Raw genomic sequence first — 57,671 nt, forward strand, 5'->3', positions numbered from 1 at the left:
GATCGCACTGGTCAGGTCGCTCAGCGACTCGCGGCAACGAACGCGACGGCCGCCATGGCTGAGGGTGAACAGCCCGGCGTCGGCGTCATCCACTTGCACGTCGATGCCGCGTCGATGCGCTTCTTCGACGATGATCCGTGCGTATGGATTGAAATTCGCCTCAGGCCCCGGCCCAAGAAACAGCGGCTGGTTGATGCCGTTCTTGCGCTTGATGGCAAAGGTCGGCAGGTTGCGGAAACCCAGTTTGGCGTAAAGGTTTTTCGCCTGACGGTTGTCGTGCAGCACCGACAGATCCAGATAAGCCAGGCCGCGACTCATGAAGTGCTCGACCAGATGTCGCACCAGCACTTCGCCGACGCCGGGGCGCGAGCAATGCGGGTCGACCGCCAGGCACCAGAGGCTGCTGCCGTGTTCCGGATCGTTGAAGGCTTTTTGATGATTGAGGCCCATGACACTGCCGATCACCGCGCCGCTGTCTTCGTCTTCCGCCAGCCAGTACACCGGGCCGCCCTGATGATGGGGGGTGAGCAGCTCCGGGTCGATCGGCAACATGCCGCGCGCCTGATACAAACGGTTGATGCCCTGCCAGTCGGTTTCGCTCTGCGCGCGACGAATGCGGAAGCCGCGAAACACCCGCGTGGCCTGCCGGTAATCGCTGAACCACAAACGCAGGGTGTCGGATGGATCGAGAAACAGCTGCGTCGGCTCGAGGCCGAGAATCTGCTGCGGTGCGGCAACATACAGGGCGATATCGCGTTCGCCGGGCTGCTCGTTGAGCAGCTCCTGCGCCAGCGACGCCGGGTCGGGAAAGGTATGACCGATCAGCAGCCGGCCCCAACCGCAATGCACGGCAATCGGGGCGCTGGCAGGCTCGCTGCCGTCTTCGGCCAGGCGCGCCTGCAAACGTTCATACGAGGGGGCCTGACCACGCAGCAGGCGCTGGTTGATGGACGTGGCATGGGGTTTCATCAATCAGATTCCTTGTTCACTGAGCCACAGGTTCAGGGCTGCCAATTGCCACAGTTTCGAGCCGCGCAACGGGGTCAGCTGGCCTTGCGGATCAGTCAAAAGCTTGTCGAGCATGCTCGGGTTGAACAGGCCGCGATCCTGGCTCGGATCCAGCAGCAGCTCGCGCACCCAATTGAGTGTGTCGCCCTGCAAGTGCTTGAGACCCGGCACCGGGAAATAGCCTTTCTTGCGGTCGATCACTTCGCTTGGAATGACCCGGCGCGCAGCTTCTTTCAGCACTTGCTTGCCGCCATCGGGCAGCTTGAATTTGCCCGGCACACGGGCCGACAGCTCGACCAGTCGATAGTCGAGAAACGGCGTACGCGCTTCCAGGCCCCAGGCCATGGTCATGTTGTCCACGCGTTTGACCGGGTCATCGACCAGCATCACCGTGCTGTCCAGGCGCAGCGCCTTGTCCACGGCAGCATCGGCGCCAGGCTGGGCAAAGTGCTGTTTGACGAAATCGCCCGCCGCATCGTGGTCGACCAGCCATTTCGGCTGAACCGTCGCCGCGTAGTCGTCGTAGCTGCGATCGAAGAACGCATCGCGGTAGGCCGCGTATGGATCTGCCGCGCCGTCGACTTGCGGATACCAGTGGTAACCGGCAAACAGTTCGTCTGCGCCTTGGCCGCTCTGCACCACTTTGCAGTGCTTGGCCACTTCACGGGACAACAGATAGAAAGCGATGCAGTCGTGGCTGACCATCGGCTCGCTCATCGCCCGGAACGCGGCGGGCAGTTGCTCGATGATTTCTTTCTCGTCGATGCGCAACTGATGGTGGCGGGTGCCGTAGTGCTTGGCGATCAGGTCGGAATACTGGAATTCGTCGCCGCGCTCGCCGCCGGCATCCTGGAAACCGATGGAGAAGGTCGACAGATTCTCTACACCGACTTCGCGCAACAGGCCGACGAGCATGCTCGAATCGACACCGCCGGACAGCAACACACCGACGTCCACTGCCGCACGCTGACGAATCGCCACCGCTTCGCGGGTGCCGTCGAGGACGCGATCGACCCAGTCTTCCAGATTGAGGTTTTTCTCGTCTTCATTCGGGCCGTAGGGCAGAGTCCACCAGGTTTTCTGCTCGGTGCGGCCATCGGCTTCAACGCGCATCCAGGTGGCCGGCGGCAGTTTTTCGATACCGGCCAGCAACGTGCGCGGCGCAGGTACGACCGCGTGGAAATTCAGATAGTGATTGAGCGCAACCGGATCGAGGATCGGGTTGATATCGCCGCCCTTGAGCAGCGCCGGCAGTGCCGAGGCGAAGCGCAGGCGTTGGCCAGTGCGCGACAGGTACAACGGCTTTACGCCGAGACGGTCACGGGCGATGAACAGGCGCTGGGCATCACGCTCCCAAATGGCGAAGGCGAACATGCCGTTGAGTTTTGGCAGCAGTGCCTCGCCCCAGGCGTGATAACCCTTGAGCAGCACTTCGGTGTCGCCACCCGAATAGAAGGCATAACCCAGTGCTTCAAGCTCTGCGCGCAATTCCGGGAAGTTGTAGATCGCACCGTTGAACGCCAGGGACAGGCCCAGTTGACTGTCGATCATCGGCTGCGCCGAGCCGTCCGACAGGTCCATGATCTTCAGGCGTCGATGGCCCAGGGCAATCGGCCCCTGGGCATGGAAGCCCCACGCGTCAGGGCCGCGAGGGGCCAGGTGATGGGTGATTCTCTCGATCGCTGCAAGGTCTGCAGGTTGTTGATCAAAACGTAACTCGCCAGCTAATCCGCACATAAAGTCCTTACCGGTTTTTCCGTTGGGGAAGGTCAAGCCGTACCACGCGAAAAGTGCGGGTACTCAGAAACTGACCTGTCTCGGTAGGTGGAGTTTTAGATCGATAAGTTATAAGCCAACTTGGCTGCCTCCTGCCGCAACGCTATCAGCGCGGATCGAGGGTCGAGACTTGCCTACTTACCGTTACGCTTTTTTTGCATAAGCGTACAAGCGCGTGGACGTTCCGTGCGGGGTGGTGCAGGGCTATTTTTTCCATGCAAAAAAGCGTTTGGTCTACCTCGGTTTTGCGCAGAAATTTGAACTGTTATTGGCTGCCCGGCAGGGCTAGGGTCGAGTGTTCGAACCGCAATAAAGGACTATTGCCATGCTTAACCAAGACAAGACAAATCCACAGATTCAGGCCTCGGTCCTGAGCACCTTATACGCTGCGACCGGTGACCTCGATACCGCTGAAAGCCTGGAAAAAAGCCTCCCGGCGCATCTGCTCACGGCTTCTGCGACCACGCTGAACAAGCTGGACGAAATCAATCGTGAACTGCACACCCTGCAAGTCAAAGTCGACAAGGATCTGACTTGGCTCAAACCCTTGCACAGCTTCTGCATCAGCGAACTCAACGCGGCGCTGAACGAGAAATGGCCAGCGGTCTATGACGTGAGCGAGGATCTGCTCAGCCTGCCCGGCGTCGATTGTGGCTGCGATGTGAAGGCGACGGAGCAGGCCGATATCGGCTTGGTCAAACACGCGACGCAAAGCCTGTTGCAGGCAGCCATGCAGAACTTCAGCGCAGACGAGGAGCAGGCCGACGGGTTCCCTGCCGGCAGTCTGGTGCGCATCAAAAGTGTGCCCGCTGGCGTGGAAGACCTGACGCCGGCAGCGTTCGCAGCGTTGTGCCGCAAGCTGGATCTGGGCAAGAAATACCAGGAGCATCTGCAGCAAGTGTTCGGTCTGCGTGAAGACTGCGGCAAAGTCGTGGCGATCAGTGCCATGACCCGCGATATCGCCGCATTGAAGCAATCGCTGCTGGAGCTGGACGCTCATCTTGCAGAGCTCAAGGGCGATATCACCGCAGCAGGTTTGCGCATGCTGCAGGATCTGATGCTGGCCGGAGGCGTGGCATCGGCGCAACACCTGCGCTACGGCAAAGACCCGATGATCATGCAGGGCATCAGAATCCTCGACAGCTGCGTTTGGGGCGTCGTGGTATTTTCCAAACGCTCCGTGGAACAACACCCTGAGGACGGATGCATGGTGTATATGCCCGGCGAGCCCGAGCGCGCCGTGTATGAGTACCCGAGTTTCAATGCGTTCAAGCGCTACCTCGCGCAACAACTCACGAGCACGGAATATCAGGGGTATTTCGCCGGCAGCCTGGATGAAGATGACAAGGCGGACTTCTTCAAGGCGTTGGCTGAGAAACCCGATCTGGGCGTCGTCGAACAATGGCCGATCAATGTGCCGCTTTTTGATTTCATGGTGCAAAGCCATGTCGGCAAGTTGCAGATCGACGCGCGCAAACTGGCGGTGCCAACCGCTGATATCGATGAAGAGATCCGACAGAAACGCCTGTTGGATTTCGTTCAGCGCGGGGTGACCGTGGCGTCGGTGGCGGGGCTGTTCGTGCCGGTCCTGGGGCAATTGATGATGGGCGTCGCGGTCGGGCAATTGCTCGGTGAAGTGTATGACGGCGTCGAGGACTGGCGTCGCGGTGATCATCAGGAAGCGCTGTCACATCTGCTCAGTGTGGTAGAGAACATCGCATTGATGGGCGTTTTTGCCGGCGGTCAGAAGGCGCTCGGAACACTCGGCAAAAAACTGCTGCGCGCGCATCCGGAGTTCTTCGCGCAGTTCACCGCGATTCTCGGTCGGGCCGCCAAACCACGCCTGTGGAAATCCGATTTGAGCCCGTACGAGCATGCTTTGCCGGCCGGATTCACCATCGGTGCCGGTTCAAAGGAGTTCTACCAGATCGGCAACAAGACCATCGGCCGCCTCGAGCATCGCCTGTTGGCTGGCAACTTTGATATCGACACTCAGCACTGGCGCCTGGAACACCCCGTACGCGCACAAGCCTATGCTCCGGAACTGATCCGCCACGTCGAGGGCGGCTGGCGGTTCCCCGCTGAACAGCCCGAAGAATGGGGCAGCAGCGCCTACACGCTCAAGCGCATCGATCCGCAGTTGAGCGAATTTGCCGACAGCGATCTGGACATCCTTCGCCGGCTGAGCAACACCTCGCAGCAGACCTTGCTGGAAACCTTCAACGACAATCTGAGCCTGCCGGTACGCCTGCGCGATACCGTCGAGCGCGTGCGCATCGAGCGCCGGTTGCGTGAGTTGACCACGGAACTGGAAAACGGCGAGATCCACTCCGAGCAACCTCTTGAAGAACAGATGCATGCCTTGACGCAACTGCCGGGCTGGCCGACTGACCGATACCTTGAGGTCATCGGTCATGAGGGAGACGTCGAAACCACTTACCCAGCAAACACCACGCTCGACGATACCCTGGGAGTGCCGGTCACCCAAGGCCAGTTGGCACTCGGGCGCTTGCTGCAAACCGTCATCGATGGCCTCTACGAGCATGAAGTCGAGGCCTTGCTCGGCGGCAAAGTCGCGAAAAGCACGCAAGCCCCTGGGCTGGCAAGAAAACTGGGTGCTGCGCTCAAATCCGATTACCGCGCGGCGTTCGAGCGGATGTACAAGCGCTATGACCACAGTGACGCGCAGGATCTGGGCAAATTACGCCAGGTCTTCGCCGACATTTCGGCGCGCCATGGTCAAAGGCTGATCGACCGCGCTTCGACTGTCGAGCGCCTGCACTTGCGCTCGACCGGGAGCGCGCCCTTGCGGCTGGGACAGCGGGCTCGGGCCGGTATTGCCGAGGTGCGGCTTGACCGGGCGCTGAGCGGGTTGCACTGGTCGTGGCTGGCCAATGCCGACACCGACAGCCTGGCCCTGAAATTACTGCCGCGCCTGAGCGGCTGGAACACGCAGCTGCGTCTGCAAATGCGCGACAAGGCCTTGACCGGACCGATGCTCGAAGACATCGGCGATGCGTCGGCGACTTCGGAAAATACCGGTTATCTGGTGAAAACCACGCAGGGCTATGAGGCGTTTGGCGGCGACAAAAAATCCTTGGGCAAGGTGGCATCCGGCCCCGACGCTTTGTACACGGCCATCCTCAAGGCATTGCCGCCACGTCAGCGGGCAGCACTCGGGTTTGCCGATACCGGACAGGTCAGTACGCAACAGTTACGCAAAAAGCTGCTCAACGTTGCCCTCGACGAACGCGAGGTCACTGCGCGGGCATTGCGCGGCGGCATTACGGAATCACTTCCCGTCGAGCCGGCCTGTGTGCAAGGCGATCAGGTCCCCGCGCCAGCTCATTCACGCACACTGCTGCGCAAAGCGCGCAGGCTTTATCCGCGTCTGAGCGAGCCGCAGCTCAATCAATTGCTCAACGAACTGGGTGATGATCCGTTGAGCCGTGCGACCCGGATCAAAGCCCTGCGTCAGGATCTGCAAACCCTGCGTGACGCGCTGTTTGTCTGGAGCGAAGATGGTGCCGCGCTGCGAGCCATGGGGGGCGATCTGGCTGAAGCGCGGCACAGTCGGAAAATGGCCGCCGAGCTGATCGAAGAAGCGTTTCGACGCTTTCATTGGGCCACCAACGAAGAGGGAAAGAATCTCTGTACCCTCGACCTTGACGGCATGCGCATCGGTAAGGTGCCGACGTTACCGTCGTCGGTGAGCTTCGACCATGTCGAGCAATTGTCGATGCGGAACATGGCGCTGGGTGATGATGTTGCGTACTTCCTCAAGACCTTCAAACAGCTCGATTCGCTGGAACTGGGCAGCAACGCGATCACCCGGCTGCCTGAAATGTTGTCGCACATGCCGCGTCTGCAACGGCTGAGCCTGGCAAACAATCAGCTCAAGCTCACCGAGCAGACCCTGGCGAAGCTGAACAGGTTGAGCACTCTGCGCTACCTGAATCTGGACAAGAATCCGTTGGGCGCCACCCCGGATTTCAGCCGAATGTCGCAACTGCGTCGCTTGTCGCTGAACGATACCGGCATCACCGAACTGCCAGGAGGCCTTGATCATTCTGCGCACATTGAACTGATGGATCTGAGCGCCAACAAAATCACAGAACTGCCTGAGTGGTTGTTCGAGAAATCACGCCGTTTCACCGGCGCACTCAAGTTGGGACTCAATCCCTTTTCCGAAACGACCAAAACGCATCTGGAGAATTATCGCGATAATTTCGGCATCGGTATGGACTATGTCGCCGATGACATCGCACGGATGAACGAGCAAACGGCGCGCTCGCTCTGGTTGACCAAGGTCAGTGGCGAAGAGTGGGCAGAGCAGTCGCGCATCTGGGCGGCATTGCGTAGCGATCAGACGGCCGATGGCTTGTTCACTTTGCTGGCGCAACTGGGCGATACGGCGGACGGCAAACTGGGCAGCGCTGACATGCAGCGACGTGTCTGGGCGGTACTGAAGGCGGCGGAAGCTGACGAGCCGCTGGGTCGTCAACTGCTCGACATCGCGGCCGATCCGCTTCACTGCACCGATAACGCGGCGCTGGTTTTCAGTCGCCTTGAAGTCGCAGTGGAAGTCGAGCGGGTGAGCCGCGCCGCAAGCGGCCGAAGGGTTACTGCCAAGGCGCTGTTGGAACTGGGCCGCAGCCTGTTCCGGCTGGACAAGCTGGAAGACATCGCCCGGGAGCATTCGCTCCGGGTGCCAAAGGTCGATGCGCTGGAAATGAACCTGGCTTACCGCATCGGCCTCACCGATGCGCTGGGGCTGCGCGGTCAACCGAAAGATATGCTGTTCAGTGCCCAGAGTGGCGTGACGGCCGCGGATCTTGAGGTGGCAAAAAATCGCGTCATGAGCGCCGAACTTTCCCCGCAATGGCTGGAATACATGCAGGGGCGCACGTTCTGGCGTGACTATCTGCGACGCACATTTGTCCGCAAGTTTGCGCTGATCGATGACCTGTACGACCCACAGATGAGCGCACTGTTCGACAAGAAGGACACGCTGCCCTCTGGCGATTATTTGAGTCAGAACCAGGCACTCAAGCTGGAAAAGGACCAGGCTGAAGACGTGCTGTTCAAGAGCCTGACGGAAGACGCGATACGGCTGATGGATCTGGGCATTTGTGCAATGCCCGATACGTGAAATTCACTTGCCGCGAATCAACTGCCGTAAGGCGAAACGATTGGGGTGGCAGGCTTCGGCCACGCTGCGCGGCAATGGCAGCGGCTCGTTGTCCAGCCATGCGGCAAGCAGTTCGCCGGACAGCGGCGCGGTGATCAGCCCGCGAGAACCATGGCCGCTGTTGACGTACAGGCCATCGAGCCACGGGCAGGGGATGTCCGGGACTTGCCGGGCGTCCTTGCTCAACGCCGCGTAAGTCTGGACAAAGGCTGCGCGGTCGGCGAGCGGGCCAACAATCGGCAGGTAATCGGGGCTGGTGCAGCGGAAAGCTGCCCGGCCCTCAAGGTTCTCAAGCGGCTGCTCGCTGATGTTCAGGCGGGTCAGCAGGTCGCTGGATATTTCTTCGAGCATCGCCAGATTGCCTTGGTGCTCGGCAGTCGTGGGCGTCAGATCGTCGCTGTTGAAGTCGAAACTCGCGCCCAGGGTGTGCTCGCCCAGACGCGCCGGGGCGACATAGCCTTCGGCGCACACCACGGTGGCCAGCGCATGACTTTCTGCGGTTTCAGGCAGACGCGTGATCTGCCCGCGAATGCGCTTGAGCGGCAATTCGGCACTCTGGGCAAAACGTTTGATTTCGGCAGCTCCGGCCAGGATCACCACTGGCGCACTGGCGAGCAGACGCTCGCCGTCGAACGCTTGCCACTGGTCAGGGACTTTGCGCAGTTCCAAAGCTTCGTGATGGCTGAGCAATTCAATGTTGGCGTGCATCGCCTGGGCCTGACACAGCGCTGGCGGATGCACCCAGCCGCCTTCGGGGTAAAACAAGCCGCCGTGGGCCACGCCGACACCGGCGCGAGCCTGCGCTTGCGGCTGTTCCAGCCACTGCAAGAGATCTTCAGGAAACGCCGCCGCCAGTTGCCCGTGGCGCTCGGCTTCCTTGGCATTGAACGCCAATTGCAGCACGCCGCAGTCATCCCAGTCGCTGCCGCGTTGCAGGCTTTCCAGCAGGCGCCGGGTGTAGCCGAAGCCGCTGACGATCAACTGCGACAACGCCGTGCCATGGGCGGACAACTTGAGATAGAGCACGCCTTGCGGGTTGCCGGACGCTTCCTGCGCCACCGCCGCGTGACGCTCGAGCAGACTCACCTGCCAGCCGCGCGCCGCCAGACTCGACGCCGTCGCGCAGCCAGCCAGACCGGCGCCGATCACCAGCGCCCGGCGCTCACCGCGCAACGGAGCAGGGCGGGCGAACCAGGGTTTAACCGGCATTGGCGCCGTCACCTCGGCGGGCCAGCCGAGAAATTCGCCACGCAGGATTTCCCACTTGTGGCCAATGCCCGGCGTGCGCTTCATCTTGAACCCGGCAGCGTTGAGCAGACGCCTTACCCAACCGGTGCTGGTGAAGGTGCTGATAGTCGAGCCCGGCGCAGCCAGGCGCGCCAGTTCGACGAACAGCTCCGCCGTCCACATGTCCGGGTTTTTCGCCGGAGCGAAACCGTCGAGAAACCATGCGTCGATCTGTGCATCGAGTTGCGGCAGTTGCTCCAGCGCATCGCCGATCAGCAAGGTCAGCGTCACGCGGCCGTTGGCCAGAGTGATGCGCTGAAAGCCTTGATGAATCGCCACGTAATGCCTCAGCAACTGATCCGCCAACGGCTTGAGTTCCGGCCACAGTGCCAAGGCCCGACGCAGATCCGCAGGCGCCAGCGGGTACTTCTCGACGCTGACAAAATGCAAACGCGCGCCGGCAACAGCGTGCTGTTCGAACAGCTGCCAGGCGCAGAGAAAATTCAGCCCGGTGCCGAAGCCGGTTTCGCCAATGACCAGCCGACCATTCGCCGGCAGCGCAGCAAAGCGCTCGGCCAGACGGTTCTGCTCAAGAAACACGTAACGGGTTTCCTCCAGCCCCGACTGGTCGGAAAAATACACGTCATCGAACACCCGCGAACGTGGGCGTCCCTGGTCGTCCCAGTCGAGTTGGGCGTGGGGCATTTCGGCTTTCATGGCAGGCTCGGCAAACACAAGGCGGCCATTCTAGCCGATCGCGCCGGTACTGCCTGATCCAGCACAGGACTCGCGATGAAAAGAACCCTGTGGCGAGGGGATTTATCCCCGCTGGACTGCGCAGCAGTCCCAAAACCATCCACCCCGTTTTCCCGATCCAAACCGCACTTCCCGGATCTGCGACTACTGCACAGCCAGTCAACGATAAATCCCCTCACACAAAGTTCTCATCCCGTCCTGAGTTCATGGGAATTTTCTGCCCTGCGCCCGTGCCCAATCCGCTAGTCTTGCTGAACCCTGGAAGGAGCCGTCCCATGTTTGAATCCGCTGAAATCGGTCACGCCATCGACAAAGACACTTACGAGGCGGCCGTCCCTGCGCTGCGTGAAGCCTTGCTGGAAGCGCAGTTCGAGTTGCAGCAGCAGAAGCGCTTTCCGGTGATCATCCTGATCAACGGCATTGAAGGGGCGGGCAAGGGCGAGACGGTCAAGCTGCTCAACGAGTGGATGGACCCGCGCCTGATCGAAGTGCGCACCTTCGACCAGCAAACCGATGAAGAACTGGCGCGGCCACCGGCGTGGCGCTACTGGCGCATGCTGCCGGCCAAGGGGCGGATGGGCGTGTTCTTCGGCAACTGGTACAGCCAGATGCTCCAGGGGCGGGTGCATGGGTTGTTCAAGGATCCGCGTCTGGACCAGGCCATCGCCGGCGCCGAGCGTCTGGAAAAAATGCTCTGCGATGAAGGCGCGCTGATCTTCAAGTTCTGGTTTCACCTGTCCAAGAAGCAAATGAAAGCGCGGCTCAAATCGCTGGCCGACGACCCGTTGCACAGTTGGCGCATCAGTCCGCTGGACTGGCAGCAATCACAGACTTACGACAAATTCGTCAAATATGGCGAGCGGGTGTTGCGCCGCACCAGCCGTGATTACGCACCGTGGCATGTCATCGAAGGCGTCGATGCCAATTACCGCAGCCTGGCTGTGGGCAAGATTCTCCTCGAAGGCCTGCAAAGTGCGCTCAAGCGTGCCGACGTCAATCCCCACGAAGTCAGTGCCGCGCCGCTGGGCACGCCGGTCGATCAGTTGAACCTGCTCGACAGCCTCGATCTGACCCAGCGTCTGGACAAGAAAGACTATGAAGAACAACTGATCACCGAACAGGCGCGTCTGTCCGGGCTGATGCGCGACAAACGCATGCGCCGCCATGCGCTGGTCGCGGTGTTCGAGGGTAACGACGCGGCGGGCAAGGGCGGGGCGATTCGCCGCGTAGCAGCCGCGCTCGATCCGCGTCAGTACAGCATCGTGCCGATCGCCGCGCCGACCGAAGAAGAGCGCGCGCAACCCTACCTGTGGCGGTTCTGGCGACACCTTCCGGCGCGGGGCAAATTCACCGTGTTCGACCGCTCCTGGTATGGGCGGGTCCTGGTCGAGCGGATCGAAGGCTTCTGCACCTCGGCCGACTGGCTGCGCGCCTACGGCGAAATCAACGACTTCGAAGAGCAACTGGCCGACGCCGGAGTCATCGTGGTCAAGTTCTGGCTGGCTATCGACAAGGACACGCAGATGGAGCGCTTTCAGGAGCGCGAAGAAATTTCCTTCAAGCGCTTCAAGATTACCGAGGACGACTGGCGCAACCGGGAAAAGTGGGACGACTATCGCCGGGCGGTCGGCGACATGGTCGATCGCACCAGCACCGAGATCGCGCCGTGGACGCTGGTCGAGGCCAATGACAAACGCTGGGCACGGGTGAAAGTGTTGCGCACCATCAACCGCGCGCTGGAAGACGCGTTCGAGAAATCCGACAAGAAGGCCAAAAAGCACAAGGATTGAAGCGATGGCCGCGCATACGCCGGATGAATGATCCTCGCGGTCGGCAAGAAGGTGGACTTATGCTCAGGTCCACTCTCAACCGACAACAACAATGAGGTATGCCATGCGTGAAGTGGTGATCGTCGACAGCGTGCGGACCGGCCTGGCCAAATCCTTTCGCGGCAAGTTCAACCAGACCCGCCCCGATGACATGGCGGCCCACTGCGTCAATGCGCTGCTGACCCGCAACGATATCGACCCGGCCAGCGTCGAGGACTGCATCGTCGGCGCCGGCTCCAACGAGGGCGCGCAGGGCTACAACATCGGCCGCAACGTCGCGGTGCTTTCGCGCCTGGGCACCGGCACCGCCGGCATGACCCTCAACCGTTTCTGTTCCTCGGGCTTGCAGGCGATTGCGATTGCCGCCAACCAGATCGCCTCCGGTTGCAGCGACATCATCGTTGCCGGCGGCGTCGAGTCGATCAGCCTGACCCTGAAAAGCGTCAACACCGATCACCTGATCAACCCGCTGCTCAAGCAACAGACTCCCGGCATCTACTACACCATGGGCCAGACCGCCGAAGTGGTGGCACGACGTTACGGCGTCAGCCGCGAAGCGCAGGATCGCTATGCGCTGCAAAGCCAGATCCGCACGGCCCAGGCCCAGGCTGCGGGTTTGTTCGATGATGAAATCGTGCCGATGGCGGTGAAATACCGGGTCGAGGATAAGAACAGCGGCGAAGTGCAGATTGTCGACGGCGTCGTCGAGCGCGACGACTGCAACCGCCCGGACACCACGTACGAAAGCCTTGCCGGTTTGAAAACGGTGTTCGCCGACGACGGTTCGGTGACGGCGGGCAATTCCTCGCAGCTGTCCGACGGTGCCTCGATGACACTGGTGATGAGCCTGGATAAAGCGCTGGAGTTGGGGCTCAAGCCGAAAGCGTTATTCCGTGGCTTCACCGTCGCCGGCTGCGAGCCGGACGAAATGGGCATCGGCCCGGTGTTCTCGGTGCCGAAACTGCTCAAGGCCAAGGGCCTGCAAGTGGCGGATATCGATCTGTGGGAATTGAACGAGGCGTTCGCTTCGCAGTGTCTCTACAGCCGCGACCGGCTGGAGATCGACAACGACAAGTACAACGTCAATGGCGGCTCGATTTCCATCGGCCACCCGTTCGGCATGACCGGCTCGCGTCAGGTCGGGCATTTGATCCGGGAATTGCAGCGGCGCAATCTGCGCTACGGCATCGTCACCATGTGCGTGGGTGGCGGGATGGGGGCGAGCGGGTTGTTTGAGGCGGTGCGCTAAAGGATTGGTTGCCTGTTCAGGCCCCTTCGCGAGCAGGCTCGCTCCCACAGGTGACGGTATTCCCCTGTGGGAGCGAGCCTGCTCGCGAAGGCAGCGCCGCGGTTCAGCGGCTGGAACCCTGCCGCTGCATTCGCGCAATATATGCCTGAATCTCCCGCTCGATCACCTGACTGTCATACGGCCCTTCGAGGGTATTTTCCCGGGTGCTGAAATACAGCTCGCCATTGACCCGACACACGCGGTCGCTGCGAAAACGGGTGGCGGGGGCGCTGTCCTCGGCGCGCATGGCGTACATGTCGGTCTCCCTGATCAATGCGTTGAAAAGTCTGCAATCAGCTTATGCCTGAAGCACTTGGCGCGCCTGCCCGGCCGATCAACGGCGGCGCGCCGGTTTACTGCTGCGACCTGCACAGTTTCATTCGCGGCCTGGCGGTAACTGTCCCTGTGTTGTACGCAGCCGGACGCCTAGAATGAGTGCTCTTGTCAGCAGGCTTTTGGGGTTCGCATGCACATTTCATCGGGGCGCTGGGTGTACGGACTGTTCCTGGCGCTGCTGACCGCGTTTCTGTGGGGCATCCTGCCGATCAAGCTCAAACAGGTATTGCAGGTGATGGACCCGGTCACGGTGACCTGGTTTCGCCTGATGGTGTCCGGTGGCTGCCTGTTCATCTATCTGGCGTCGGTCAAGCGCCTGCCAAGTCGCAAGGTGCTCGGGCCGAAGGGTGGCTGGCTGGTGCTGATGGCGGTGCTGGGGCTGGTCGGCAATTACGTGTTGTATCTGATGGGCCTCAACCTGCTCAGCCCCGGCACCGCGCAATTGGTGGTGCAAATGGGGCCGATCATGCTGCTGATCGCCAGTCTGTTCGTGTTCAAGGAGCGCTTCAGCATTGGCCAGGGCATCGGCTTGCTGGTGTTGCTGATCGGCTTCGGCCTGTTCTTCAATCAGCGCCTGGCGGAGCTGCTGACCTCGCTGTCCGACTACACCGCCGGCGTGCTGCTGGTGCTGCTGGCGTCGACGGTCTGGACCTTCTATGCGCTGGGCCAGAAGCAATTGCTGACGGTGTGGAATTCGTTGCAGGTGATGATGGTGATCTATCTGTTCTGCGGGCTATTGCTGACGCCGTGGGTGCATCCGCTTGAAGCGCTGAATCTGAGCCCGTTGCAGGGCTGGCTGCTGTTGGCGTGCTGCATGAACACCTTGATCGCCTACGGCGCATTCGCCGAAGCACTGGCGCATTGGGAAGCATCGCGGGTCAGCGCAACATTGGCAATCACGCCGCTGGTGACGTTTGTGGCGGTGGCGGTTGCGGCGCGGATCTGGCCGGAGTACGTGCATGCCGAGCAGATCAATGCGCTGGGCTATGGCGGGGCGGTGCTGGTGGTGCTGGGTTCGGCGCTGGTGGCGTTGGGGCCATCGTTGATTGCAGGGTTGAAGGCGCGTCGGATGAAGATGGCAGCCAGTTGAACCGCGCCGGCCGCATTCGCGAGCAAGCTCGCTCCCACATTTTTGCGCATTCCCAGCATGAGAATGCAGTCCACTGTGGGAGCGAGCTTGCTCGCGAAGGCTGACTTCCAGGCGCTGAAGATTTCAGCCCTTGGCCCCAGCCTCGATCATGTTCTCCGGGCGCACCCAGGCATCGAACTCTTCATCAGTCAGATAACCCAGCTGCAACGCCGCCTCGCGCAAAGTCAGCCCTTCGCTGTAAGCCTTCTTCGCGATCTCCGCCGACTTGTCATAACCGATGTGCGGGTTCAGCGCGGTCACCAGCATAAGCCCACGTTCCAGATGCTTGGCCATGACCTCGGCATCCGGTTCGAGCCCGGCGATGCAGTGCTGCTGGAAGTTGCTGCAGCCGTCTCCCAGCAAACGGATCGATTGCAGCAGGTTGTGGATGATCACCGGTTTGAACACGTTCAACTGCAAGTGCCCCTGACTGGCGGCAAAACCGATCGCCACATCGTTGCCGAGCACCTGGCATGCGAGCATCGACAGCGCTTCGCACTGGGTCGGGTTGACCTTGCCGGGCATGATCGAACTGCCCGGTTCGTTGGCGGGCAGCTTCACTTCAGCGAAACCTGCGCGAGGACCTGAGCCCAGCAGGCGCAGGTCGTTGGCGATCTTCATCAGCGCCACGGCGAGGGTTTTCAGCGCGCCGGACAGGGTCACCAGCGGCTCATGGCCGGCCAGTGCAGCGAACTTGTTCGGTGCGGTGACGAACGGTAAACCGGACAATGCTGCGAGTTCAGCGGCAATCGCCTCACCGAAGCCGTGCGGTGAATTCAAACCGGTACCAACGGCGGTGCCGCCCTGAGCCAGTTCGCAAACCGCCGGCAGCGCGGCACGAATCGCGCGCTCGGCGTAATCCAGTTGCGCGATGAAGCCGGACAATTCCTGACCGAAGGTGATCGGCGTCGCGTCCATCATGTGCGTGCGCCCGGTCTTCACCAGTTTCATGTGCCGCGCCGCCAGCTCAGCGAGGCCGCCGGACAGCTCGGCAATCGCCGGCAGCAGTTGTTCCTGCACCGCTTTGGCGGTGGCGATACTCATGGCGGTAGGGAAGCAGTCGTTGGAACTTTGCGAGCGGTTGACGTGATCGTTCGGGTGCACCGGCGACTTGCCGCCGCGCGGGTTGCCGGCCAGTTCGTTGGCGCGACCGGCGATCACTTCGTTGACGTTCATGTTGCTCTGGGTGCCGCTGCCGGTCTGCCAGACCACCAGCGGGAACTGCTCGTCATGCTCGCCGGCGAGCACTTCATCGGCGGCCTGTTCGATCAGGCGGGCGATGTCGGCGGGCAGGTCGCCGTTGCGGTCGTTGACCCGTGCGGCGGCTTTCTTGATCAGCGCCAGGGCGTGCAGCACCGGTAGCGGCATGCGTTCCTGACCAATGGCGAAGTTGATCAGCGAGCGTTGCGTCTGAGCACCCCAGTAAGCGTCGTCCGGGACCTCGATCTGGCCCAGGCTGTCGGTTTCGATACGGCTCATCGTGCACACTCCTGTTGGTCTGTTGGCGCAATTTAGGCCGGCATCGGCCCGGGTGGTTCCATCGGCTCGATTGTTGACCGCAAAACCCCGCCAATCAAGCGCGGCAAGGGCCGGGGGTTGAGCCACAGCGATTGTTAGGCGCAGAATGGTCGCCCTTGGGGTTCGACCTCGCTTTGCTTAAAGGAAACTCGATGACTCGTCTTCGCGCCATCTGTACCGCGGTTGCACTGGTTTGCGCCAGCGGCCAGGTGCTTGCCGATACCGCCAGCCACAACGCCAGTGCCGAAGCTTTCCTGACGCTGGCTCACGCTGACAAGCTGGGTACCCCGGTGTACATGCAAGTGCAGCAAATGTTCGCCCAGCGCTTTGAACAGACCAAAGCGCCTGAGTCGAAGAAAGCCGTGCTCGAAACCTATCAGGCCAAGGCCAACGCTGCGCTGGACCAGGCCATTGGCTGGAACAAGCTCAAGCCCGACATGGTCAAGCTCTACACCAGCAACTTCAGCGAATCCGAGCTCAAGGATCTGGTTGCCTTCTACCAGTCGCCACTGGGCAAAAAGGTCTTGGAAAAAATGCCGCAGCTGACCCAGCAGTCGGCGCAGATGACCCAGGGCAAACTGGAAAGCGCGGTGCCTGTGGTCAACAAGCTGCTCGACGACATGACCAAAGAGCTGACCCCGGCCGCGGCGCCAGCCAAGAAGAAGTAAGCGGAGTTCGTGATGACCATGCAACAACGCATCGAATCGACGCTGGCCCTGTTACAGCCTGAGCACCTGCAAGTGCTGGACGAAAGCCACATGCACAGTCGCGGGTCTCAGACCCACTACAAGGCGGTGGTGGTCAGCGCGCAGTTCGAAGGCCTGAACCGGGTCAAGCGCCACCAGAAAGTCTACGGCACGCTCGGCGAGCTGATGGGCGAGTTCCATGCGTTGGCGCTGCACACCTACACCCCGCAGGAATGGGCAGAGATCGACGGCGCCCCGGCGTCGCCGACCTGTGCAGGAGGGGATCAGCGGTAAACTTCAAGCGGCAAGCTGCAAGTTAAAGGCGGATGAGTTTTGGCTTGCCGCTTTAAGCTTGGAGCTTGTAGCTGCTTTTTTGCTAAAATCCCGACGCGCCGCTTAGCCGGCGCGTTTTTTTTTGAATCCGGTTCACCCTTTGCGAGGGTAGCCACCTGGAGAAATACCCATGACACAACCGATTGTCGTGGCGGCACTGTACAAGTTCGTCACCCTCGAAGATTACGTTGACCTGCGCGAGCCACTGCTGCAAGCGATGGTCGACAACGGCATCAAAGGCACTCTGCTGATCGCCGAAGAAGGCATCAACGGCACGGTTTCCGGCAGCCGCGAAGGCATCGACGGCCTGCTCGCCTGGCTCAAGAACGATCCGCGCATGGTCGACATCGACCACAAGGAATCGTACTGCGACGAACAGCCGTTCTATCGCACCAAGGTCAAGCTGAAGAAAGAGATCGTCACCCTCGGCGTCGAAGGCGTTGACCCGAACAAGAAGGTCGGCACCTACGTCGAACCGCAGGACTGGAACGCGCTGATCAGCGACCCGGAAGTGCTGCTGATCGACACGCGCAACGATTACGAAGTGTCGATCGGCACCTTCGAAGGCGCCATCGATCCGAAAACCACCAGTTTTCGCGAGTTTCCCGACTACATCAAAGAACACTTCGACCCGGCCGTGCACAAGAAGGTCGCGATGTTCTGCACCGGCGGCATTCGCTGCGAGAAAGCCTCGAGCTACATGCTCGGCGAAGGTTTCGAAGAGGTTTACCACCTCAAGGGCGGCATCCTGAAGTACCTCGAAGAGGTGCCGCAGGAAGAAACCAAGTGGCGCGGCGACTGCTTCGTCTTCGACAACCGCGTCACCGTGCGTCACGACCTGACGGAAGGCGACTACGATCAATGTCATGCCTGCCGCACGCCGGTCAGCGTTGAAGATCGCGCCTCCGAGCACTACGTCGCCGGCATCAGTTGCCCGCACTGCTGGGACAAGCTCAGCGAGAAAACCCGGCGCAGCGCCATCGATCGGCAAAAGCAGATCGAACTGGCCAAGGCGCGCAACCAGCCGCACCCGATCGGCTACAACTATAAGCAAGCATCCACCGAGGCTTAACCATGTCTGCGCGCCTGCTCTACGTGATGGATCCGATGTGTTCATGGTGCTGGGGTTTTGCTCCGGTGGCCAAGGCACTGGTCGAGCAAGCGCAGGCAGCCGGGGTCGAGCTGCATCTGGTGGTGGGCGGCTTGCGCACCGGCAGCGGTTCGGCGCTGGAGCCGACCACGCGACGCTATATTCTCGAGCACTGGCAAGCGGTCACCCAGGCCACCGGCCAGCCGTTCAAGTTCGATGGCGCGCTACCCGACGGTTTTGTCTACGACACCGAGCCTGCCTGTCGCGCCATTGTCACCGCGCGCAGTCTGGCGCCGGATTGCGCGTGGACACTGGTCGGGCTGATCCAGCAGGCGTTTTACGTCGAAGGGCGCGATGTCACCCAGGCCAGCGTGCTGGTCGAACTGGCGGAGCAGGCCGGCGTGCCGCGTATTGAATTCGCGGCGTTGTTCGATCATGCCGATCAGCACAAGGCGACCCAGGCCGATTTCACCTGGGTCCAGGATCTGGGCATCGCCGGTTTTCCGACCCTGCTGGCCGAGCGCAACGGGCAACTGGCGCTGCTGACCAACGGCTATCAACCGCTCAGCGAGCTGTCGCCGTTGCTCGGCCGCTGGCTGGAGCGCGCGGCCTGTGTCTGACCGCGCCGATGACACGCCAGCCGTAGAGCGTGTCGACCGGCTGAGCTGGGCTGAAGTCCGGCGTCTGGCACTGCATCACAAGAAATCCCTGTGGATCGCCAACGGCGTGGCCGTGCTGGCGACGCTGTGCAGCGTGCCGATCCCGTTGCTGCTGCCGTTGCTGGTCGACGAAGTGCTGCTCGGCCACGGCGATGCCGCACTGAAAGTCATGAACCATTTTCTGCCGAGCATGTGGCAGCAGGCGGCGGGTTATATCGGCCTGATGCTGGTGGTGACCCTGACTTTGCGTTGCAGCGCCCTGTGTTTTGGCGTGTTGCAGTCGCGGCTGTTCGCGCGCCTGGCCAAGGACATCGTCTACCGCATTCGCGTGCGCCTGATCGAGCGGCTCAAGCGCATTTCCCTCGGCGAATACGAAAGCCTCGGCAGCGGCACGGTGACCACGCACCTGGTCACCGATCTGGATACCCTCGACAAATTCGTCGGCGAAACCCTCAGCCGCTTCCTCGTCGCGATGCTGACCCTGGTCGGCACCGCCAGCATCCTCATGTGGATGCACTGGAAGCTGGCGCTGCTGATTCTGCTGTTCAACCCGTTGGTGATCTATGCCACGGTGCAGCTCGGCAAACGCGTCAAACACCTGAAAAAACTCGAGAACGACAGCACCTCGCGCTTCACCCAGGCACTGAGCGAAACCCTCGATGCGATTCAGGAAGTGCGCGCCGGCAACCGCCAGGGCTATTTCCTCGGGCGCCTCGGTTTGCGCGCGCAGGAGGTGCGCAACTACGCAGTCAACTCGCAGTGGAAAACCGACGCCTCGAACCGCGCCAGTGGTTTGCTGTTCCAGTTCGGCATCGACATCTTCCGCGCAGCGGCGATGCTCACCGTGCTGTTTTCCGACCTGTCGATCGGGCAGATGCTCGCGGTGTTCAGTTACCTGTGGTTCATGATCGGCCCGGTCGAACAGCTGCTCAATCTGCAATACGCCTATTACGCGGCGGGCGGTGCGCTGACGCGGATCAATGAATTGCTGGCGCGCGCCGACGAGCCGCAGTATCCCGGCGGCGTCGATCCGTTCAAGGGACGCGACACCGTCGGCATCGAGGTGCAAGGCCTGAGCTTCGGTTACGGCGACGAGTTGGTGCTGGATCAGATGAACCTGTCGATCCTGCCCGGCGAAAAAGTCGCGATCGTCGGCGCCAGCGGCGGCGGCAAAAGTACCTTGGTGCAGTTGCTGCTGGGCCTGTACACGCCAGCGGCCGGGACCATCCGCTTTGGCGGGTCGACCCAGCAGGAGATCGGTCTGGAGACGGTGCGCGAGAACGTCGCGGTGGTGCTGCAGCATCCGGCGCTGTTCAACGACAGCGTGCGCGCCAACCTGACCATGGGCCGCATGCGCAGCGACGAAGCCTGCTGGCAGGCGCTGGAAATTGCGCAGATGGCCGCGACCATCCGTGCGCTGCCCGCTGGCCTCGACAGCATCGTTGGTCGCTCCGGCGTGCGTTTGTCCGGCGGTCAGCGCCAGCGTCTGGCGATTGCGCGGATGATTCTCGCCGAGCCGAAAGTGGTGATTCTCGACGAGGCCACTTCGGCCCTCGATGCCGCCACCGAGTACAACCTGCACCAGGCGATGGCGAAATTTCTCCATGGCCGCACCACGCTGATCATTGCCCATCGCCTGTCGGCGGTGAAACAGGCGGACCGCGTGCTGGTATTCGACGGCGGGCAGATCGCCGAGGACGGCGACCATCGCCAACTGATCGCCGACGGCGGTCTGTACGCCAAGCTCTACGGCAACTTGCAACAGCACTGATCGAAACCCTCGCCGACCTGTCAGAGGTTCTGCGCGCGGTGTAACGCCGCGCCTTGCCTTGAACGAGAACCCCACCTAGTCTCGTCATAGCGAATTCGCCCGGAAGGCGAGCGGGCAGTGCTCATGCAAGGAATCTCATGAAGCAAAAGCAGACTCTGGGAACACCACGGTTGTTGGGTATCGTCTGGCCCTTTATTGCTGTCGTGGTGTTCCAGGCATTACTGGGGGGCGTGAGCCTTTACGTGCTTTCGGCCGTGCGTGGCTACGTCGCTGGCGAAAGCCTGTGGTCCAAGGGTCAGAAAGACGCCATCTATTACCTCAACCTCTACGCCGACAGCCGTGACGAGGCGATCTATCGCAAATACCTGACGGCGATCGCCGTGCCCCAGGGCGGGCACCAATTGCGTCTGGCGCTGGATCGTCAGCCGCCGGATCTGCAAGCGGCGCGCGAAGGCATTCTTAAGGGCGGTAATCATCCAGACGATGTCTCCAGCGTCATCTGGCTGTACCTCAATTTCCGCCACTACAGTTATCTGGAAACCGCGATCGATCGCTGGACGATTGGCGATGCCTATCTCGACCGACTGCACGAAGTCGCGCAGGAGATGCACCAAGGCATTGCGCAGAACCAGGCCAGTCCCGGCGATGTGCAGCGCTGGAAGTTACAGATCTTTGCCATCAACGATGCAGTCACCCCAGCGGCCAGGGCTTTCAGCGATGCCTTGGGCGAAGGCTCGCGGGTGATCATGCGCCTGCTGCTGTTCACCAACCTGGCCACCGCGCTGGGTCTGATCGCGCTGGCGCTGTGGCGCACGCACAAACTGCTCAAGCAGCGCCATGAGTTTGCCCAGGCGCTGCAACTGGAAAAGGATCGCGCGCATATCACTCTGCAGTCGATTGGTGATGGCGTGATCACCACCGACGTCAACGGCGCGATCGATTACATGAACCCGGCCGCCGAGGCCATGACGCACTGGAAGGCCGAGCAGGCGGCAGGGCTGCCGTTGTCGGCGCTGTTCAACCTGCTTGACGATAACGCCCAGACCGAAGGGCTGACGTTGATCGAGCACATTCTCAGCGGCCAGCTCAGCGGCGGTAGCGAACATTCCAAGCTGATCCAGCGTCTGGACGGCAGCACCCTGTCGGTGACCCTGGTCGGCGCGCCGATCCGTAATGCCGGGAATGTCAGCGGCACGGTGCTGGTGCTGCACGACATGACTCAGGAGCGGCAATACATCGCCAATCTGTCCTGGCAAGCGACCCACGATGCCCTGACCGGGCTGGCCAACCGCCGCGAATTCGAATATCGCCTCGAACAGGCCTTGCACAAACTGACGCGCCAGCCCGGCCGGCACGCACTGATGTTCCTCGATCTCGACCAGTTCAAACTGGTCAACGACACCTGCGGTCACGCGGCGGGCGATGAGTTGCTGCGGCACATCTGCACGCTGCTGCAATCAGACTTGCGCGAGGGCGATACCCTGGCGCGACTGGGCGGCGACGAATTCGGGATTTTGCTCGAGAACTGCCCGCCGGACATCGCCGAGAAGATTGCCGAAAGCCTGCGCCAGACCGTGCAGAACCTGCATTTTGTCTGGAAGGGGCGGCCGTTCCTGACCACCGTCAGTATCGGCCTGGTGCATATCGCGCAGAATCCCACCAGCCTTGAGGCCTCGTTGCGTGCAGCGGACATGGCTTGCTACATGGCCAAGGAAAAGGGCCGCAACCGCGTGCAGGTCTACCATGCCGATGATTCCGAACTGTCCATGCGCTTCGGTGAAATGGCCTGGGTGCAGCGCCTGCACATGGCGCTGGAAGAAAACCGCTTCTGCCTTTACGCCCAACAGATCGCGCCGCTCAAGCCGCAACCCGGCCAGGCCGGGCACATCGAAATCCTCCTGCGTTTGCATGATGAATCCGGACGGATGATTTTGCCTGACAGCTTTATTCCGGCAGCGGAGCGTTATGGTTTGATGACCCAGTTAGATCGCTGGGTAGTTGAAAATGTTTTCAAGGTTATTGCCCAGTGTATAGAACAGGAACATGAACTTCCTTTGGCAATGTGTGCGATTAATCTGTCAGGCATTACTATAGGAGATGACGCGTTTTTGCACTTCCTGCGGGAACAGTTTGTTAACTACGCTATACCGCCTGAAATGATTTGTTTTGAAATTACTGAAACCAGTGCAATCGCTAATCTTGGCAGTGCATTTCGTTTTATCAATGAACTCAAAGGCTTAGGCTGTCACTTTTCTCTGGATGACTTTTGTGCCGGAATGTCTTCATTCGCTTACTTGAAACATTTGCCTGTAGACTTCCTGAAGATCGACGGGAGTTTCGTTAAGGATATGCTGGACGACCCGATTAATCGGGCAATGGTCGAAGTGATCAATCACATCGGCCATGTTATGGGTAAGCAGACAATTGCCGAGTTTGTTGAAACTAACCAGATCGAACAGGCATTGCTTGAAATAGGTGTGGATTACGCTCAGGGGTATGTCATCGAGCGTCCGCAGTTGTTTACCTGTGACAGTTTGCAAAGTCGCCCTGCCAGACCGCAGCCGTTGTTGTTCAAAGCGCCTGGCACGTTCCGTTGAAGTCTCTCGCCGATCCTTGCCATCACAACTCAAAAGGAGCCGAACAGTGATCGACACATTCAACCGAACCGGACCCCTCATGGAAGCTGCAAGTTATCCTGCCTGGGCGCAACAGCTCATCAAGGATTGCAGCGAGAGCAAGCGCCGGGTTGTCGAACATGAACTTTATCAGCGCATGCGCGACAACAGACTCAGCGCGAAAACCATGCGCCAGTACCTCATCGGCGGCTGGCCGGTGGTCGAGCAGTTTGCCTTGTACATGGCGCAGAACCTGACCAAGACCCGCTTCGCCCGCCATCCCGGCGAAGACATGGCGCGGCGCTGGCTGATGCGCAACATCCGCGTCGAACTCAACCATGCCGACTACTGGATGCACTGGAGCCGCGCCCATGGCGTCAGCCTCGAAGATCTCCAGGCCCAGCAAGTGCCGCCGGAGCTGCATGCTCTGAGTCATTGGTGCTGGCACACCAGCTCGGCGGATTCGCTGATCGTGGCGATTGCCGCGACCAACTATGCGATCGAGGGGGCGACCGGGGAGTGGTCAGCGGTGGTCTGCTCGACCGGGGTCTACGCGGCAGCGTTCCCGGAAGAGGACCGCAAGCGCGCGATGAAGTGGTTGAAGATGCATGCCCAGTACGACGATGCCCACCCGTGGGAAGCGCTGGAAATCATCTGCACCCTCGCCGGCATGAACCCGAGCAAGGCGTTGCAGGCCGAGCTACGGCAGGCAATTTGCAAGAGTTATGACTACATGTATCTGTTTCTGGAGCGGTGCATGCAGCTGGAGACTTCGGAGCGCTTGCTGGTCAACCGCGAGCGCCGGACCGTAACCGAAAGCTGATTGAACTGTGGGAGCGAGCCTGCTCGCGAAAGCGGTGGGTCATGCAACGAATCGTTGTCTGACACTCCCTCTTCGCGAGCCGGCTCGCTCCCACAATTGTTTTTCAGCCAGCCATCGCCAGCCGGTTCCGCCCCTCGCGCTTTGCGACATAGAGCGCACTGTCGGCCCGGCGCAGCAAGCTGTCCGCCGACTCGCCCGGCAGTAACGTCGAGCATCCCAGGCTCACGGTGATCTCGATCAACTGGCCATCGGCAAAGTATTCCTCCGACTGCGTCGCCTGGCGCAAACGCTCGCCGACCATCGCCGCCGCTTCGCGACCGGTGTTGGACAGCAGGATCAGAAACTCTTCGCCGCCATAACGGAACACCATGTCGACGTTGCGCAGTTGCGCCTTGATCGACGCGGCAATGGCTCTGAGCACCTCATCGCCGGCACCATGACCGTGGTCATCGTTGACCCGTTTGAAGTGGTCGATGTCGAGCATCAGCACCGACAGCGGTTGCGCATGACGGCGCGACATGTCGATCTCGCGCTGCAAGGTCTGCTCCATGGCTACCCGGTTGCCAGCACCGGTCAACGGGTCGCGCAAGGCACTCTGGGTCGCGGCGCGATAGAGCAGGGCGTTGCGCATCGGGTACAGCAGGCAGGACAGCAGCGACTCGAGGTCGCCCTGTTCCTTGTCGTTGAAACGCTGATTGCGGCGGAAGACCAACTCGCCCATGTGCTCGCCTTCGTGGCTCAGGGTGTAGCTGACCGAGTGGTGGCCGCGCGCGCCGAACTCCAGGCGCAAGTCGCTGGCCTGATGCACATAGCTCAGGGCGTCCAGTGGCACCAGGCGTTGGATTTCGCGGAAGAACAGGCCAAGGATGCGCTGAGGCTCCAGGCTGGTTTGCAGTTGCAGGCTCATTTGCTGACGCAGTTGCGCCAGGCTGGTCGGGCGCTCGATCAGCGCCGGTAGTTGACCGAAGCCCAGGCGCTGCAATTTGGCACTGTCAAAGTCGATTGCATGGGTCTGGGAAGGAGATTTCATATGGCGTGAGCCCCTAAGCAGTAAGTCTGTCTTACAGGCTGGGTGAGAGCGGCTATGGGCTGCGCGTCGTACTGATCCATCAGTCCCGTAGGACGTTTGGCGTAAGTTTAGTCTGCCGCAAGACGATCAGTCAGCTATCGAAATCGGCGTCTGCCCCATGGCCATCACACGGCATGTTTTGAGGGAATTTAGAGCGAAACCCGTGCCATTCGGTTCGATTTAAATTAAAGCTTTTCGAATCAATGACTTGCTGACAGATGCCGGGCCGCCGCGCTGGGTTATTGGCGGCTTTGTGATGGTTATGAGCGGCAATGGCTTGCCGCGACAGCATTCTGCCGCGGCAACAAATGCGACGTATGGCGTTATTGGGCGTTGAACGCCTGGCCATTGACGCCCGCGCTGTCCGGGCCCATCAGGTACAGATACACCGGCATGATCTCTTCCGGTGTCGGGTTGTTCAGCGGATTTTCCCCCGGATAAGCCTGCGCGCGCATGCTGGTGCGCGTACCGCCCGGGTTGATGCTGTTGGAGCGTACCGGCGCAACGCCCTCCACTTCATCGGCCAGGGTTTGCATCAGGCCTTCGGTGGCGAATTTCGACACGCCGTAAGCGCCCCAGTACGCGCGACCCTTGCGCCCGACGCTGCTGGAGGTGAACACCACCGAGGCATCCTGGGACAGCTTGAGCAGCGGCAGCAGTGTGCTGGTCAGCATGAACATCGCGTTGACGTTGACCTGCATGACGCGCATGAAGTTTTCGCCGGACAATTGTTCGATCGGCGTGCGCGGGCCAATGATCGAAGCGTTGTGCAGCAGGCCGTCGAGGTGGCCGAACTCGGTTTCGATCATCGCCGCCAGCTCATCATATTGATGGGGCAGGGCGGTCTCGAGGTTGAACGGGATGACCGCCGGTTGCGGGTGGCCCGCTGCTTCGATTGCGTCGTAGACCTCGGTCAGATTGGCTTCGGTCTTGCCCAGCAGCAACACGGTGGCACCGTGGGCGGCATAGGTTTTCGCCGCAGCCGCGCCGATGCCGCGCCCGGCACCGGTGACCAGAATGACCCGATCCTTGAGCAATTCAGGGCGAGCGGTGTAATCAAACATAAGAACCTCACAATCCATTTCATGAAGACCTGCTTCACCCCTGTGGCGAGGGGATTTATCCCCGTTCGGCGGCGAAGCCGTCGCAAAACCTGTGTGTCACATTGCCTGGATAAAAGCGGGGGCCGCTTCGCAGCCCAGCGGGGATAAATCCCCTCGCCACACAGGGAGTTTGCAGCAGTCAGGTCAGCAGCTGCACAGCGCGCTGTCGAGCACCTTGCGCAACTCCAGCGGGTGATCCACCACCACGTCCGCGCCCCAGTGCCGTGGATTGTCGTCCGGGTGGATGTAGCCGTAAGTCACCGCAGCGGTTTTGGTGCCGGCATCGCGGCCCGATTCGATATCGCGCAGATCATCGCCGATAAAGAGGACCGTCGACGGATCCAGATCAAGCATCTTGCAGGCTAGGATCAGCGGCTCCGGATCCGGCTTGCTGTTCTTCACATGATCCGGGCAGATCAGCAGCGCCGAACGCTCGGCCAGCCCCAGGCGCTGCATGATCGGCTCGGCGAAGCGCACCGGTTTGTTGGTGACCACGCCCCAGATCAGGTTGGCCTTTTCGATATCGGCGAGCAGTTCGCCCATGCCGTCGAACAGTTTACTGTGCACTGCGCAACCGACCAGATAGCGCTCGAGAAACTCCTGGCGCAGTTCTTCGAAGCCGGGCGATTCCGGATCCATCGAGAACGTCACCGCGACCATGGCCTTGGCCCCGCCGGAAATCTCGTCGCGGATGTGCTTGTCGTTGATCGGCGGCAGACCGCGATCGGCGCGCATCGCCTGGCAGATGGCGATGAAGTCCGGCGCGGTGTCGAGCAGGGTGCCGTCCATGTCGAAAAGTACCGCTCTGATGGCCATCGGCTTATTCCTCGCGCAGGGTCTGGATCATGTAGTTGACGTCAACGTCGTTGGCCAGCTTGTAGTGCTTGGTCAGCGGGTTGTAGGTCAGGCCGATGATGTCCTTGACGGTCAGGCCAGCCATGCGGCTCCACGCGCCGAGCTCGGACGGGCGGATGAATTTCTTGAAGTCGTGGGTGCCGCGCGGCAACAGCTTCATGATGTATTCGGCGCCGATGATCGCGAACAGGTACGCCTTCGGATTGCGGTTGATGGTCGAGAAGAACACCTGGCCGCCCGGCTTGACCATGCGGAAGCAGGCACGGATTACCGAGGATGGATCCGGCACGTGCTCGAGCATCTCCAGGCAGGTGACCACGTCGAACTGCTCGGGCATTTCGTCGGCGAGGGCTTCGGCGGTGATCTGCCGGTATTCGACGCTGACCCCGGACTCCAGCTGATGCAGTTGTGCGACCGCCAGCGGCGCTTCGCCCATGTCGATGCCCATCACCGTGGCGCCGCGCTGGGCCATGGCTTCGCTGAGGATGCCGCCGCCGCAACCGACGTCGAGGACTTTCTTGCCGGCCAGATTGACTCGCTCGTCGATCCAGTTGACCCGCAGTGGGTTGATGTCGTGCAGCGGCTTGAATTCGCTTTCGCGGTCCCACCAGCGATGGGCCAGGGCCTCGAATTTGGCGATTTCGGCGTGGTCGACGTTGCTCATGTTCAATTCCTCGAAAAACCTGAAAAGGGCTGTAGCCGCGGAGATTGCGCCGCGGTGTTTACGATTCGGTGTGGCCGCTGATGCGCTGGCCCCAGTGGCGGGCGGTCGCGCCCAGCTGTTGTTCGTCCATGCGGGTCAGGCGCCGGTCGTCGAGCAGTTGCTTGCCGGCAACCCACAGGTGTTTCACGCAATCACGCCCGGTGGCATAAATCAGCTGCGACACTGGGTCATACACTGGTTGCTGCGCCAGACCGGACAGGTCGAAAGCGACGATGTCTGCGGCTTTGCCGATCTCCAGCGAGCCGACCTGCGCCTCGATCCCCAGCGCGCGGGCGCCATTGAGAGTGGCCATGCGCAAGGCGCGATGGGCGTCCAGCGCCGTGGCAGAGCCTGCCACGGCTTTGGCCAGCAGGGCAGCGGTGCGGGTTTCGCCGAGCAGGTCGAGATCATTGTTGCTCGCCGCGCCATCGGTGCCGACGGCAACGTTCACCCCAGCCTGCCACAAACGTTCGACCGGGCAGAAGCCGCTGGCCAGTTTGAGGTTGGATTCCGGGCAGTGGATCACGCTGCTGTTGCTTTCTACCAGCAGCGCGAGGTCTTCATCGCTGATCTGGGTCATGTGCACCGCCTGGAAGCGCGGGCCGAGCAGGCCAAGGCGGCCAAGGCGCGCCAGTGGCCGTTCGCCGGTCTGCTCGACGGCCTGCTGCACTTCGAATGCGGTTTCATGCACATGCATATGGATCGAAGCGTCCAGCTCCTCGGCGATCACCCTGATTTTCTCCAGGTTCTCATCACCGACGGTGTAGGGTGCGTGAGGGCCGAAAGTAATCTTGATGCGTTCGTGATGCTTGAGATCGCCGAACAATTCGACGCCCTGACGAATGGCTTCGTCGGCACTGCTGGCGCCGGGGATCGGGAAATCGAGGATCGGAATGGCGATCTGCGCACGGATGCCGCTGTTGTGTACGCGCTCGCTGGCGACTTTCGGGAAAAAGTACATGTCAGAGAAGCAGGTGATGCCGCCCTTGATCTGCTCGGCGATGGCCAGATCGGTGCCGTCGCGGACGAAATCCTCATCGACCCATTTGCCTTCGGCCGGCCAGATGTGGTTTTCCAGCCAGGTCATCAGCGGCAGATCGTCAGCCAGGCCACGGAACAGCGTCATCGCCGCGTGGCCGTGGGCATTGATCAGTCCCGGCGCCAACAGAACATCCGGCAGTTCGCGGATTTCTGTCGCGTTACACTTCAACGCTTCGGCGCGCGGGCCGATAAACACGATGCAACCGTCACGGATGCCCAGGCCGTGCTCCTTGAGCACCACGCCTGCAGGTTCGACGGGGACCAGCCAGGTCGGCAGCAATAACAGGTCGAGCGCAATGGCAGGTTTCGGCATCGAGGGTCGGTTCCAGTGCTTTTGTAAAGGATGGCGAAGTATACCCGAGCGTCTTCGCGGGGGGATCGCTATAATCGGCGGCTTTTGTTCATGAGTGCGGGGTGTGGGATGCGCGATCGACTGTTGGCTGCGGAGAAAGTGAAGGCCATCGATTGGCGTGATGGCGCGCTGCACCTGCTGGATCAGCGTATTTTGCCGTTCGAGGAAACCTGGATCGCCTACACCAGCGCCGCCGGCGTGGCCGAGGCGATTCGCTCGATGGTCGTGCGGGGCGCGCCGGCCATCGGCATCAGTGCGGCTTATGGCATCGTCCTCGCGGCGCGGGCGCGGATTGCCGAGGGCGGCGACTGGTACGCGGCGCTGGAAGAGGATTTCGCTCTGCTGGCCGATTCGCGTCCGACCGCGGTCAATCTGTTCTGGGCGCTGGGGCGCATGCATGATCGCCTGGATCGGCTGAAAAGCAACGCCGATCCGCTGGCGGCTCTGGAAGCCGAAGCTATCGCCATTCATGAAAGCGACCGCGAGGCCAACCTGACCATGGCGCAGCTTGGTGTCGATCTGATCCGCAAGCATCAGGGCAACGCTCAAGCCATCCTGACCCACTGTAATACCGGCGCGCTGGCCACCGGCGGGTTCGGTACTGCGCTGGGGGTGATCCGCGCTGCTTATATAGAAGGCATGGTCGAGCGCGTTTACGCCGACGAAACCCGGCCATGGTTGCAGGGCTCGCGGCTGACCGCGTGGGAGCTGGCCAACGAAGGCATCCCGGTGACCCTGAATGCCGACTCCGCCGCCGCGCACATCATGAAAACCAAAGGCGTGACCTGGGTGATCGTCGGCGCTGACCGCATCACCGCCAATGGCGACGTGGCGAACAAGATCGGCACCTATCAACTGGCAGTCAACGCCATGCACCACGGCGTGCGCTTCATGGTCGTGGCGCCGAGTTCGACCATTGACATGAATCTGGCCAGCGGCGATGACATCCCGATTGAAGAGCGTGATGGCGCCGAACTGCTGGAAGTCGGCGGTAAACGCGTCGGTGCCGATGTTGAAGCGTTCAACCCGGTGTTTGATGTCACCCCGGCGGATCTGATCGACGCGATCGTCACCGAGAAAGGCATCGTCGAACGCCCGGACACCGCGAAAATGGCCCAGCTGATGTGTCGCAAGCGCCTGCATTGACAGGCTTTGGTGTTGTGTTGAGCCATTCGCGAGCAGGCTCGCTCCCACAGGTTTTGTGAACGCCACTGGCCTGTGTGGGAGCGAGCCTGCTCGCGAAGAGGTCGGTAATGTCAATAAACATCGCTAATTCAGACCCCGATTTCACATTCAACCAAGCTCTGAGCCTCTCTCGTCCCCCTCAAGCCTGTCATCGGTCAACTAACTATGCTCCATGCGCATCTGGGGGATAGGTGCGTGGCGGCCTTTGTGATAACATCCGGCGTTTTCCGAGGCGGCTCCACGGAGCTGTCTTTACTGCGCAAATCCGCGATCCAATGTTGATTTGTCGTAAGTCGGCGCATGGCACTCGGCCGGCCCCGACGAGCTTCGTTGCTCCCACATGGATATGACGAAGTTTCACCAGAAAAAGGAATCAGGCTTCTCATGGGCGAACTGGCCAAAGAAATCCTCCCGGTCAATATCGAAGACGAGCTGAAACAGTCCTACCTCGACTACGCAATGAGCGTGATCGTCGGCCGTGCACTGCCGGATGCGCGCGATGGCCTCAAGCCCGTGCACCGTCGCGTACTGTTCGCGATGAGCGAGCTGGGCAACGACTACAACAAGCCGTACAAGAAATCTGCCCGTGTCGTCGGCGACGTGATCGGTAAGTATCACCCGCACGGTGACACTGCCGTGTACGACACCATCGTTCGCATGGCCCAGCCTTTCTCCCTGCGCTACCTGCTGGTCGACGGCCAGGGCAACTTCGGTTCGGTCGACGGCGACAACGCTGCGGCCATGCGATACACCGAAGTGCGCATGACCAAGCTGGCGCACGAGCTGCTGGCTGACCTGCACAAGGAAACCGTGGACTGGGTGCCGAACTACGACGGCACCGAACTGATCCCGGCAGTCATGCCGACCCGCGTGCCGAACCTGCTGGTCAACGGTTCCAGCGGTATCGCCGTGGGCATGGCGACCAACATTCCGCCGCACAACCTCGGTGAAGTCATCGACGGTTGCCTGGCCCTCATCGACAACCCTGAGCTGACCGTCGATGAGCTGATGCAATATATTCCCGGCCCGGACTTCCCGACGGCTGCGATCATCAACGGTCGCGCCGGCATCATCGAAGCCTACCGCACCGGTCGCGGACGCATTTACATGCGTGCCCGCTCGATCATCGAAGACATCGATAAGGTGGGTGGCCGTCAGCAGATCGTCATCACCGAGCTGCCTTACCAGCTGAACAAGGCGCGTCTGATCGAGAAGATCGCCGAGCTGGTCAAAGAGAAGAAGCTCGAAGGCATCACCGAGCTGCGCGACGAGTCCGACAAGGACGGTATGCGCGTCGTGATCGAGCTGCGTCGCGGCGAAGTGCCTGAGGTGATCCTCAACAACCTCTACGCCCAGACCCAGCTGCAATCGGTATTCGGCATCAACATCGTCGCGCTGATCGACGGCCGCCCACGTATCCTCAACCTCAAGGATCTGCTGGAAGCCTTCGTCCGTCACCGTCGCGAAGTGGTTACCCGTCGTACCGTGTTCGAATTGCGCAAGGCGCGCGAGCGTGGGCACATTCTCGAAGGCCAGGCCGTTGCCCTGTCGAACATCGACCCGGTGATCGCCCTGATCAAGGCTTCGCCAACGCCGTCGGAAGCCAAGGAAGCGCTGATCAGCACGCCTTGGGAATCCTCGGCTGTGGTGGCGATGGTTGAGCGTGCCGGTGCCGATTCGTGCCGTCCGGAAAACCTCGATCCGCAATATGGCCTGCGTGAAGGCAAGTACTTCCTCTCGCCAGAACAGGCCCAAGCGATTCTCGAACTGCGTCTGCACCGTCTGACCGGTCTGGAGCACGAGAAGCTGCTGGCCGAGTACCAGGAGATCCTCAACCAGATCGGCGAGCTGATCCGCATCCTCAACAGCGCTGTGCGCCTGATGGAAGTGATCCGCGAAGAACTGGAAGTGATCCGCGCCGAATACGGCGATGTGCGCCGCACCGAAATTCTCGATGCCCGTCTCGACCTGACCCTGGGTGACATGATCCCGGAAGAAGAGCGCGTCGTGACCATCTCCCACGGTGGCTACGCCAAGACCCAGCCGCTGGCTGCGTACCAGGCTCAGCGTCGTGGCGGCAAAGGCAAGTCGGCCACTGGCGTCAAGGACGAGGACTACATCGCTCACCTGCTGGTCGCCAACAGCCACACCACGCTGCTGCTGTTCTCCAGCAAGGGCAAGGTGTACTGGCTCAAGACCTACGAAATTCCGGAAGCATCCCGCGCGGCCCGTGGTCGTCCGCTGGTCAACCTGTTGCCGCTGGATGATGGTGAATACATCACCACCATGCTGCCGGTCGAGGAATACACCGAAGGTCACTACATCTTCATGGCCACCGCCAACGGCACCGTGAAGAAGACCCCGCTGGAGTCCTTCAGCCGTCAGCGCAGCGTCGGTCTGATCGCGCTGGAACTGGACGAAGGCGACGTGCTGATCTCTGCGGCCATCACCGATGGCGAGCGCGAAGTGATGCTGTTCTCCGATGGCGGCAAGGTCACCCGCTTCAAAGAGTCCGACGTGCGTGCCATGGGTCGTACCGCTCGCGGCGTGCGCGGCATGCGTCTGCCGGAAGGGCAGAAGCTGATTTCCATGCTGATCCCGGAAGAAGGCAGCCAGATCCTCACCGCTTCCGAGCGTGGTTATGGCAAGCGCACCGCGATCACCGAGTTCCCTGAGTACAAGCGTGGCGGTCAGGGCGTGATCGCCATGGTCAGCAACGAGCGTAACGGCCGTCTGGTCGGCGCGGTACAGGTACTCGACGGCGAAGAAATCATGCTGATCTCCGATCAGGGCACCCTGGTGCGTACCCGTGTCGGCGAAGTGTCGAGCCTGGGTCGTAACACTCAGGGCGTGACGCTGATCAAGCTGGCCAAGGATGAAACCCTGGTCGGCCTGGAGCGGGTTCAGGAGCCATCGGAAATCGAAGGCGAAGAGCTCGAAGGTGAAGAGGGCGAGGAAATCGCAGGCAGCGTCGGTATCGACGAAGCAGGTGAAGACCAGCAACTCGACGCCGCAGCAGACGAAGAACCGCAGGAATAAGCGGACAAACGAGGGGGCGGATGAGAATTCGCCCCCTTGTTATTTGTCCGGTATGAAAATTTGCAACACTGCGGATGATCGTTCCCACGCTCTGCGTGGGAATGCCGCTGGGGACGCTCCGCGTCCCATGACGCAGAGCGTCATTGGATGCATTCCCACGCGGAGCGTGGGAACGATCAGTCGCAAACCAAAAGATTCAAGTGACCACCAAATCAGAGCGAGATTGGATGTGAGCAAGCGAGCCTATAACTTCTGCGCCGGTCCGGCGGCGCTGCCTGAAGCTGTCCTGCAGCGCGCCCAGGGTGAACTCCTTGATTGGCACGGCAAGGGTCTGTCGGTCATGGAAATGAGCCATCGCAGCGATGAGTTCGTGTCCATCGCCACCCAGGCCGAGCAGGATCTGCGTGACCTGCTGAATATCCCGTCGAACTACAAAGTGCTGTTTTTGCAGGGCGGCGCGAGCCAGCAGTTCGCGCAAATCCCGCTGAACCTGTTGCCTGAAGGCGGCTCGGCCGACTACATCGACACCGGTATCTGGTCGCAGAAAGCTATCGAAGAAGCCTCGCGCTACGGCCACGTCAACGTTGCTGCCACTGCCAAGCCTTACGACTATTTCGCCATTCCCGGCCAGAACGAGTGGAATCTGTCGAAAGACGCCGCTTACGTTCACTACGCGCCGAACGAAACCATCGGCGGTCTGGAATTTCAGTGGATCCCGCAAACCGGTGACGTACCGCTGGTGGCGGACATGTCTTCGGACATCCTCTCGCGCCCGGTCGATATTTCGCGTTTCGGCATGATCTACGCCGGCGCGCAGAAGAACATCGGCCCGAGCGGCATCGTCGTCAACATCATCCGCGAAGACCTGTTGGGCAAGGCCCGCTCGCTCTGCCCGACCATGCTTAATTACAAGGTCGCAGCTGATAACGGTTCGATGTACAACACCCCGCCGACGCTGGCCTGGTACCTGTCCGGTCTGGTGTTCCAATGGCTGAAAGAGCAGGGCGGCGTTGAAGCGATCGCCAAACTCAACGACGTCAAGCAGCGCACGCTGTACGGCTTCATCGATGCCAGCGGCCTCTACAGCAACCCGATCAACAAGTCGGATCGCTCGTGGATGAACGTGCCGTTCCGTCTCGCTGACGATCGTCTGGACAAGCCGTTCCTCGCCGGTGCCGACGAGCGCGGTCTGCTCAACCTCAAGGGTCACCGTTCGGTGGGCGGTATGCGCGCCTCCATCTACAACGCCGTCGACATCACTGCGGTCAACGCGCTGGTGGCGTACATGGCGGAATTCGAGAAGGAACACGGCTGATGTCCGAGCAAGAACTCAAGGCACTGCGCGTTCGCATCGACGCTCTGGACACCAAAGTTCTGGAGCTGATCAGTGAGCGTGCGCGTTGCGCCCAGGAAGTCGCCCGCGTGAAGATGGCCTCGCTGGCCGAAGGCGAAGTGCCGGTGTTCTATCGTCCTGAGCGCGAAGCTCAGGTGCTCAAACGGGTGATGGAGCGCAACCAGGGGCCGCTGGGCAACGAAGAGATGGCGCGGTTGTTCCGCGAAATCATGTCGTCGTGCCTCGCGCTGGAGCAGCCGCTGAAAGTGGCTTACCTCGGCCCTGAAGGCACCTTCACCCAGGCTGCCGCGATGAAGCACTTCGGTCACGCGGTGATCAGCAAGCCGATGGCGGCGATTGATGAAGTGTTCCGTGAAGTGGCGGCCGGTGCGGTGAATTTTGGCGTGGTGCCGGTGGAAAACTCCACCGAAGGCGCGGTCAACCACACCCTCGACAGCTTCCTCGAGCACGACATGGTCATCTGTGGCGAAGTCGAGCTGCGCATTCACCATCACCTGTTGGTCGGTGAAAACACCAAGACTGACAGCATCAGCCGCATCTATTCCCACGCGCAGTCGCTGGCCCAGTGCCGCAAGTGGCTGGACGCGCATTACCCGAATGTCGAACGCGTCGCGGTGTCGAGCAACGCCGAAGCGGCCAAGCGGGTCAAGGGTGAGTGGAATTCGGCAGCGATCGCTGGTGACATGGCGGCAGGGCTGTATGGCCTGACGCGTCTGGCCGAGAAGATCGAAGATCGCCCGGACAATTCGACGCGCTTCCTGATGATCGGTAACCAGGAAGTGCCGCCTACCGGCGACGACAAGACCTCGATCATCGTGTCGATGAGCAACAAGCCCGGCGCGCTCCACGAGCTGCTGGTGCCGTTCCACGACAATGGCATTGACCTGACCCGCATCGAAACCCGTCCGTCGCGCAGCGGCAAATGGACCTACGTGTTCTTCATCGACTTCGTCGGCCACCACCGCGATCCGTTGATCAAAGGTGTGCTGGAAAAGATCAGTCAGGAAGCAGTAGCACTCAAAGTGCTGGGTTCCTACCCGAAAGCAGTTCTCTAAGGGGCGGTAGCAAATGAGTGGCAACTTCCTCGCTCTGGCACAGCCGGGCGTGCAACAACTTTCGCCGTACGTTCCGGGCAAGCCTGTGGACGAACTGGCGCGCGAGCTGGATCTGGATCCGGCAAAAATCGTCAAACTGGCGAGCAACGAAAACCCATTGGGCGCCAGCCCGAAGGCATTGGCGGCGATTCGCGAAGAGCTGGCCGAGCTGACCCGCTACCCGGACGGCAATGGTTTCGCCCTGAAATCGCTGCTCGCCGAGCAGTGCCGTGTCGAGCTGAATCAGGTCACGCTGGGCAATGGCTCCAACGACATTCTTGAGCTGGTTGCGCGTGCCTATCTGGCGCCGGGCCTGAATGCGGTGTTCAGCGAACATGCATTCGCTGTGTATCCGATTGCTACCCAAGCTGTCGGTGCGCAGGCCAAAGTCGTTCCAGCCAAAGACTGGGGCCATGACCTGCCGGCGATGCTTGCGGCCATCGATGCCAACACCCGCGTGGTGTTCATCGCCAACCCGAACAACCCGACCGGCACCTGGTTCGGCGCAGAAGCGCTGGACGAATTCCTGCAGGACGTTCCCGAGCATGTGCTGGTAGTCCTCGACGAGGCTTACATCGAGTACGCCGAAGGCAGCGATTTGCCGGACGGTCTCGACTTCCTCGCGGCGTACCCGAACCTGCTGGTGTCGCGCACCTTCTCCAAGGCCTATGGTCTGGCCGCGCTGCGCGTCGGTTATGGCTTGTCGACGCCTGTGGTGGCAGACGTGCTGAACCGCGTTCGCCAGCCATTCAACGTCAACAGTCTCGCGTTGGCGGCGGCGTGTGCGGCGCTGAAGGACGAGGAATATCTGGCGCAAAGCCGTCAGCTCAACGAATCCGGCATGCACCAGTTGCAGGCGGGTTTCCGTGAGTTGGGGCTGGGCTGGATCGAGTCCAAAGGCAACTTCATCTGCGTCGATCTCGGCGTGGTCGCGGCGCCGATTTTTCAGGGCTTGCTGCGCGAAGGCGTGATCGTGCGTCCGGTGGCCAATTACGGCATGCCGAACCACCTGCGGGTGACCATCGGTCTGCCGGCAGAAAACAGCCGTTTCCTCGAAGCGCTGCGCAAGGTTCTGGCTCGTGGTTGATGTCACTGCGCTGCAACCTGCTGCACCTATGATCGGTCGCCTTGTGGTGGTCGGTCTGGGGTTGATCGGTGGTTCGTTTGCCAAGGGTTTGCGTGAAAGCGGCCTGTGCCGTGAAGTGGTCGGCGTTGATCTCGACCCGCAATCGCGCAAGCTCGCGGTCGAATTGGGTGTGGTCGATCGCTGCGAAGACGACTTGGCGGCGGCTTGCGTCGGTGCCGATGTGATTCAGCTGGCGGTGCCGATTCTGGCCATGGAAAAGCTGCTCGCGCGTCTGGCTGTCATGGACCTGGGGCAGGCGATTCTTACGGATGTCGGCAGCGCCAAAGGCAACGTAGTGCGCGCGGCGACCGAGGCGTTCGGCGGCATGCCGGCGCGTTTCGTGCCGGGGCACCCGATTGCCGGTTCCGAGCAGAGCGGGGTGGAAGCCTCGAATGCCGAGCTGTTCCGCCGGCACAAGGTGATCCTGACGCCGCTCGAGCAGACCGATCCTGCCGCGCTGGCGCTGGTTGATCGTCTCTGGCGCGAACTGGGCGCCGATGTCGAGCACATGCAGGTCGAGCGTCACGACGAAGTGCTGGCCGCGACCAGTCATTTGCCGCATCTGCTGGCCTTCGGTCTGGTCGATTCGTTGGCCAAGCGCAATGAAAATCTGGAGATCTTCCGTTACGCTGCCGGTGGTTTTCGCGATTTCACAAGAATCGCCGGAAGCGACCCGGTGATGTGGCACGACATCTTCCTCGCCAACCGCGAGGCTGTCCTGCGCACACTCGATACATTTCGCAGCGACCTCGACGCCTTGCGCGACGCGGTCGATGCAGGGGATGGGCACCAATTGTTGGGCGTTTTCACGCGCGCCCGGGTTGCCCGCGAGCATTTCAGTAAAATCCTGGCCCGCAGGGCCTATGTGGACGCTATGAATTCCAACGATCTGATCTTCCTGGCTCAACCTGGTGGCCGCCTGTCCGGTCGGATTCGCGTACCGGGTGACAAATCGATTTCCCACCGTTCGATCATGCTCGGCTCGCTGGCCGAAGGCGTCACCGAAGTCGAAGGCTTTCTCGAGGGCGAAGACGCCCTGGCGACCTTGCAGGCGTTTCGCGACATGGGCGTGGTCATCGAAGGCCCGCACCACGGCCGCGTGACTATCCACGGTGTTGGTCTGCACGGCCTGAAACCTGCGCCGGGCCCGATCTACCTGGGCAACTCCGGCACCTCGATGCGTCTGCTCTCCGGCCTGCTGGCGGCGCAGAACTTCGACAGCACCTTGACCGGCGACGCTTCGCTGTCCAAGCGTCCGATGAATCGCGTGGCTAATCCTCTGCGAGAAATGGGCGCCGTGATCGAAACCGCTGCCGAAGGTCGCCCACCGATGACCATTCGCGGTGGCCACAAGCTCAAGGGTCTGACCTACACCATGCCGATGGCCAGTGCCCAGGTGAAATCCTGCCTGCTGCTTGCCGGTCTCTATGCTGAAGGCAAGACCACGGTGACCGAGCCGGCACCGACCCGCGATCACACCGAACGCATGCTGCGTGGCTTCGGCTACCCGGTCAGCGTTGACGGCGCCACGGCTTCGGTCGAGTCCGGCGGCAAGCTCACCGCGACTCACATCGAAGTGCCGGGCGATATTTCGTCGTCGGCGTTCTTCCTGGTCGCGGCCTCGATCGCCGAGGGCTCCGAGCTGGTGCTCGAGCACGTCGGCATCAACCCGACCCGTACTGGCGTGATCGATATCCTGCGGCTAATGGGCGCCGATATCACTCTGGAAAACCAGCGTGAAGTGGGCGGCGAGCCAGTGGCTGACTTGCGCGTGCGCGCAGCTAAACTCAAAGGTATCGAGATTCCGGAAGAGCTGGTGCCGCTGGCGATCGACGAATTCCCGGTCCTGTTCGTTGCGGCTGCGTGCGCCGAAGGGCGTACCGTGCTCACCGGCGCCGAAGAGCTGCGGGTCAAGGAATCCGACCGGATTCAGGTCATGGCGGACGGTTTGCTGGCGCTGGGCGTCAAGTGCGAACCGACCCCGGACGGCATCATCATCGACGGCGGCCAGATCGGCGGCGGTGAAGTGCACGGGCACGGCGACCACCGTATCGCCATGGCCTTCAGCGTCGCCTCGTTGCGCGCTACCGCACCGATCCGCATCCACGATTGCGCCAACGTCGCGACCTCGTTCCCCAACTTCCTCGCGCTGTGCGGGCAAGTCGGCATTCGTGTGGCACAAGAGGCTCAGTCGTGAAAAACATTGCACCGGTCATCACCATCGATGGGCCAAGCGGCTCCGGCAAAGGCACGGTCGCCGGGATTCTGGCCAAACGTCTGGGCTGGAACCTGCTGGATTCCGGTGCGCTTTATCGCTTGCTCGCGTTTGCTGCGCACAACCATGGCGTCGACCTGACCAATGAAGAGCTGCTGAAGACATTGGCCGCTCATCTGGATGTGCAGTTCATCGCCGCGACCGAAGGTCAGCTGCAGCGGATCATTCTAGAAGGCGATGAAGTCAGCGATGTCATTCGCACCGAAAGCGTCGGCTCCGGCGCCTCGCAAGTGGCTGCGCTGCCCGCCGTGCGCGAGGCGCTGCTGCAGCGCCAGCGTGCGTTCCAGGAAGCGCCGGGGCTGGTGGCGGACGGTCGCGACATGGGCACGGTGGTTTTTCCAGATGCACCACTGAAGATTTTCCTCACCGCCAGTGCCGAGGAACGGGCGCGCCGTCGATATTTGCAGTTGAAGGGCAAAGTCGAGGGTGTTAGTCTGTCGAGTCTGCTAGATGAGATCCGTGCACGCGATGAGCGTGACACCCAGCGCGCAGTAGCCCCGCTCAAGCCGGCGGCCGACGCGATTCAGCTGGATTCAACGGAGCTTTCCATCGATCAGGTGCTTGAACGCATCATGAGCGAGATCGCCATTCGCGATATCGCCGGGTGACCAAGAAGGCCGCAGGGGACCAGTCATAGTCCTGCGGTGCTTCTTTTAAATGAAACTAACCCACACCGTCTGGGGTGTGGAGATGGGCGTTTACTTCGCCCTCATCTACAGGAATTAAAATGAGCGAAAGCTTTGCGGAACTCTTTGAAGAAAGCCTGAAAACCCTGAACCTTCAGGCAGGCTCCATCATCACCGGTGTTATCGTTGATATCGATTACCAGGCTCGCTGGGTAACCGTTCACGCTGGTCTGAAGTCTGAAGCACTCATCCCGCTTGAGCAGTTCTACAACGATGCTGGCGAACTGAACATCAACGTTGGTGATGAAGTTCACGTTGCTCTGGATTCGGTTGAAGACGGCTTTGGCGAAACCAAGCTGTCCCGTGAAAAAGCCAAGCGCGCTGAATGCTGGATCGTTCTGGAAGCAGCCTTCGCAGCCGAGGAAGTGGTCAAGGGCGTTATCAACGGTAAGGTTAAAGGCGGCTTCACTGTCGACGTTAACGGCATCCGTGCGTTCCTGCCAGGTTCCCTGGTTGACGTCCGTCCAGTGCGCGACACCACGCACCTGGAAGGCAAAGAGCTGGAATTCAAGGTCATCAAGCTGGACCAGAAGCGCAACAACGTTGTCGTTTCCCGTCGCAGCGTCCTCGAAGCCGAGAACTCCGCCGAGCGTGAAGCTCTGCTGGAATCCCTGCAGGAAGGCCAGCAAGTCAAAGGTATCGTCAAAAACCTCACCGATTACGGCGCATTCGTCGATCTGGGTGGCGTGGACGGCCTGCTGCACATCACCGACATGGCCTGGAAGCGCATCAAGCATCCTTCCGAGATCGTCAACGTTGGTGACGAAATCGACGTCAAGGTTCTGAAATACGATCGCGAACGCAACCGTGTTTCCCTGGGCCTGAAGCAACTGGGCGAAGATCCATGGGTTGCTATCAAAGCCCGTTACCCAGAAGGCACTCGCGTAACCGCTCGTGTAACCAACCTGACCGACTACGGCTGCTTCGCTGAGCTGGAAGAAGGCGTTGAAGGTCTGGTACACGTTTCGGAAATGGACTGGACCAACAAGAACATCCACCCTTCGAAAGTCGTACAAGTCGGCGACGAAGTGGAAGTCATGGTTCTGGACATCGACGAAGAGCGTCGTCGTATCTCCCTGGGCATCAAGCAGTGCAAGTCGAACCCATGGGAAGACTTCTCTGGCCAGTTCAACAAGGGCGACAAGATCTCCGGCACCATCAAGTCGATCACCGATTTCGGTATCTTCATTGGTCTGGACGGCGGCATCGACGGTCTGGTTCACTTGTCCGACATCTCCTGGAACGAAGTGGGCGAAGAAGCCGTACGTCGTTTCAAGAAGGGCGACGAGCTGGACACCGTCATCCTGTCGGTTGACCCAGAGCGCGAGCGCATCTCCCTGGGCATCAAGCAACTGGAAAGCGATCCGTTCTCCGAGTACGTCTCGGTTAACGACAAGGGCGCTATCGTGACCGGTACCGTGAAAGAAGTTGACGCCAAAGGCGCCATCATCGTTCTGGCCGACGACATCGAAGCTACCCTGAAAGCCTCCGAAATCAGCCGTGACCGCGTTGAAGACGCGCGCAACGTTCTGAAAGAAGGCCAGGAAGTTGAAGCCAAGATCATCAGCGTTGATCGCAAGAGCCGCGTAATCCAGCTCTCGATCAAGTCGAAAGACGATGCTGAAGAGAAAGAAGCCATCCAGAGCCTGAAAGCAGCTCCGGAAGGCGAAGCAGCTGACACCACTATGGCGGCACTGCTGCGTCAAGCAATGGCCAAACAGAACTGAGTTCTGCTTGATCATTAAAAAGGGCGACTTCGGTCGCCCTTTTTTGTGTCTGCGATTTGGTCTTTGTACGTCCGTGCATGAAACCAATGCCGACGCCTGCGGGTCTGTTTCTTTAATCGGATCAATCGCCTATTCGCGACTAAGCTTGATCGTGAGCATTAGTCGTCAGGCTAGCCTGGCATAAGGAAGTGGATGAACAAGTTATTTGTTGTTGCGGTGGTATTGGCGCTGGCAGGTTGCACCACCAGTGCGAAAACCCATGCGGTGCGCGGCGTCAGTGGTATCGAGATCGATTGCTCCGGGTTGGGTTCCGGTTGGGAGAAATGCCAGAAGCGTGCAGCGAAGGAGTGCAAAGGCAAGGGCTATAAGGTCATCACCCGTTCTGACGATGCCAAAGATGAAGACGAGTACCCGTTTGGCTTTAATCCGGCGGGTTTCGTGACCCGGACCATGCTGGTGATGTGTCGTTAGGGCAGCGGCGATCCGACTCGCCACTGGAGTGCCCTGAAAATGGGCGTTTTGACCCCGGGAAAGATATGTCAATCCCTGGGCTGTTCAAAATCTTCCGGGCATGCTAAAACCTTTCAAGCGCTGATCTAGCTGCTTGAAAAAGAAGGGAAAAATATGACGAAGTCGGAGTTGATCGAACGAATTGTCACCCATCAAGGGCTACTCTCATCCAAAGATGTGGAGCTGGCCATCAAGACCATGCTTGAACAAATGTCTCAGTGCCTCGCCACCGGTGATCGTATCGAGATCCGTGGTTTCGGCAGCTTCTCCCTGCACTACCGCGCACCGCGCGTCGGCCGCAATCCAAAGACCGGCCAGTCGGTAAGTCTGGACGGTAAATTCGTTCCGCACTTCAAGCCGGGTAAAGAATTGCGTGACCGCGTGAATGAGGAAGAGGAGGAGGGCGCTTGATCTTCGCTATTCAAATTCAAGGGGGCGTGAATGCGTAACCTCAAACGCATACTGCTTGGCATTTTTCTTCTGCTGATGGTTCTGGTTGTTCTGGCGTTTGTGCTGGAAAACCAGCAATCGGTTTCGCTTTTGTTTCTGGGTTTTTCCGGCCCGCAGTTGCCGGTGTCGGTTGTTGCGGTGCTGGCGTTGCTGATCGGCATGCTCATCGGTCCAATTTTGGGCTGGTTTCTTGGACGCTCGTCCAGAGCTGCACGCAAGCGACTGGTCTAAAAGCGACAGGCGCACGGCATCTGTCGAAATTGCGCCTCAGCCTGTCTTTATCCATTAGTAAAAGCATCATTAAGCTGTAAAATGCGTCCCTTGTTCGATCGTGCCTTAATGCATGTCGATTCAGACTGACTCTGACGGATGCCAACTGATAGTGGCTTCTGCATTCATGGATTAGACCGCGCTCGCTGGCAGCGCTGTCCGCAGCTCAAGGGTATCGTTTCGCGTGAAAATTCTAGTTACCGGCGGTGCCGGCTTCATTGGCTCGGCAGTCATTCGTCACATCATCTCCAACACTTCCGATGCAGTCGTTAACGTCGACAAGCTGACGTACGCCGGCAATCTGGAGTCCCTGGCAGAAGTCAGCCAGAATTCGCGTTACGCCTTCGAGCGCGTCGATATCTGCGATCGTGATCAGATCGACCGTGTCCTGCGTGAACACCAGCCCGATGCAATCATGCACCTCGCGGCAGAATCCCACGTAGACCGCTCGATCTCCGGCCCGTCCGAGTTCATCCAGACCAACATTATTGGCACCTACACGCTACTCGAAGCAGCGCGCCACTACTGGGCTGCGCTGGACGACACCCGCAAAGCCAACTTCCGCTTCCACCACATTTCGACTGACGAAGTTTACGGAGACCTCGAAGGTCCGGAAGACCTCTTCACTGAAACCACGCCTTACCAGCCAAGCTCGCCATACTCCGCCAGCAAAGCCAGTTCTGATCACCTTGTTCGCGCCTGGGCCCGCACCTATGGCCTGCCGACACTGGTGACCAACTGCTCGAACAACTACGGCCCATGTCACTTCCCAGAGAAGCTGATCCCGCTGATCATCCTCAACGCCCTCGAAGGCAAGCCGCTGCCGGTGTATGGCAAAGGCAACCAGGTCCGTGACTGGCTGTATGTCGAAGATCACGCGCGCGCATTGTACAAAGTCGTCACCGAAGGCGTGATCGGCGAGACTTACAACATCGGTGGTCATAACGAAAAACAAAACATCGAAGTAGTGCATACCCTGTGTGCCTTGCTCGATGAGTTGCGTCCGGATTCGGCCCATCGTCCACACGCCAGTCTGATTACTTATGTTCAGGATCGTCCTGGGCATGACGTGCGTTATGCAATTGATGCGAGCAAGATTCAGCGTGAGCTGGGATGGACGCCGGAGGAGACTTTTGAAACCGGTATTCGCAAGACTGTTGAGTGGTATCTCAATAACACTGAGTGGGTTGAGCACGTGAAGAGCGGTAGCTACCAGCAGTGGATTGATCAGAACTATGCGGATCGTTCGAGCAAAGCATGAAGATACTGCTTCTAGGAAAGAGCGGTCAGGTTGGCTGGGAGCTGCAACGCTCCCTCGCTCCGCTTGGCGAACTCGTCTCTCTTGATCGTCATCTTGTCGATGGCCTCTGTGGTGATCTGTCCAATCTAGAAGCCTTGCGCGCGACAATTCGTCAGGTGAAGCCCGACGTTATTGTTAATGCCGCTGCCTATACGGCGGTTGACAAGGCCGAGTCGGAAACCGAGCTGGCGGATCGCGTGAACGGTTTTGCAAGTGGCGTGATGGCGGAAGAAGCCGCATCGCTGGACGCATGGCTGGTTCACTACTCAACCGATTATGTTTTCAATGGCCAAGGCGTCATGCCATGGCAGGAGACAGACGCTGTTGCGCCGGTGAACCATTACGGTTCCAGCAAGCTAGCCGGCGAACAGGCAATCATCGCGTCGGGTTGCAAGTATCTGATCTTCCGTACTAGCTGGGTTTACGGAGCTCGCGGCAACAACTTCGCGAAGACCATGCTGCGCTTAGCGAAAGATCGCGAAGCGTTGAGCGTGATTGCGGATCAGATCGGAGCGCCGACGGGGGCTGATCTGATTGCTGATGTAACGGTGTTGGCTATCCAGCAAGTTCTGAGGCGTCCAGAGCTGGCCGGTCTCTATCATCTAGCCGCTGCCGGTGAAGTGTCCTGGCATGGCTATGCCACTCATGTCATTGACTTCGCAAAAGCCCAAGGCGAGGAGTTGGCTGTGACAACGGTCAATCCTATCGAGACTACTGCCTATCCGACACCTGCGCGTCGCCCTCTGAACTCACGTTTGAATACCCAGAAGCTGCGCGACAATTTTTCTCTACACTTGCCGGATTGGCAAAGTGGTTTAACCAGAATGCTTAGGGAAGTTTTGAACAAATGACCACGACAAATCGTAAAGGCATCATCCTCGCCGGCGGCTCAGGTACTCGTCTGCACCCGCTGACTCTTGGCGTATCGAAGCAGATGTTGCCGATCTACGACAAGCCGATGATCTTTTATCCGTTGTCGGTACTGATGCTTGCGGGTATGCGCGAGATCCTGATTATCTCCACTCCGGAAGATTTGCCATGTTTTCGCAAGTTGTTGGGCGATGGCAGCCAGTACGGTATCAAGCTTACCTACGCCGAACAGCCTAGTCCGGATGGTCTCGCCCAAGCGTTCATTATCGGAGAAGAGTTTATCGGCAAGGATCCTTGCTGCTTGATTCTGGGTGACAACATTTTCTACGGTCAGCATTTCTCGGATAACTTGCGCTCGGCAAGCTCTCAGCAGCAAGGTGCTACTGTATTCGGCTACCACGTGTCTGATCCGGAGCGTTTTGGTGTTGTCGAGTTCGATAAAGATGGCCGAGCGTTGAGCATTGAAGAAAAACCGCTGAAGCCCAAGTCGAACTATGCTGTAACCGGCCTGTATTTCTATGATAACGACGTCGTTGAAATCGCCAAGAACATCAAGCCTTCTGCACGTGGCGAGCTGGAAATCACCGACGTTAACCGTGCTTACCTTGAGCGAAAAACCCTTAACGTTGAGATGTTGGGCCGTGGTTTTGCGTGGCTGGACACCGGTACACATGACTCCCTGCTGGAAGCGAGTCACTTCGTGCATACCATCGAACATCGTCAGGGCTTGAAAGTCGCTTGCCTGGAAGAAATTGCCTATCACAACCGCTGGATCACTGCTCAGCAATTGGGCGCCCAAGCCGATGCGCTGAAGAAGACGGGCTACGGTCAGTACTTGCAAAAGCTTCTGGACTCGCCCTCTCACTGATTTGAATATTCTGTCGTTCGAACAGTAGCGCTCAATCGGCTCAAGCAGGAATTGCATGCCAGTAAATTATCCCAAGGTCGCGGTTTTACTGGCGGCCTACAATGGTGAGCAGTGGATCGAAGAGCAGTTGGCCTCGATCCTTCGCCAGTCGGCAGTTGAGTTGACGGTCTACATCAGCATCGATCCTTCCTCCGATGGCACTGAAGCTCTGTGCTGCGCTATTTGCGCTGAGCACCCAAGTGTTATTGTGCTGCCGGCCGCCGGCGTATTTGGCGGTGCTTCTCGTAACTTCTTTCGCCTTATTCGTGATGTAGACTTTGACTGTTTTGACTTCGTCGCTTTTGCAGACCAAGATGATGTCTGGCACTCGAACAAGCTTCAGCGCGCCCTTCAAGCAATCGAGACGCATCGTGCAGACGCTTATTCGAGTAACGTGACGGCCTTCTGGCCGGATGGCAGGACTCACTTGCTGGACAAGGCACAGCCTCAGGTCGAATGGGATTTTTTGTTCGAGGCGGCGGGGCCGGGCTGCACCTATGTAATGAGCAGAAAGCTTGTCGATAGCCTGAAGGCTTCGATGCTGTCGCATTGGCAGCTATTACAAAATGTGAGTCTGCATGATTGGTACTGTTACGCGTTTGCTCGGAGCAAAGGCTTTCGCTGGTACATAGACCCAGTCCCGTCTATGGATTATCGCCAGCATGAGCGTAACCAGGTGGGGGCCAACAAGGGGTTGAGTTCGTTGATTGACCGCTACAGAACCATTCATGACGGTTGGTGGTTTAATCAGGTTCGATTGATAGCTCGGTTAGTTGGGCTTGGCAGTGATTCCTTTGTAAGGACATGGTTGAGCTTTCGTCGTCTCCAGTTGTTGACGCTCTCCTTCAGCGCCTGGCGTTGTCGGCGTCGTTTGCGCGATAAAGTTTTTTTCTTTTTTGTCTGCTGGATGACTGCTTTGATAGGACGGAAAACCAAATGACTGCCCCCAAGGTGCTAGTGACAGGGGCGAGCGGCTTTGTTGGTGAGGCCGTGGTGTTAAAATTATTGGTTGATAAGAAGTTTTCGCCAATTGCGGCTGTTCGTGGTGCCAGCCGATTGCACGGGTTATGTCCTGCGGTAGCCTTTGACTTGACACACACCGTACTGCCAGATCTTGGCGACGTTCAGGTAGTTATTCATGCTGCAGCCCGCGTTCATGTCATGAATGAAACGTGCGTGGATGCCTTGATCGAATTTCGAAAGGTCAACGTTGAAGGGACCCTTAGACTTGCAAGGCATGCTGTGCAATCGGGCGTTAAGCGCTTCATTTTCATAAGCTCAATCAAGGTTAATGGCGAGAGCACAATCGTTGGGCAGCCTTTCACGGCCGATGATCAACCGAGACCACTGGATCCTTACGCAATATCCAAGTTCGAAGCGGAAGAAGCCCTAATGCAAATTGGCCAGAGCACAGGAATGGAGGTTGTGATCATCCGTCCTCCACTCGTTTATGGTCCCGGCGTAAAAGCCAATTTTTTGAGTTTGCTGAGTCTGGCAAATACGGGAATTCCGCTACCGTTGGGGGCAATTCGAAATCAGCGAAGTCTCGTGGCGATTGGCAATCTGGTTAGTTTTGTTGTCACTTGTATTGATCATCCTCGCGCCGTTAATCAGAGATTTCTGGTCAGTGATGGGCAGGACTTGTCGACGACACAACTGTTGCAGCGGTTATCGAAGGCACTAGGTAAACGCGTTTGGCTCCTGCCGATACCGGAACGGTTATTGAAACTGGCAGCGTTCATCTTGGGCAAGCAAGCGGTTGTCCAGAGGCTTTGTGGTTCATTGCAACTTGATATCGCCAAAAATCGAGAATTACTGGCATGGGTGCCCCCGGTGCGTATGCATCTTGCCATGCGCCGGACCGCTAGCCATTTTTTGGAAAAACAGACGTAATGAAAAGTTGGTGGTTTTTACTCCTGGTATTTGCAATGTCCTGGGGGCTGACTTTTTTCTTGCGTCGTTATGCGCTGGCGAAGAGTTTGATGGATATACCAAACGAGCGCAGTTCCCACACGATACCAACGCCACGTGGAGGAGGAGTCGCCATTGTGATCTCCTTTCTATTGGCTCTACCTGTTATCAGCGGTCTTGATTTGTTGAGCCACTCTGTTCTTTACGGGGTATTTGGCGCAGGCCTGTTCGTGGCCATCATTGGATTTGCTGATGATCATGGACATATCGCCGCAAGGTGGCGACTGCTTGGACATTTCACTGCCGCTGCATGGGTGCTCTACTGGCTAAGCGGGCTGCCGCCGATCGGTTTTTTGGGGTTTACGGTAGATTTGGGCTGGTTCGGTAATACTTTAGCGGTGGTATATCTTGTCTGGATGCTGAATCTATACAACTTCATGGACGGAATTAACGGATTGGCGAGTATCGAAGCTATCAGTGCCTGCGTGGGGATGTGTCTGATTTATTGGTGCCTCGGGCGTGTTGAACTGATTTGGCTGCCGTTGATTCTGGCGACTGCAGTGGCGGGGTTCATGTACTGGAACTTTCCACGTGCGCGGATCTTTATGGGTGATGCGGGAAGTGGGTTTATCGGAATAGTTCTAGGTGGAATGGCGCTACAGGCAGCGCATATTTCGATCGAGTTGTTTTGGAGTTGGCTCATTCTCCTCGGTGTTTTTATTGTTGACGCCACCTGGACGCTGATCCGGCGCTTGGTACAAGGCGAGAAGTTGTATCAAGCACATCGTAGTCACGGATATCAAAAAGCCGCTCTCCGATGGGGGCACCAGCGAGTGACCTGGATGGTGGCAATCCTGAATATTGGTGTTTTGCTTCCGGTGGCAGCATTGGTGGCCACAGGTGTGTTCGATGGCATGCTCTCAATATTGGTGACTTATGCCTGCCTCTCGTACCTGGCGTATATGGCGAAAGCAGGTATTAAGTAGCGATGTCTTGTCACGCGGGGAGTGGCAAATCTGTTGTGATCAGGTCGGTTAATGATCAGCGCGCAGGCGTCTTTGCGGCTTGGGTGCTTCGCCGAGTCTACAAGGGATCTGTTGTAGCAACGATGGCTTGCTGTCTTACGAACGGGAGGCACCGTCTTCGCTCTCGGCCCCGTCTCACCATATAGGCAGCCCCATGCTGATTGAGTTTTGGTGAGTCTGACTCTGAGAGTGATTATCAAGGATTTTTGACCGTAATCCCTGGTAAAACCGGATTGTAGATAACGCTTTTTACTGGGATAATCTCTTCTTTTTATGCTCGCATTCAGTATTTCTGATAGAAAAGGGTGGTCAATCCTAGGGGAGGGTGTCTAGTTTTATGATGAATTCGCTTCTCCGTCATGAATCACCCGCCTGTCAGTGATTGTTTCAAGGTAAATATTTTGTCTCAGTTCTGTCCATATAGCGGCTTGGCGGCATGTATCAATTGGTTCAGACCGTTTGGGTATAAGATTTAGCTTAACCACATGTTTTCTGCTGATCGCTGGAATTGCATTCTATGAAGTGCAAATGGTCGTGATCGTAAAGGCATTGAGCCATCCCTTCGCATTGGTTTGGAAATTTCCGGCTTAATCGTATGAACATGGATACAGCGAGCCATCATCAGGCTTCATCGACCTCCACGATAGTGGGCCTGCACAAACCGCTCACCACTCGCAGTCCGAAGTCGCCTTCGGAGGCTAGTGTAGGGGTGTCAAAAAAACATCTTTCAGCTTTACATGCTTTGCAGGCTTTCAGCTCAAGTAGCGAAAAGCCTTTGAGCGTGCCTTCCCAGCGCATCAATTGTTCGCGAATCTTTGCATCGCCCTTTGGCGTCTGGCATTTGCAGCTTTCATATGTGCCAGCAACGTCCGCGAGCATAATCTCTCAAGAAAATATCACCAAACATACAGTTCTGGTGACAGCTTTATTATGAGCGTTTTTTTCTTTTTTTAATTTGTAAGAACAGGAATTCTTAATGAAGGATTTAGTTGAGATTATTAATCCACACGCTAGAAGGTCAATTACGTTAAGAGGGCTTCTCGGGAGTTTGTGGCGAAATAAGCGATTGATTTCGCAGATGACAAAAAGAGAAGTCGTCGGACGATATAAAGGATCCGCTATGGGCTTGGCGTGGTCGTTTTTTAATCCGATCGTTATGCTCGCTGTGTACACCTATGTTTTCTCTGAAATATTTAAAACCCGCTGGGTAGGGACCGCTGCGGACGAAAGCAAGGCGCAATTTGCGTTGATTCTGTTTGTCGGTATGATCGTGCAAGGACTTTTTGCAGAGGTTTTCAACAAATCGCCGGGTTTGATCATTTCTAATGTTAATTACGTTAAGAAAGTTGTTTTTCCTTTGGAGATTCTCCCAGTAATCACGTTGGGAGCGGCACTGTTCCATAGTTTGGTAAGTTTTCTGGTTCTGATAATGGCGCTTTTCATTTTCAAAGGATCGGTGCACTGGACAGCTATCTTCATGCCAGTTGTAATCTTTCCGTTGATTGTCATGATCATGGGTTTTTCGTGGTTTCTGGCGTCGCTCGGTGTTTTTGCTCGCGACATAGGACAGTTCACCGCGATTATCACCACGGTACTCACATTCCTGTCTCCGGTTTTTTACCCTGTCTCCGCCGTTCCAGAGGCTTTCCGCCCATTCATGATGGCAAACCCCCTGACGTTCATCATTGAACAGGCGAGGGAGGTGCTCATATGGGGCCATTTGCCTGACTGGACAGGCCTGTCTGTATATATGTTGACGGCTACAGTTTTTGCTTGGGCAGGTTTTGCCTGGTTTCAGAAAACACGAAAAGGTTTTGCCGATGTCCTCTGATCAAATTGCAATACGCGTGACGAATGTCAATAAACGCTATGAGATTTATGGCGCGCCATTGGATCGGCTAAAGCAATTTGTTTTGCCTCGTGTTCGGTCTCGTGAGCAGAATGGGGAGCGCCGCAAATACTTTGATGAATTTTGGGCGTTGAAGGATGTCTCCTTCGAGATAAAACGCGGCGAAACCATTGGTGTTATCGGTCGTAACGGTAGTGGCAAGTCTACACTTTTACAAATGATCTGCGGGACCCTGACTCCAACAAGTGGAGAAATTGAAACCCGTGGCAGAATTGCTGCATTGCTTGAATTGGGCTCTGGATTTAATCCCGAATTCACCGGACGTGAAAACGTCTATATGAATGCAGCAATCCTGGGTCTCACGAAAGAAGAAATCGACGAGAAGTTCCACGATATCGAATCATTTGCTGATATAGGGCATTTCCTCGATCAGCCTGTAAAGACATATTCAAGTGGTATGGTCGCAAGGCTGGCGTTTTCGGTAGCGGTACAAGTGGATCCCGATATTCTAGTGGTTGACGAGGCGCTAAGCGTCGGCGACATGGCTTTTCAGGAGAAGTCCTTCACACGAATGAAGAAAATTCGCGATGCTGGAACGTCGATTCTGTTCGTGTCGCACTCAACATCAGCCATTCGAAATTTCTGCGATCGCGCTATTTGGCTCGACAGAGGTGTGGTGCGGTCAATTGGTGAGCGTCAAAGCGTTTGCGACCTGTATCAAACGGAAATGGAATCGGAAATACGCAAGGAAAACAACACGCCAACAGCGGCTCTTAACCAACCACTCGCCGCACCGTTCGTGCCGAGAGCCAAAACGATATCTATCGTTTCAGTCTCAATCGATAAACCTTCCTACAAGATGGGAGAAGACATACGGGTTGACGTGAAGCTGGCGTTCTCGGATGTAGTTCCGACTTACGGCATTGGATTGATCATTTATGATGCAAACGAGAAAGTGGTTACGATTCTCAGCAGCCTGAGAGATGACCTGTTTTTCTCCTCGGCTAAACCCGGTGTTTCTCTAGTCATTAGAAATAATAATTTTGTACCTGGTTCATACAGAGCCACCCTCTCTGTCTCTGATGAGCAGGGTATGTTTTCTTACGATAAGCTCGAGTCATGCTTCAAGTTCGAAGTCGATATGGAACGTAGTTCGCGTGGCCTTGCGAAAGTTGATGGCATGCTCAGGTCTGACCATGAATGGATTGATAATTCCGGCTGGAGCCTGAATGAGGGTGAGGCCCTCTGGGTGCGTCCGGGTCTACCCTCCAGGACTGGTGACAAGGTTCCTCTACTAGTATTGCTGAGGGTGCGTAATGAGGAGCTTATTCTAAAAGATACGCTCGACCATCTTTCGACGTTTGCTGACTATATCTGTGTATACGAAGATGCCAGTACGGATAGTACTCGCGAGATACTGAAATCTTGCGAGAAAGTCGTGCTCATTGTAGAAAACAACCACTGGCAATCTGGGATTGATAATCGCCTTCTATCTGAAACCCGGCATCGTGGGATGCTTCTGGATTTTGCTCGTCTACACTTTGATTTTCAATGGTGCATGTGTTGCGACGCTGATGAACGCTATATCGGTCCCATCCGTGAGTATGTGACTGCGTCTCCGGAAATGAAGCCGGAAGCGGTCAGGATACAACTATTCGACGCTTATATGACCCCGGGAGATGATGCGCCTTACTTGCCGGGAACACCGCTGTTGAACTTTCGGCGGTACTTCGGTGTGGAACGACGAGATATCTTGATGCTGTGGCAGAACAACGACACTGTGAAGTTTCAGGGGTTGGATGCCAGGGAGCCGGTTGTTTCAGGTGTTACGGACGTCAACTTTTATTGCCAGCATTATGGCAAGAGTCTCTCGTATGAACATTGGGATGCAACGTGTGATTACTACAGTGCGAATTTTCCCTGGATACCTTACGGGGAGAAGTGGTCGAAACGGAAGGGGCATGCGCTCCATGATTTATCCGATTTTGGCCGCGAATTGCACCAGTGGTGCGTCACGTTGTTTGAAAACTCAATAAAGATTAATTGATATGAGTCAGACTGAACCGAATAAAAAAAAGGCGCTGGTGGCCTGTTCAAGGCTGGTGGATTTCGCGGGTGCAGAGATTGCCACCTTGGAAATTGCCACTACCTTGGCTGATCTTGGTTTTGATGTTGTGCTTGCTGCGCTTGAGGTCGGTGGCGCCATTGAGTCCGAATTAAACGCCGCTGGGATTTCCTATGTTGATTTATCAGTCACTCGCTTGAGTAATGCGAGTTTTGATTTTGTATGGCTAACGCATTACGTTGTCGTCTATCAATTATTCGCCCGGGATCGGATATCGGCGAAGAGCGGGTTTTATTCTTCGCTATCACACTTTGAGCCTCTCGAAAGTCCACCAGTCCCCAGTATCTTTTTCTCCCAGTATCTGGTCCACTCGCAAGAAAATTTTGAACACTTTTCTCAGAAATACCCTCAGTTTGTCGGAAGAGTCAGCATCTTTCCTAACTCCTCTCCGGAGGGGTATTTCCAGATGCCACGGCGCGCGATCTCCAGCACGCTTGAGTCAGTGTGCATTGTCTCAAATCATGCACCTGATGAAGTTCTTGAACTGGTCGGTTTACTTGAGGCGCGCGGAATTGACGTCGACATAATTGGTATTCAAGGCACACCTGAGCGGGTGACCCCGGAAGTTTTAGGCCGTTACAGTGCTGTTATAACCATCGGCAAAACAGTGCAGTATTGCTTGGCTGGAGGCGTGCCCGTTTATTGTTATGATCGTTTTAGCGGACCGGGTTGGATCACGCCAGCTGTCGTAGCCCAAGCCTCTGAGAGGAATTTTTCTGGTAGATGTACTCCGGTAAAGAAGTCGGCTTCACAAATTGTCGATGAATTGATTATAGGGTATCGTTCCGTTTTGGAGCAGTCCGAAGTACTTAAAAATATTGCCAACGAAAGATACTCACTCAAGAATAATGTAGCCAAGCTTATTGAGACTTTTGATCGGCTGCCTATGTGCGTAACTCTTTCGGAGACCGAGATTGAGGTTCTCTCCAAGGACTCAGAAACCTTTTGTTCGCAGCGCAATGTTATAAGAAACTACCAGGAAGTTGTTAAGAATTCTGAATTAAGGTTGAGCCTCCTCGCCAAATCGGAACATGAGAAAGAAATAAAGATGAATGAGATTAGTAAAGCGTTGGCCGATCGGGAAGCTCAAATTGATCTCGTTACTTCAACGCTCGCAGATTTCGAGGATAAAATTGCGCGGTTGACTAGCGTTTTAGGCAGTCGGGAGATGGATGTTGAATCGTTCAATATGATCCTCGCAAATCGAGAGGAAAAGAATGTTGCAACCTCAGCTGCCGTGACGGAGGTCACTGACCAGATTATTCTCGATCGTTATATTACTCAAAAGGAGTCGCAGATCTCCATTTTCAGTAAAGTCCTTTCCGAGCGAGAAGCAGAAGTTGCAAGATTGAACCAAGAGCTTTCTCTATTACGGCAGGAGTTAAAGCAGTCGCTGGAATCGAGTAAGTCCAATGCCAGCAGTACTGATGATCGGCTTGCTGAGCTGGAGCGTTGTCTGGCGTTGTCTCGTGAAGAGTTGCGAGCCGTTTTGAACTCCAATAGCTGGAAAATCACCTCTCCGGTTCGTCGTCTAGCAACAAAGTTTTCGCTGAAAATAGCGTATTTGAAATTGCTGGCCAGGAATTCTGTGTTTGTTCTGCGGCAAGAAGGAGTGTCGGCGTTTGTTCGTCGGACCGGCAGTTTTTTAGTACGTCGCAGACAGCGCAAGATCGCGTCTTCAGCGCTGGAGCGGTTTAGCCGGGAAAGAGATGTTTTGGGCGCGAATCCAGCGCCTCTGGTTTCATTTGTCATACCTATTTACGATCGGGTCGATGTACTGCGAGTCACTGTCAATTCAGCGCTTGCTCAGACGCAGCAGGTATTTGAAGTCATATTGGTCACTGACGGTTCGCCTGCCCAGACCATGGCGGTCGTGGAGGAATTTCGGAATAACCCTCTTGTAAGAATTTTTAGTTTCCCCACTAGTTCCGGAAACGCAGTGCGTGGCCGAAATAAGGGGATTCTCGAAGCCAAGGGTAAATATATTGCATTTCTGGATAGCGATGATATTGCAGCCCCTGATCGCTTGGAAGTATGCCTTCCAATTCTCGAGTCGGGTGTAGATGTCGTTTATGGCGGTTGGCGAGCACTGTTGGATGGTAGTCGTGAAATTGATGGACTCGTTAATGGTCAGGAGGTTTACAGTCCTGATTGTGATTTGAGCATGCTGGAAAAAGTCTGTGTTCCTTGCCAAAGTACGGTGATGGTAAGAAGAGAAGTACTTCTGAATACGGGGTTTCTGAAACACAAAATGGAGTACCGTGAGGACCACGAATTGTGGTTGCGCCTCGCTTACAATGGCGCGAAGTTCAAATCCGTTCCTCACGTATTGACTGATCTCCGATTGCATGCCGGGAATAATGAGCTGAATTTCAAGGATAATGACGGTCATTGGGAAACTCTGCTTAAAGAAGAGTATCGGAGAAAGGGGCCTGTGCCTAAAAAAATAGCCTTTTTACTCGCTGGGCTGGGTATTTCGGGTGGTGCTGCAGTTGTCCTGAAGCATGTAAGTCTGCTCATTGAGGAAGGTCACGATGCGTTCGTGATAGATTTGGGTGGCTACGGAGATATTCAATGGTTTGGGAACCCGGCAATTCGCGTATATACCATAAATGATATATACCAGTGTGGTGTCGATAACATCGATATGCTCTTCGCTACATTCTGGACGACAGTCGAATGGCTTGAGAAGATTCAAGCCAAGAGGAAACTGTATCTGGTGCAGTCTGATGAGCGTCTTTTTTATGATGATTATTTATTAAAAGAGCGCGTCGAACAGACTTATAAGAAGGATATTGAGTATGTCGGTATCGCGCAGTGGATTGTCGATTTTTTAAGATTGGAGTTTGGTCATTCTCCAGTCTACTTACCCAATGGTCTGGACCCGGCATTATTTTATCCAGATTCCCCTTTACAGGAAAAGAATCCCACGCGTTTGCGCGTATTGATTGAAGGACCTATTTCAGTCCCGTTCAAAGGTATGGCCGACGCTTATGCCGCCGTTAGCGGACTCGATTGCGACTTGTGGATAGTCAGCAGTGATGGCATGCCTGAACCGCATTGGCAACATGAGCGTTTCTTCCAGAAGGTGAAACAGGAAGACATGCGGAGAATATATTCGTCCTGTGATATTTTGCTGAAGATGAGCAAGATAGAGAGCTTTGCATATCCTCCACTTGAAGCCATGGCCTGCGGCTGCACGGTTGTCATCATGGATGTTAACGGCGGTATTGAGTATGCAGTTGATGGGGTGAACGTCTTGAAGGTCGGAAAGGGCGATATCCAGGGTGCGCGACAGGCTGTCAAGAGTTTGCTCGATGATGATTCGCTACGTAACAAGTTGAGGCAGGCCGGCTTCGATACCGTGCAAAATTGGACTTGGGACCCAGCGAAGAAAGTATTGGCCGAGTTGACATCATCTTGATTGGGATCGCTTAGCCGTTTTTACCTCATCGACGCAGCGAGGTTTAAGGCTTTCATCAAGTTAATTTGCTTTCCAGACCCGCGAGGTACATTAAGTTATCTCGTGGGTCTGGCTTTATTTGGGGCTCATTGCCCGCTGATGTAGGCGAAGGTTGAATTGGCAGCTGTCGGCGTGCTTGGAAACTATATCTTGTTAAAAAGAATTGCGAGACAAAGGCTGATGTTCCCTTTTAGTGTCTGCCGGTAGATTCCGGATTTTTTTAACAGATAAATTCTTTTAAAAAAATTGCTTTCACGACCTTGCTTGAACTCATTAATCGTTTTTCTACTGGTCGCTGTTAATTCAGTTTCTACGCAGTCGAGTACCTTGAGGTTTGAATCGCTCCAATTGCGAAACTGTCCATCGATTACTTTTCCGAATCTGATGATGCGTTCCTTGATTCCGCTATTGGCGCCAATCACGTTACCGCTATGTTGTCGATAGTCCAGTGTTGGTTGGATGTCATAAATTACTTTGCCACCACAACCACTGGTTAAGAGATATGTCAGCCAGTCATGCGCAATGATGTTGATATCTGCAGGTATGCAATTCAAAAGCTTTCGTGTTGAATTGTTTATAAGCATCGTATTAGCACCCGCGATGCTCTGAATCAATGCATTCTGAAAGTTCGGGTTTCGAATGAATTTCGGAGAATAGCCGATAATATTTCGATTCTCATCAATCAATCGAGTGCGCGAACAATACATGGCTGGCAGGTTTTGCGGTAATAACTTTAATTGATCAATACTTCGTTCCAGCTTGTCCGGGAACCAGATGTCATCCTGATCGCTGAAAGCAAAATAATCCGCGACTATTTGATCGTTCCTGATAAGCGATATAAAGTTTTGGGCAAACCCGGTGCGAGGTCCGGTGAATATTTTAATGCGATTTTTCGCAATAAGATTCCTGTATTCTTCGAACACGGCGAGTGTGCCATCGCTGGATCCATCATCAGACACATAAAGCGTCCAGTTTTTATGGGTTTGCGCTATGAAAGACTCAATTTGTTCTTTGAGAAATGGCCGCCCGTTGTAGGTGCAGAGAAGAATGGCCACTTCAACAGCAGACGCCCCATCGGCGGGGGACTCCACGGAGTGAGTCAGTTGAAGGGCTTGCGGCGTTGGGTGCTCCATGCGTCCTCACACTTGAAATATTGAGTTATGACTACTACAAAAAAAGCACGCTGATGGCTTCTTGATATCGTTTTGCATGAATAATACTCGCTGAACGCTAATTTTATCTGTCCGAAGGGTTAAATCTCTACTCTTTTGCGCTTTAATGGAGTGCGCTCGTTAGCCCATGTCTAGTCTGGCAACACTCTGTGCTGTTGCATGTCGGGTAGGATGT

General features: G+C 57.7%; 43 protein-coding genes (1 of these 43 cut by a window edge). 32 read left to right on the forward strand and 11 right to left on the reverse strand.

Going from position 1 to position 57,671, the window contains the following annotated elements; translation table 11 throughout:
* Window positions 1–969 carry the 5' portion of an N-acetylglutaminylglutamine synthetase gene (gene ngg / locus KVG85_RS01850; RefSeq protein WP_217862842.1) on the reverse strand. Its footprint begins 780 nt before the window's first position, so the window shows 969 of its 1,749 coding nt (coding positions 1–969); the start codon lies at window positions 967–969; its stop codon lies off the left edge, out of view.
* A 3-nt stretch (window positions 970–972) separates the two neighbouring features.
* A complete protein-coding gene (locus KVG85_RS01855; protein ID WP_217862843.1) occupies window positions 973–2,745 on the reverse strand; it encodes an N-acetylglutaminylglutamine amidotransferase in 1,773 nt (590 codons plus the stop codon).
* Between the two features lie 364 nt (window positions 2,746–3,109).
* Here KVG85_RS01855 and KVG85_RS01860 point away from each other — a divergent pair, with 364 nt between their 5' ends.
* A complete protein-coding gene (locus KVG85_RS01860) occupies window positions 3,110–7,936 on the forward strand; it encodes an NEL-type E3 ubiquitin ligase domain-containing protein (RefSeq protein WP_217862844.1) in 4,827 nt (1,608 codons plus the stop codon).
* 3 nt (window positions 7,937–7,939) lie between these two features.
* On the opposite strand, the gene mnmC is transcribed toward KVG85_RS01860, so the two are convergent.
* Window positions 7,940–9,919, reverse strand: coding sequence for a bifunctional tRNA (5-methylaminomethyl-2-thiouridine)(34)-methyltransferase MnmC2/FAD-dependent 5-carboxymethylaminomethyl-2-thiouridine(34) oxidoreductase MnmC1 (mnmC, locus tag KVG85_RS01865; protein ID WP_217862845.1), 1,980 nt, complete (start codon window positions 9,917–9,919; stop codon window positions 7,940–7,942).
* 314 nt (window positions 9,920–10,233) lie between these two features.
* Between mnmC and pap the strand changes: the two genes are divergently transcribed.
* Together pap and KVG85_RS01875 are read left to right on the forward strand one after the other, a co-directional pair.
* Complete coding sequence (gene pap, locus KVG85_RS01870) at window positions 10,234–11,748, forward strand: polyphosphate:AMP phosphotransferase (RefSeq protein ID WP_122691478.1); 1,515 nt, start codon at window positions 10,234–10,236, stop codon at window positions 11,746–11,748.
* A gap of 103 nt (window positions 11,749–11,851) precedes the next feature.
* Complete coding sequence (locus tag KVG85_RS01875; protein WP_122603653.1) at window positions 11,852–13,036, forward strand: thiolase family protein; 1,185 nt, start codon at window positions 11,852–11,854, stop codon at window positions 13,034–13,036.
* A gap of 103 nt (window positions 13,037–13,139) precedes the next feature.
* Here KVG85_RS01875 and KVG85_RS01880 read toward each other — a convergent pair whose 3' ends face one another.
* Window positions 13,140–13,331: a DUF6316 family protein gene (locus KVG85_RS01880; protein WP_122603652.1), complete on the reverse strand. Its 192-nt coding sequence runs from the start codon at window positions 13,329–13,331 to the stop codon at window positions 13,140–13,142.
* A gap of 44 nt (window positions 13,332–13,375) precedes the next feature.
* On the opposite strand from KVG85_RS01880, the gene KVG85_RS26040 reads away from it, so the two are divergent.
* Together KVG85_RS26040 and KVG85_RS01885 are read left to right on the forward strand one after the other, a co-directional pair.
* Window positions 13,376–13,510, forward strand: a complete 135-nt coding sequence (locus KVG85_RS26040) for a hypothetical protein (protein WP_264083032.1) — start codon at window positions 13,376–13,378, stop codon at window positions 13,508–13,510.
* 31 nt (window positions 13,511–13,541) lie between these two features.
* The gene (locus KVG85_RS01885; RefSeq protein WP_122691479.1) at window positions 13,542–14,501 is read left to right on the forward strand and encodes a DMT family transporter; all 960 of its coding nucleotides are present in this window, start codon (window positions 13,542–13,544) and stop codon (window positions 14,499–14,501) included.
* A gap of 123 nt (window positions 14,502–14,624) precedes the next feature.
* Here KVG85_RS01885 and KVG85_RS01890 read toward each other — a convergent pair whose 3' ends face one another.
* On the reverse strand, window positions 14,625–16,019 hold the full coding sequence (locus KVG85_RS01890) for a class II fumarate hydratase (protein WP_016770937.1): 1,395 nt from the start codon (window positions 16,017–16,019) through the stop codon (window positions 14,625–14,627).
* Between the two features lie 191 nt (window positions 16,020–16,210).
* Between KVG85_RS01890 and KVG85_RS01895 the strand changes: the two genes are divergently transcribed.
* The 7 genes from KVG85_RS01895 (at window position 16,211) to KVG85_RS01925 (ending at window position 24,035) form a co-directional block, all read left to right on the forward strand.
* Window positions 16,211–16,726 (forward strand): DUF2059 domain-containing protein, encoded by a 516-nt coding sequence (locus KVG85_RS01895; protein ID WP_016770936.1) that lies wholly within the window; start codon window positions 16,211–16,213, stop codon window positions 16,724–16,726.
* A 12-nt stretch (window positions 16,727–16,738) separates the two neighbouring features.
* The gene (locus tag KVG85_RS01900) at window positions 16,739–17,038 is read left to right on the forward strand and encodes a BolA family protein (protein ID WP_041478259.1); all 300 of its coding nucleotides are present in this window, start codon (window positions 16,739–16,741) and stop codon (window positions 17,036–17,038) included.
* A gap of 169 nt (window positions 17,039–17,207) precedes the next feature.
* On the forward strand, window positions 17,208–18,149 hold the full coding sequence (gene trhO, locus KVG85_RS01905) for an oxygen-dependent tRNA uridine(34) hydroxylase TrhO (RefSeq protein WP_016770934.1): 942 nt from the start codon (window positions 17,208–17,210) through the stop codon (window positions 18,147–18,149).
* Between the two features lie 35 nt (window positions 18,150–18,184).
* Window positions 18,185–18,787 (forward strand): DsbA family protein, encoded by a 603-nt coding sequence (locus tag KVG85_RS01910; protein WP_197047812.1) that lies wholly within the window; start codon window positions 18,185–18,187, stop codon window positions 18,785–18,787.
* On the forward strand, window positions 18,780–20,597 hold the full coding sequence (locus tag KVG85_RS01915; RefSeq protein ID WP_076563770.1) for an ABC transporter ATP-binding protein: 1,818 nt from the start codon (window positions 18,780–18,782) through the stop codon (window positions 20,595–20,597). The genes KVG85_RS01910 and KVG85_RS01915 overlap by 8 nt, the downstream gene beginning before the upstream one ends.
* 137 nt (window positions 20,598–20,734) lie before the next feature.
* Window positions 20,735–23,194: an EAL domain-containing protein gene (locus KVG85_RS01920; protein ID WP_217862846.1), complete on the forward strand. Its 2,460-nt coding sequence runs from the start codon at window positions 20,735–20,737 to the stop codon at window positions 23,192–23,194.
* Between the two features lie 79 nt (window positions 23,195–23,273).
* On the forward strand, window positions 23,274–24,035 hold the full coding sequence (locus KVG85_RS01925; RefSeq protein ID WP_166554491.1) for an iron-containing redox enzyme family protein: 762 nt from the start codon (window positions 23,274–23,276) through the stop codon (window positions 24,033–24,035).
* 103 nt (window positions 24,036–24,138) lie between these two features.
* Here the strand turns inward: KVG85_RS01925 and KVG85_RS01930 are convergent, their stop codons facing one another.
* From KVG85_RS01930 to KVG85_RS01950, 5 genes are all read right to left on the reverse strand, one after another.
* Complete coding sequence (locus tag KVG85_RS01930) at window positions 24,139–25,065, reverse strand: GGDEF domain-containing protein (RefSeq protein ID WP_024013877.1); 927 nt, start codon at window positions 25,063–25,065, stop codon at window positions 24,139–24,141.
* Between the two features lie 362 nt (window positions 25,066–25,427).
* Window positions 25,428–26,168, reverse strand: a complete 741-nt coding sequence (locus KVG85_RS01935; protein ID WP_076563767.1) for a YciK family oxidoreductase — start codon at window positions 26,166–26,168, stop codon at window positions 25,428–25,430.
* A gap of 183 nt (window positions 26,169–26,351) precedes the next feature.
* Window positions 26,352–27,023, reverse strand: a complete 672-nt coding sequence (mupP, locus tag KVG85_RS01940) for an N-acetylmuramic acid 6-phosphate phosphatase MupP (RefSeq protein WP_073472346.1) — start codon at window positions 27,021–27,023, stop codon at window positions 26,352–26,354.
* Between the two features lie 4 nt (window positions 27,024–27,027).
* Window positions 27,028–27,726, reverse strand: coding sequence for a bifunctional 2-polyprenyl-6-hydroxyphenol methylase/3-demethylubiquinol 3-O-methyltransferase UbiG (gene ubiG, locus KVG85_RS01945; protein WP_024013875.1), 699 nt, complete (start codon window positions 27,724–27,726; stop codon window positions 27,028–27,030).
* A gap of 58 nt (window positions 27,727–27,784) precedes the next feature.
* Window positions 27,785–29,119 (reverse strand): TRZ/ATZ family hydrolase, encoded by a 1,335-nt coding sequence (locus KVG85_RS01950; RefSeq protein WP_024013874.1) that lies wholly within the window; start codon window positions 29,117–29,119, stop codon window positions 27,785–27,787.
* A gap of 108 nt (window positions 29,120–29,227) precedes the next feature.
* Between KVG85_RS01950 and mtnA the strand changes: the two genes are divergently transcribed.
* The 20 genes from mtnA to KVG85_RS02050 all read left to right on the forward strand — a co-directional run bounded on the left by mtnA (window position 29,228) and on the right by KVG85_RS02050 (window position 56,285).
* Window positions 29,228–30,304, forward strand: a complete 1,077-nt coding sequence (gene mtnA, locus KVG85_RS01955; protein WP_016770927.1) for an S-methyl-5-thioribose-1-phosphate isomerase — start codon at window positions 29,228–29,230, stop codon at window positions 30,302–30,304.
* Window positions 30,305–30,727: 423 nt separating this feature from the next.
* Window positions 30,728–33,382, forward strand: a complete 2,655-nt coding sequence (gyrA, locus tag KVG85_RS01960) for a DNA gyrase subunit A (RefSeq protein WP_122611473.1) — start codon at window positions 30,728–30,730, stop codon at window positions 33,380–33,382.
* A 229-nt stretch (window positions 33,383–33,611) separates the two neighbouring features.
* Entirely contained in the window at window positions 33,612–34,697 is a 1,086-nt protein-coding gene (gene serC / locus KVG85_RS01965; protein ID WP_217862847.1) for a 3-phosphoserine/phosphohydroxythreonine transaminase, read from the forward strand.
* Window positions 34,697–35,791, forward strand: coding sequence for a prephenate dehydratase (gene pheA / locus KVG85_RS01970; RefSeq protein WP_016770924.1), 1,095 nt, complete (start codon window positions 34,697–34,699; stop codon window positions 35,789–35,791). The genes serC and pheA overlap by 1 nt, the downstream gene beginning before the upstream one ends.
* 13 nt (window positions 35,792–35,804) lie before the next feature.
* Complete coding sequence (hisC, locus tag KVG85_RS01975; protein WP_071173169.1) at window positions 35,805–36,917, forward strand: histidinol-phosphate transaminase; 1,113 nt, start codon at window positions 35,805–35,807, stop codon at window positions 36,915–36,917.
* Between the two features lie 28 nt (window positions 36,918–36,945).
* On the forward strand, window positions 36,946–39,153 hold the full coding sequence (locus tag KVG85_RS01980; protein ID WP_236168542.1) for a bifunctional prephenate dehydrogenase/3-phosphoshikimate 1-carboxyvinyltransferase: 2,208 nt from the start codon (window positions 36,946–36,948) through the stop codon (window positions 39,151–39,153).
* A complete protein-coding gene (gene cmk / locus KVG85_RS01985) occupies window positions 39,150–39,839 on the forward strand; it encodes a (d)CMP kinase (protein WP_024013869.1) in 690 nt (229 codons plus the stop codon). The genes KVG85_RS01980 and cmk overlap by 4 nt, the downstream gene beginning before the upstream one ends.
* 119 nt (window positions 39,840–39,958) lie before the next feature.
* The gene (rpsA, locus tag KVG85_RS01990) at window positions 39,959–41,644 is read left to right on the forward strand and encodes a 30S ribosomal protein S1 (RefSeq protein WP_016770920.1); all 1,686 of its coding nucleotides are present in this window, start codon (window positions 39,959–39,961) and stop codon (window positions 41,642–41,644) included.
* Window positions 41,645–41,836: 192 nt separating this feature from the next.
* Window positions 41,837–42,115 (forward strand): hypothetical protein, encoded by a 279-nt coding sequence (locus tag KVG85_RS01995; RefSeq protein ID WP_122603644.1) that lies wholly within the window; start codon window positions 41,837–41,839, stop codon window positions 42,113–42,115.
* Between the two features lie 153 nt (window positions 42,116–42,268).
* Window positions 42,269–42,565, forward strand: a complete 297-nt coding sequence (gene ihfB / locus KVG85_RS02000) for an integration host factor subunit beta (protein ID WP_007950920.1) — start codon at window positions 42,269–42,271, stop codon at window positions 42,563–42,565.
* Between the two features lie 30 nt (window positions 42,566–42,595).
* Window positions 42,596–42,835 carry a LapA family protein gene (locus tag KVG85_RS02005; protein ID WP_122603643.1) on the forward strand — a complete coding sequence of 80 codons (240 nt, stop codon included), beginning with the start codon at window positions 42,596–42,598 and terminating at the stop codon, window positions 42,833–42,835.
* Between the two features lie 223 nt (window positions 42,836–43,058).
* A complete protein-coding gene (gene rfbB / locus KVG85_RS02010) occupies window positions 43,059–44,135 on the forward strand; it encodes a dTDP-glucose 4,6-dehydratase (protein ID WP_101155399.1) in 1,077 nt (358 codons plus the stop codon).
* The gene (gene rfbD / locus KVG85_RS02015; RefSeq protein ID WP_217862848.1) at window positions 44,132–45,025 is read left to right on the forward strand and encodes a dTDP-4-dehydrorhamnose reductase; all 894 of its coding nucleotides are present in this window, start codon (window positions 44,132–44,134) and stop codon (window positions 45,023–45,025) included. The genes rfbB and rfbD overlap by 4 nt, the downstream gene beginning before the upstream one ends.
* On the forward strand, window positions 45,022–45,912 hold the full coding sequence (rfbA, locus tag KVG85_RS02020) for a glucose-1-phosphate thymidylyltransferase RfbA (protein WP_217862849.1): 891 nt from the start codon (window positions 45,022–45,024) through the stop codon (window positions 45,910–45,912). Before rfbD ends, rfbA begins: the two co-directional genes overlap by 4 nt.
* Window positions 45,913–45,967: 55 nt before the next feature.
* A complete protein-coding gene (locus KVG85_RS02025; protein ID WP_217862850.1) occupies window positions 45,968–46,891 on the forward strand; it encodes a glycosyltransferase in 924 nt (307 codons plus the stop codon).
* Complete coding sequence (locus tag KVG85_RS02030; protein WP_217862851.1) at window positions 46,888–47,844, forward strand: UDP-glucose 4-epimerase family protein; 957 nt, start codon at window positions 46,888–46,890, stop codon at window positions 47,842–47,844. Before KVG85_RS02025 ends, KVG85_RS02030 begins: the two co-directional genes overlap by 4 nt.
* Complete coding sequence (locus KVG85_RS02035) at window positions 47,844–48,848, forward strand: MraY family glycosyltransferase (RefSeq protein ID WP_217862852.1); 1,005 nt, start codon at window positions 47,844–47,846, stop codon at window positions 48,846–48,848. The genes KVG85_RS02030 and KVG85_RS02035 overlap by 1 nt, the downstream gene beginning before the upstream one ends.
* 1,036 nt (window positions 48,849–49,884) lie before the next feature.
* Window positions 49,885–50,718: an ABC transporter permease gene (locus tag KVG85_RS02040; RefSeq protein ID WP_437180382.1), complete on the forward strand. Its 834-nt coding sequence runs from the start codon at window positions 49,885–49,887 to the stop codon at window positions 50,716–50,718.
* Window positions 50,708–52,783 (forward strand): ATP-binding cassette domain-containing protein, encoded by a 2,076-nt coding sequence (locus KVG85_RS26225; RefSeq protein WP_217862853.1) that lies wholly within the window; start codon window positions 50,708–50,710, stop codon window positions 52,781–52,783. The genes KVG85_RS02040 and KVG85_RS26225 overlap by 11 nt, the downstream gene beginning before the upstream one ends.
* 1 nt (window position 52,784) lies before the next feature.
* Window positions 52,785–56,285 carry a glycosyltransferase gene (locus KVG85_RS02050; protein WP_225926620.1) on the forward strand — a complete coding sequence of 1,167 codons (3,501 nt, stop codon included), beginning with the start codon at window positions 52,785–52,787 and terminating at the stop codon, window positions 56,283–56,285.
* A gap of 182 nt (window positions 56,286–56,467) precedes the next feature.
* Here KVG85_RS02050 and KVG85_RS02055 read toward each other — a convergent pair whose 3' ends face one another.
* Window positions 56,468–57,457 (reverse strand): glycosyltransferase family 2 protein, encoded by a 990-nt coding sequence (locus tag KVG85_RS02055; RefSeq protein ID WP_217862854.1) that lies wholly within the window; start codon window positions 57,455–57,457, stop codon window positions 56,468–56,470.
* Window positions 57,458–57,671: the final 214 nt, after the last annotated feature.

Source organism: Pseudomonas triticicola (genome assembly GCF_019145375.1).
GTDB lineage: Bacteria > Pseudomonadota > Gammaproteobacteria > Pseudomonadales > Pseudomonadaceae > Aquipseudomonas > Aquipseudomonas triticicola.

Excerpts from the sequence above, each read along its gene's own strand:
- KVG85_RS01855 (WP_217862843.1), bottom strand. The coding sequence starts at position 2,745 with ATGTGCGGATTAGCTGGCGAGTTACGTTTTGATCAACAACCTGCAGAC.
- KVG85_RS01860 (WP_217862844.1), top strand. The coding sequence starts at position 3,110 with ATGCTTAACCAAGACAAGACAAATCCACAGATTCAGGCCTCGGTCCTG.
- mnmC (WP_217862845.1), bottom strand. The coding sequence starts at position 9,919 with ATGAAAGCCGAAATGCCCCACGCCCAACTCGACTGGGACGACCAGGGA.
- pap (WP_122691478.1), top strand. The coding sequence starts at position 10,234 with ATGTTTGAATCCGCTGAAATCGGTCACGCCATCGACAAAGACACTTAC.
- KVG85_RS01875 (WP_122603653.1), top strand. The coding sequence starts at position 11,852 with ATGCGTGAAGTGGTGATCGTCGACAGCGTGCGGACCGGCCTGGCCAAA.
- KVG85_RS01880 (WP_122603652.1), bottom strand. The coding sequence starts at position 13,331 with ATGTACGCCATGCGCGCCGAGGACAGCGCCCCCGCCACCCGTTTTCGC.
- KVG85_RS26040 (WP_264083032.1), top strand. The coding sequence starts at position 13,376 with ATGCCTGAAGCACTTGGCGCGCCTGCCCGGCCGATCAACGGCGGCGCG.
- KVG85_RS01885 (WP_122691479.1), top strand. The coding sequence starts at position 13,542 with ATGCACATTTCATCGGGGCGCTGGGTGTACGGACTGTTCCTGGCGCTG.
- KVG85_RS01890 (WP_016770937.1), bottom strand. The coding sequence starts at position 16,019 with ATGAGCCGTATCGAAACCGACAGCCTGGGCCAGATCGAGGTCCCGGAC.
- KVG85_RS01895 (WP_016770936.1), top strand. The coding sequence starts at position 16,211 with ATGACTCGTCTTCGCGCCATCTGTACCGCGGTTGCACTGGTTTGCGCC.
- KVG85_RS01900 (WP_041478259.1), top strand. The coding sequence starts at position 16,739 with ATGACCATGCAACAACGCATCGAATCGACGCTGGCCCTGTTACAGCCT.
- trhO (WP_016770934.1), top strand. The coding sequence starts at position 17,208 with ATGACACAACCGATTGTCGTGGCGGCACTGTACAAGTTCGTCACCCTC.
- KVG85_RS01910 (WP_197047812.1), top strand. The coding sequence starts at position 18,185 with ATGTGTTCATGGTGCTGGGGTTTTGCTCCGGTGGCCAAGGCACTGGTC.
- KVG85_RS01920 (WP_217862846.1), top strand. The coding sequence starts at position 20,735 with ATGAAGCAAAAGCAGACTCTGGGAACACCACGGTTGTTGGGTATCGTC.
- KVG85_RS01925 (WP_166554491.1), top strand. The coding sequence starts at position 23,274 with ATGGAAGCTGCAAGTTATCCTGCCTGGGCGCAACAGCTCATCAAGGAT.
- KVG85_RS01930 (WP_024013877.1), bottom strand. The coding sequence starts at position 25,065 with ATGAAATCTCCTTCCCAGACCCATGCAATCGACTTTGACAGTGCCAAA.
- KVG85_RS01935 (WP_076563767.1), bottom strand. The coding sequence starts at position 26,168 with ATGTTTGATTACACCGCTCGCCCTGAATTGCTCAAGGATCGGGTCATT.
- mupP (WP_073472346.1), bottom strand. The coding sequence starts at position 27,023 with ATGGCCATCAGAGCGGTACTTTTCGACATGGACGGCACCCTGCTCGAC.
- ubiG (WP_024013875.1), bottom strand. The coding sequence starts at position 27,726 with ATGAGCAACGTCGACCACGCCGAAATCGCCAAATTCGAGGCCCTGGCC.
- KVG85_RS01950 (WP_024013874.1), bottom strand. The coding sequence starts at position 29,119 with ATGCCGAAACCTGCCATTGCGCTCGACCTGTTATTGCTGCCGACCTGG.
- mtnA (WP_016770927.1), top strand. The coding sequence starts at position 29,228 with ATGCGCGATCGACTGTTGGCTGCGGAGAAAGTGAAGGCCATCGATTGG.
- gyrA (WP_122611473.1), top strand. The coding sequence starts at position 30,728 with ATGGGCGAACTGGCCAAAGAAATCCTCCCGGTCAATATCGAAGACGAG.
- pheA (WP_016770924.1), top strand. The coding sequence starts at position 34,697 with ATGTCCGAGCAAGAACTCAAGGCACTGCGCGTTCGCATCGACGCTCTG.
- hisC (WP_071173169.1), top strand. The coding sequence starts at position 35,805 with ATGAGTGGCAACTTCCTCGCTCTGGCACAGCCGGGCGTGCAACAACTT.
- KVG85_RS01980 (WP_236168542.1), top strand. The coding sequence starts at position 36,946 with ATGATCGGTCGCCTTGTGGTGGTCGGTCTGGGGTTGATCGGTGGTTCG.
- rpsA (WP_016770920.1), top strand. The coding sequence starts at position 39,959 with ATGAGCGAAAGCTTTGCGGAACTCTTTGAAGAAAGCCTGAAAACCCTG.
- KVG85_RS01995 (WP_122603644.1), top strand. The coding sequence starts at position 41,837 with ATGAACAAGTTATTTGTTGTTGCGGTGGTATTGGCGCTGGCAGGTTGC.
- ihfB (WP_007950920.1), top strand. The coding sequence starts at position 42,269 with ATGACGAAGTCGGAGTTGATCGAACGAATTGTCACCCATCAAGGGCTA.
- KVG85_RS02005 (WP_122603643.1), top strand. The coding sequence starts at position 42,596 with ATGCGTAACCTCAAACGCATACTGCTTGGCATTTTTCTTCTGCTGATG.
- rfbD (WP_217862848.1), top strand. The coding sequence starts at position 44,132 with ATGAAGATACTGCTTCTAGGAAAGAGCGGTCAGGTTGGCTGGGAGCTG.
- rfbA (WP_217862849.1), top strand. The coding sequence starts at position 45,022 with ATGACCACGACAAATCGTAAAGGCATCATCCTCGCCGGCGGCTCAGGT.
- KVG85_RS02025 (WP_217862850.1), top strand. The coding sequence starts at position 45,968 with ATGCCAGTAAATTATCCCAAGGTCGCGGTTTTACTGGCGGCCTACAAT.
- KVG85_RS02030 (WP_217862851.1), top strand. The coding sequence starts at position 46,888 with ATGACTGCCCCCAAGGTGCTAGTGACAGGGGCGAGCGGCTTTGTTGGT.
- KVG85_RS02035 (WP_217862852.1), top strand. The coding sequence starts at position 47,844 with ATGAAAAGTTGGTGGTTTTTACTCCTGGTATTTGCAATGTCCTGGGGG.
- KVG85_RS26225 (WP_217862853.1), top strand. The coding sequence starts at position 50,708 with ATGTCCTCTGATCAAATTGCAATACGCGTGACGAATGTCAATAAACGC.
- KVG85_RS02050 (WP_225926620.1), top strand. The coding sequence starts at position 52,785 with ATGAGTCAGACTGAACCGAATAAAAAAAAGGCGCTGGTGGCCTGTTCA.
- KVG85_RS02055 (WP_217862854.1), bottom strand. The coding sequence starts at position 57,457 with ATGGAGCACCCAACGCCGCAAGCCCTTCAACTGACTCACTCCGTGGAG.